The following is a 55792-nucleotide window of genomic DNA, read 5'->3' on the forward strand; positions in this document are numbered from 1 at the left end:
TACCAACTGACTCAGGACGACATAAAGCAAGTGGACGGGATCACCGTCATCGACATCAACAAGGACGAGAAGGGAAAGACCCTGAAAAATGACTTCTCCATCCGGCAAGTGCCTCTGGTCGATGGGGCCTATGGGTTCTCCCTCAAGACCTTCCTTGAGTGGGTCGCATCGGAACCCGGCAAGCTGTTCAAGGCGAAGGCTCACTATTTCAACAAGCCGCTCAATGAGGCCCTACGTGAGCCGCTGGGGCTGAAGGCAGGCAGTGACCAGTCGTTCCACTCACTGAGGCATTCCCTGTCAGGTCTGCTGAAGGCCGCAGCGACCCCTGAGGTCATCGCTCAGAGCATCACCGGGCACAGCTCAGGGAACATCACTTACGACCTCTACGCGGGGTCTCAGAGGGTTCCTGTAGGGACACTCCACGAGGCTCTGGTGAAGGCGTTCTCATTGATGAAGTGTTGAACGAAGCTCCGTGATACGATGACAAAATGACATCAATAATGGTGCTGGCTCCCTAAGGGGCTGGCCTTAATTTAGGAAGGATTCAATATGGCAATTGTGATTATTGGTTTTCTCCTTGCGGTGCTGTTTGCCATTCCGACCTTTGGCATGTCGCTGGTAGCTTTTTTTATAATAAAATACCTCATTGACTTGAACGGCATCTCAAAACTGACTGCTGCCTCCATGAATTCTTATAGTTCTGGAAACCCTGTTGTGCTCCCTCATATAAACAATGCAGCTATAAGAAGTTTCTTCCAAAAATATGGAACTACTGAGAAAAAATTCGAGCGCTTTGAAAAACCTTTCGGCTTTTATATCGGATATGTCAAGACGATGACACAGGTAGAGCACGTTGCCCTTATTGGCAGGCAAGGTGGTAATATAGTGATTAACTCTATAGAGCCGCCAATGCAGTTCGGCAACGATCTTCTGTCACTAATTGGCAAGAAGCAATTTATTGATGATATCGTCAACGGACTCCAAAGCAATCAGTAACATCGGCCCGATTGCTGTGGGCATCATGGATACTGGTGACGCAAAACCCCTCACTATGGCTGCACGTTCGCAGCGGCCATATGAGGACCACTTCCATGACCCTGCTCACCCAACCCGAACCATTACACCGCCACGTCGATCACGAAACAGGCACCATCCTTCATATTGACCCGATCACAGGCGAGGTCATCAGCCGCAAGGATATGGTCCGACCTGCCAACCTTGAGGCCCAGTATCAGGCATGGGCTGCTGAGCGTCGTGCCGATGAGTTGCTCTCTGAGGACCACCAGAAAGCCGCCAAGGGCCTTGCCGACGAAGCCCAAGGGGTTGCCCCAAAGACCCCAAGCGATGAACCCAAGCGAGGCCGTGGACGCCCAAAGGCCACCTTCGCTAACCCTGTCGCAGCCTACATGCACCTCCTTGCGATTCCCGATCCGCTGCCATGGGTAGACGACATCATTACCGGGTCAATCATCACCAGTGCCGGAGTCACCAACGGGAAGATCAACGTCAAGGCCCGAGCGGTCATCGGTGCGTTGTTCCTTTCGGAGATCACAGCGGACGCCTGTAAGACCAATGAGTATTCCTTGAGAACCGCCCAGCGAATCGCCAAGGCTGCCCGACACGCTGCCCATGGGATCGCTTCGTATGTGGAGAGGCACCCGGACATCAAGGCTGAGATTGTGGCTGAGGTAGGCGCAGAGGCCCTATTCCGGGGTTTAGCGACTTAACGCCGGATAATATAAAGAAAATCTCAACGACCATCTTCAGGTCAAAGCATCGACCAGCTCATCGACCAGACCCAGAGGGAGAGGGGTTGTTAATTACAACTCCCCTCATCTCAAAGGGCATCTATAAGAACACCTCAAAGGAGACCTCACACCATGACCATCATTGTCTGCCCAGCTAACTCACGCCTCACCGATCAGGACGTGTCTATCTTGTCCACTGTATTCCCTCGACCTGCTCGAACCCAGCTCATTGAGCTACGCCGAACTCTCAGTGACCACCGTTTCAACTTCAGGACCTACAAGGATGGACAGGTCACCTTCGATATGGATGGTCTGGCCCAACGGGTCCTCGCTAAGTGTCCCCAAAAGACCCTCGACCGTTTGAACCAGCTACTTGAACAAGGGTTGTGTCTGCAAGCCATCGCCACGACTCACTTGAGGATTCCATTGAGTGGCTCTGAGGGAATCTCACTCACAACTTAAAGGCGTCCGTCAAGACTGTCGTTAAAAACCCTCACTATGGCCAAGACAGGAAGACCAACAACAAAATAATTTCCTCGACCCTGCACAACAGCCGTCGCCACGGTTGATCCCTTCGCAATACCGATGCCCTTCAGGCTTGCCATGTCCTGAATCAGCGTCATCAAAACCATTTGAAACCCAGAACCTTTTGATCGTCCTTGAAGATGCCCGCGAAGGCTTTCTCCTTGGCCGTCTGGTCGTGCGCGTCTATGGCGCAAGGACGAATCAAAGGGTCCCCAATAGGAGAACCCAAACCATGAAAATCACTATCACGAAAGTCCTGAAGAACGAAGTCACCGTGTCGGGCCAGACCCTGAGCCGTGAGTACGTCGAGAACATCATGCTGCCCATGTTGGTCGCCCAATGCGGGACCGTTAAGGGCCAGCAATTCGAGATCGTTAAGGCGTTCGATGAGGCCGGTCTGTCGCTCCAAGCGATTCCCGTAGTTGCCCGAGAGTACCGCCAAGACCAATACCAGAAGGCCCAAGAGAAGGCTCAGAGAGAGGCTGAGGCCCGTTGGCATCAAGAGCGCTGCCGTGAGTACACACCTCGTGAGATCGCCCAAGCGAAGGCCGATAAGGAAGCCCGAGCCGCTGCCATTCGTGAGCATGGTGCCCGTATCCGTGCTGCCTCCCGTGCCAATAGCGCTGGCTGGTAACAGCACCTCGACACACAACCACTTCATTCATCTATTCAGGAGAAACAACCATGACTAAGCCCTTCCAGTACACCAAACCTTCGACCTACACCACCGCCATCACCGATGAGCACACTGGGTCGATTCGATTCAACACTGCTGATGTCCGCTCAGAGACCCAAGCGGCCACCGATGTGTCCGTCTATGTGGAGGCCCTTGTCGAGGCCGCTGAGGACTACTTGAACGGCGATGAGTGGCGAGAGGCTGCCATGGAGGCAACCCCTTGTGAGTTCCGTCTGGCTGGCACTGAGGCCACTGGGCAACAAATCATCACCATGGCTGACCGGTCCGTCACCTTCGACCCTCGCAAGAACTGGGATAACCAAACTGTCGAGAATGGTGAAGTCTTGGCCGGGTCGATCATCTTCACTGAGGCCACCGACACGGCATTGGTCATCAGTCACCGTGCCACCATCCTCGACCACAATCTGATGGCAGGCTTCACCGTCCAATCTATGGAGCAGACCGCTGACAAGATGCTCCGTGACATCGAGCACAGCGCAGCCGGTAAGGTCGCTGCCATCTTGGCAACCGCCCCAAGCACCGAGAGTGTCTCTGAGGTCAAGCCAACGGGCAAACCTGCCGAGATCGCTGAGGAACTCATTGACCTCATGACGACCCACGTTAACCAGACTGTAGGGACCTCGCTGAGCGACTTCGTGATCCTGCTGCCCGTGTCTCTGGTGGCTGTCCTTGAGCGTGCTGCTCAACGTGCTGGTCAGGACTCTATTGAGGACCTCATTGGAGCAGGCATCCAGCCGTACACCGGGACCGACCATGGCATCTTCATGTTGCCCAAGCTGTTCACCTCGCTGAGCTACCGTGAGCGCCGAGACGGCAACATCTGGCGCATTGAAGCGACCCGCAATCCGAACGCCCAAGGCTGGGACCTTGAGATCATGGCTGAGGTGGACATCATCGCCAATGGCATGGTCAAGGTAGCTCTGACCGAGGATCGTCTCCAGACTGTCCAAGTGCCGTTCCCGCTGGTCACTCGCATTGCCCTGAGCTGATCTAAAAGCGCCCCGTAAGGCCGGACCTAAAGAGGGACCGGCAGGGGCACAGCTTCACCTATCCGCATTATCGCCCGTCGCTGGGCACCCATCTAATCGAAAGTCTTCCTGTTTGTTCCTTCATGCCACCGGCAGAACCCTTGGTCGGGTCTTTCGGCTGCCCGTGGGAGCGAACTTGAGGGAGCAAACAAGAGGAAAAGACCAATGAACATGAACAACAATGTAACCACTCTCCTGTCCCTGAAGGCCGCTAAGGCGCTCGTTAAGCCAGTCCGACCTAAGTCCTTGAGGGCGACCCTGATGGCCCCTGAGATGCTCGCTGAGGTCCGCAAGGGCAACGTCTGGATCACTCCTGAAGGTGAGGTAAAGGCTGTCCGCAAGGGCGCTGTGGCCCTCATTGAAGCAATGGGCTATGAGGTGGAGGCATGAACATGACCACCAACACAGCAACCATCTTCGAGAACATCTCCAAGGCCGGGGCGGTATCCCCAACGACCCTTAACGGCCTGCCCGGTATGTCGTCCTTGGAGATCGCTGAGATCACCGGGAAGAACCACGGCCACGTCCTCCGCGACATCACCAAGATGCTCAATGAGCTGGAGCTTACCGGCCAATCCAAATCTGGATCGGCTACGTTTGCTGAGGCCCAGTATCGAGATGCCCAAGGCAAGCCACGTCCACTGACCATCCTCGACAAAGAGCTGACCTTTACGCTGCTCTCCCGGTATTCCTTCAAGCTGTCCAACATGATCGTCAAACGCTGGCTTGAACTGGAAGGGTCTGGCTTTGAGCGTGTCTCAGTACAGGCCGCTGTGATTCACCTGCTCGAACGTGAGCGCTGCCCTTATGGGGACATCAAGAAGATGGCCAGAAGGCACCAGCGTTTAGCTGCTCTCAAGGCCCGCTGAGGCCATCTAACCATCAACCTATAGGAGAAACCCCATGGACCACCTACAGGCCCTCTACTGGGTCTGTCTGGCCGTTCAACTGGGGTTCTGGTTGTGGTCTCACAGGCCCCCTTGAGAATCTGACAGAAAAATCTGAAAGGTCACCATTACAAGACTTCCCGCGCAGGCTCCCCCGTAGGCCCTCGCATGGGTGCCCGTGGGCGCGTTAAGGACCCCGGTTAATTCACCCTTGCGGTCTTGCTGTCTGTCACCAACACTGTCACCAGCTTTGTCACCAAACTCCTTGAGGTCCTCTATGAAGCCCGCTACGCTTGGCCTGCCGCCATACGCCACTCAGTTCTGGGCCAACCCGGAAAACTTTGGCAAGTACTGGTGGTGATGATGAGTGTCTCGGTCTGCCCTTGTGGCAGTGGCAACCTGCTTGATGCCTGCTGTGGGCATTACCATGCCGGTACCCCCGCACCCGATGCCCAGACGCTGATGCGCTCACGCTACAGTGCCTACGTGCTGGGCCTGGTCGACTACCTGGTCGCCACCACCCTGCCCGCCCAACAGGCCCAGCTGGACCGCGCCGGCATGGCCGCCTGGAGCGCCCAGAGCACCTGGCTGGGGCTGGAAGTGGAAAGCGCGCAGGTGCTGGGCGGCCAGCCCGAGCATGCCTTTGTCACGTTCACCGCACGCTGGCACGACCCGGACGGCGACCACCAGCACCGCGAGTGCTCGGCATTCGTCCAGCACGCCGGGCGCTGGTACTTCATAGACCCCACGGTCGCGTTGAAGGCCGGGCGCAATGACCCCTGCCCATGCGCCAGCGGGCAGAAGTTCAAGAAATGCTGCGCCAGTTACATGGGGAACCGAGCATGATCGAACGCGCCCGTCTGCTGCTGCTCGGTTCGCTGCTGGCATTGCTGACGGGCTGCGCCAGTTGGAGCGCAGACGACTGGCGCCCGCCTGAAGTGCACCTGGTCGAGGTCGAAACGGTCAAGGCCAGGTTGCTGCAGCAGGAATTCGTACTGCACCTGGAGGTCATCAACCCCAACGACAGCCGTCTGTTCATTCGCAGCCTGGCCTATGCCGTGCGGCTCAATGACCTGCTGCTGGTGCAGGATGAAACCAGCCTGTGGCGAAGCGTAGGCGGCCACGACCGGCGGACCTTCAAGATCACCGCACGCACCAACCTCTGGCGGCAACTCAAGCCACTGGCCAAGCTGCTGAAAAGTGGGCAGCCGCTGCATTACACCCTGCAGGGCGACCTGGCCACTGGCCTGCTGATTCACCGGGACCTGCACTTATCGCGCAGTGGTGAGATAATCCCCGGCGATCACATCCCGGAGTAACCCTGCAATGTCCCAGCAACCCCACGTTCATGGCCCTGACTGCAACCACGACCATGACCATCACCACGACCACGGCCATGTCCACGGCCCACACTGCAACCACGGCCATCAGGAGCCGGTACGCAACGCCCTGAAGGACGTTGGCCGTAACGACCCGTGCCCGTGCGGCAGCGAGAAAAAATTCAAGAAGTGCCACGGCGCCTGATCTAGCGCGTCTGTGGGGGTATGGCCCGCCGCGCCTGCTTCGCGCACCATGCCCCCGGTCCAGCACTGCCCGCCGTGCCTGGCGCTACGCGGCCTTGCGCCGGTTCGCCCCCAGCAAGTCCTGGTACCACAGGCCGGCGTCATAGGCGATGGTCACCAAGGTGGTCCCCGCATAGCGCGGCTGCTGGGCCATGCGCTGGACAACCGCCAGGCAGGCGGCGGCCGTGTTACCGACGAAGACCCCGCTTTGCATGTAGAACCAACGTTGCGCTGCCAACATTTCGGCATGCTGCACCTGGGCCCGTTCGTCCACCAGCGACCAGTCCAGGAATGGCGGGCTGACGCCTACCGCCATGCCTTCGAAGCGGTGATCGGTGAATACGCCAGCCTTGGAGTCACAGCCGTTGGGGTCGACCAGCACTGTCGACACCTCGAAACCGTGATCCTTCAGCCCCAGGGTAATGCCCGTGAAACTGGCGCCCGTGCCCGCGCAGCCAACGAACAGGATGTCCTTGCCGGCGCCCGCGTTGGTCAGTTGCAGCGCCAGTTCACTGGCTGTCTGGTAGCGGTGCGCTTCGATACCCACCGGGTTGTTGAACTGGTCGGTATAGAAGTATGACTTGCCCAGCGCGGCCTGGTTTTCCAGGTGGTGCATCACCACGTCCTTGGGCGTGGCACCGGCCATCAGCATTTCCTTGCCAATCAGCCGGGCGCCGAAGCATTCCAGCAAGTCCCGCTTGGTCTGGCTGAAACTCAGCCCAACCGCCAGCTCGACGGCCACCTGATACGCGTGGCATGCCGCCAGCAAGCCGAAGCCAAAACTGCCGCCGGTTTTTTCGATGACCGTGGTCACCCCAGGGATGATGTCGCCATTGCGCACGGCGTGCTCAACGATGCGCCGGGCGGCGCGGTACTTGTGGCTGCCACCGGGGTTGTTCATTTCCAGCTTGGTGTAGATGCGCTCGCTGACGTTGATGAGTTCGCTCATTTTCGGCTCCCTTCCATGGAAGTCTGCAGGCAGGCCTTGCTCTGCAACAGGCCAACGGTGGCGATCAGCAGGCCGATGCACAGGGCCATGCAGATGGCGTTGGTGCCGTCCCAGCCCACTGTGCTCAACAGCAGCGCGGGGCTGAACGCACCGATGGTGGCGCAGATGGCAATGCCCAGATCGTTCTTGCCCTGCATCTGCATCGCTGCCGGGCTGTTTTGCAGCGACTGCGCCAACAAGGCTCCGCCGCCGACGTAAGTCAGGTTCCAGCCCAGCCCCAGGGCGATCAGCGCCGCGGTCATCATGCTGTAGCTGTGCGACCAGATATTCAGCGCCGAGCAGCCGATCAACAGCGCCAGGCCCGCGCAGATGGTAGTCCGGATGCCCAGGCGCTGGATGATCGCCCCGGTGAAGAATGACGGGGCGAACATGGCGATCACGTGCCACTGGATGGCCAGGCGCACGTCGGTAAAGTCTTCGTGCATATGCTTCATGTGCATCGAGGCCTGGATCATCAGCAGGTTCATGATGCCGTAGCCCAGCGCCGCGACCGCCATTGCCACCAACACGCTGGGGCTCAAAGGCTCGCTGCGGCTGCTGGCCGACGTGGCAGCGCTGCCGGTTGCAGCGGCCAGGCCGGTGTCGTTGGGCAGGCACACTGCAATCAGCAACGACAATAGCGCCAGCCCGATGAACGCGGCATAACACAGCGAGAACAGTGGGTAGCCACCCACGTCACGCAGCCACTCGGTGAGCGTCGGGCCCACCACGGCGGCAATCACGCCCCCGGCCACGACCAGCGACAGGGCTTTTGGCTTGAGGGCCTGGGAAAGGTTGTCGGTGGCGGCAAAACGGTTGAAGTTGGCGAAGGCGATGTAAACACCCAGCGCCGAGTGGCTGAGTACCAGCGTGGCAAAATGCTGGTGCTCCACCGCCAGAAAGCCGCTGACACCAGACACCGCCAGCGGAATGGCCCCCAGCATGAAGGCCTTCTTGCGGCCGATACGGCTCATCAACCTGGAAACCGGGTAGGTTGCCAGCATCAGGCACAGGAACTGGAACCCATACGGTACCGTCGACCATGCGGCGTCGGGGGCCAGTGCGGCGCCAACGATGGCCGCCATGGTCACCGACATCACGGCGGTGGTCAGGTTGATCGACTGGGCGGTGAAGTACAGGTAGGTGCGCCGCGGCAGGGTAGTGTTCATAAGGCATGCTCGTGGTAGGCGCCAAGGTCGATTTCGGCATCCGGGAACACGCAGATCAGGCGTTCCTTGCCTCTGCCCAGCCGTTTGCGCTTCACGCTCAGGCGCCCTATGCGCCTTGGCGAATCGAGGTGGGTGCCACCACACGGAATCTCGATGCCGTTGTAGGTCCACAAGCGTGCGTCTTCCAGCCCCTCGACGGCGTAATGCTCGATGGGCGCGTCGCCACCGATCAGTTCGTTGGCGCGCCGTTCTATCTCGATCACCTCCTCAGCGGTGAAGGCGTCCTCGACCAGAAAGTCGAACCGAGCCGTGTCCTCTTTGATGTGGCAGCCGATGGTCCACTGCTTCAGTTCCTCACGCACGCCGATGGCAGCGGCATACAGGAAGTGGCTGGCACTGTGAGAGAGTGTTAGCCGCTCGCGCCGTTGAATATCGATGCTCACACGGGCGGGCATATCGACAGTCACTTCATCGAGTAAGTGCAAGTCGTCCGGGTGCACGGTGTGAATGATGATGCCGCCCAGTTTCCCGCCTTTGAAACCTTCCAGGCGAATAGGGCTGCCATAGAGTTTCTTGACCCAGACAAAACGCACCTTGCCGATCGGAAGTTCAATGATTCCATAATCAGCTTCCTGGCCACCGCCTTCCGGATAAGCCACGGTACTTTGCAACTCGATACCGTCGCTGTGCACGCGCGTTACTTGCGTATTGGCAGCGGCCAGGTATTGATCCTTGTAATACAGTTTTTCGGTATTGCGCAGAACTTCGTAATTCAGAGCATTCATGACTCGAGTACCACCTGCAATGATGTTTTAACCTGCACCCGGGCGGCGGCAGGGATGTCTTTGGTAACGATGCAGCCCGGCCCGATGAAGGCGCCGTCACCAATGTGGATAGCCCCTAGCACGCTGGCGAACGCGCCGACCTGAACCCGGTCGCCCAGTGTCGGGTGGCGGGGGCTGGAAGGGTTGCCGCTGATGCCGCGGGCCCCCAGGGTGACGCCGCCGAGCACGTAGCAGTCGTCACCGATGGTCGCGGTTTCACCAATGACGGTGCCCATGCCGTGGTCGATGATGAAGCGCGCGCCAATACGGCTGCGGAAGTGGATCTCTGCGCCCGACAGCATCTTGCCGCGGCGCGAGATCATGGCGGCCAGGCACTGCCCACCGGCGCCATATACCGAAGCGCCATGGCGGTACACCCAGTGTGCAAGCCGATAATGCAAAACCGCCGCATAGGACGTATAAGTTCTGGCAATGAATACCAGGTCGCGGCCGGCGGCAGGGTCTTTGCTGGCGAATGCCAACAAGTCGTCATGGGCCTGTTCCGCCACCCGTTCAATAACATCGGTTTGTTTCAGCGCTTCGAATTCTTCAATTGAACAGCACTCCAGTAACGCCGAGGTCACAAGGTTTTTTACAACGTTGAATGACTCCAGTTCTTCAGGCACAGGAAGCCTGGCAATGACGGCTGATTGCATGTCCATAGGGTGCACGGCTCGATATCCAGTTGTCTGGTGTTTACAGACGTTAAACGGGCTGCCAGGGCTGGCAGCCGAAAGTTCCGACGAGGGAATAGTGGCAGGTAATGGCCATGTGCAAACGAACAGTCGACAAGCATTTCCGTTAACTGTTAGGCTTTTTTTTCTAACGGTTGGGAACCTGCCATGAGCACCTGCAGCCTTCATCAATTGCTCAAGCAACGCCTGGATGCAGGGGAATGGTTGCCTGGGCAGCGCATGCCCTCCATTCGCAAGCTCACGGCGGCGGTCGATTTCAGTTACCACGATGTGGTCTCGACCTATGCCCAGCTGGTCAGCGAAGGGGTACTGACCGCCTCGCCAGGGCGCGGCTACTTCGTCGCCAACCGCAGCCGGCAGGCGAACGTGATCCACGAACCCGAGTGCATGGCCGGCGACCCGCTGTTCCGGCTGCTGCAGGGCGGCCAGCACTACACCAAACTTGGCAGCGGCTGGCTGCCCCCGGCGTGGCGCGACACCGAGCTGCTGGCCAAGGCGATTCGGCGCACGGCGCGGCTGGAGCAAAGCTCCCTGGCCGAGTACGGCGATATCCAGGGCTACCTGCCCATGCGCAAACAGCTGTGCGTGCACATGAAACGCCTGACCCGGGTTGAGGTTCGCCCCAACCAGTTGCTGACCACGCTTGGCGCCACCCAGGGCCTGGACCTGGTCGCCCGGTTGCTGATCAAGCCGGGTGACCATGTGTTCGTCGACGAGCCGGGCAACGGCAACCTGATCAAGCTGATACAACTGGCCGGCGGCCAGGTGGTCGGCATCCGCCGAACCCAGGACGGGCCAGACGTAGAAGAAATGCGCAGCTACCTGGCCAGGCACAAGGTCAAGGCGTTTTTCTGCAACAGCACTTTCCACAACCCCACTGGCAGCAACATCAGCCCGCACAATGCCTTCAGCGTGCTGCGCCTGGCCGTGGAACACGAGTTCTACGTGGTGGAGGATGACGTGTATGGCGACTTCAGCCCGGCCGTGCGCCAGACGTTTGCCGAACTGGACAACCTGGACCGGGTCATCTACATCGGCAGCTTTTCCAAATGCCTGTCGGCGTCGTTACGGGTAGGTTTTATCGCCTGCTCGCAAGACCTGATCGAGCCGCTGACCCGCCTCAAGCTGCTGACCTGCGTGGCGGTGCCGGCGTTTTGCGAGCGTTTCGTCAACACCATCCTGTCGGACGGCACCTACGCCCGGCACATGAAAGATGTGCAGCAGCGGCTGATCCGCCAGCAAGTGCAGACACAGCGTTTGCTGCTCGAGCGCGGCTGGCAGTTCGAGATCGCGCCGCAGGGTGGCATGTTCCTCTGGGTCTACCACCCGCAACTGCCTGACCTGCAGCCGTTGATGCGCAAGCTGGAGCAGCACAAGATCCTGCTGATGCCCGGCTCGGCGTTCGCTGTCAGCCGTGATTACCGGCGTTACGCCCGCATCAATTGCACGCATTTTTCCGACGCCTTGGCAGGGCACTTCGAGGTTTGACCCGCCACCGGCAAATAAACCGACCTGGGACCTTGCATGGCGCCTGCGCGCTCACTACCTTAGCGCCTTTGCAAACTCGCCTCGCCCTGCAGGAGCCCTTGCCATGGCCGCCGCCGCCTTTCCTCACTTCCGCCCGCGGTTCACCACCGCTGCCACGCTGCTCGGCCTGCTTGGGCTGGCCGGCTGCCAGACCGGCGGCTACCAGGGCAGCGTGCCACCCGCCAGCGGCGTGCAGCCGCTCAAGGGCCTGGCACAGAACGTCTCGGTGCGGCGCAATGCCATGGGCGCACCGCTGATCGAAAGCAGCAGTTTCCATGACGCCCTTTTCAGCCTGGGCTATGTGCATGCCGGCGACCGCATCGAGCAGATGGTCGCCATGCGCCTGCTGGCCCAAGGCCGCCTGGCGGAACTGGCCGGCAGCGACGCGCTCGACATCGACCGCCTGATGCGCGCCGCCAACCTCAAGCAAAGCGCCGCCCAGCAATACGCCGACGCATCGCCACGGCTCAAGCGCTTTTTCGAGGTGTACGCACGCGGGGTCAATGCCTACCTGTTCCGCTACCGCGACAAGCTGCCAGCGGATTTGGCCAACAGTGGCTATCGCCCCGAATACTGGAAGCCTGAAGATTCGGCGCTGCTTTTCTGCCTGTATGCGTTCAGCCAGTCGGTGAACCTGCAGGAAGAACTCAGCGCCCTGACCCTGGCGCAGAAAGTCGGCAGCGACAAACTGGCCTGGCTGCTGCCCGGTGCACCGGACGAGCCCTTGGCCACAAGCGAAGTCGACAAGCTCAAGGGCCTCAACCTGGCCAGCCAGTTGCCAGGGCTGCCGGCGCTGGCGGCCGCCAGCCAGAAGCTGGCCGACCTCGACCTGCTCGGTAGCCCAGGCTCGGCCAACCTGGCCCTGGGCCCGCAACGCAGCCGCAGCGGCAAAAGCCTGCTGGCCAGTGACAGCCGCGCCGCCTGGGCCCTCAGCCCGGTGCAGATCCACACCAGCAAGTACCAGGTTGCCGGCCTGTCGCTGCCGGGCCTGCCGATCGTGTTGGCCGGCTACAACGGCAAACTGGCCTGGAGCAGCAGCGCAGTCATGGCCGACAACCAGGACCTGTTCCTCGAACGACTGCGCCGCCAGGGCAGCCAGCTGAGCTACCTGGCAGATGGCAAGTGGGTGCCGGCCCGCGCGCGCAGCGAAACCTTCTTCGTGCGCGGCCAGCGGCCACAGCGCGAAGTGATGTATGACACCCGCCACGGCACCCTGCTGGCCCAGCCCGACAACGCCAGCCTGGGCCTGGCCCTGAACTTGCCGCAGTTCAAGGGCGACCGGAGCCTGGATGCGCTCTTCGACCTGACCCGCGCCGGCAACCTCGAGCGCGCCTTCGACAGCACCCGCGAGGTCACTGCGGCCGCCCTCAACTTCGTGTTCGCCGAGCCCGAGCACATCGGTTGGCAGGTCAGCGGGCGCTACCCCAACCGCCGCGAAGGCCAGGGCCTGCTGCCCTCCCCTGGTTGGGACGGGCGCTATGACTGGGACGGCTACGCCGACCCGATGCTGCACCCGTACGACCAGGACCCCACTGCTGGCTGGATCGGCCATGCCAACCAGCGCAGCCAGCCACGCGGCTATGGCATGCAGCTGTCCAGCACCTGGTACTACCCTGAGCGTGCCGAGCGTCTGGCCCAGCTGGCTGGCAATGGCCGCCATGACAGCCGCAGCCTGATGGCCCTGCAGAACGACCAGGTCACGCTAATGGCCAATCAGCTCAAGCAGATGTTCGACGCCCCCGGCATGGCCCAGCCGCTGAAGCAGGCAATCGACGCCCTGCCAGGCGCACAACGCGACAAGGCCCGCGAGGCAATGGCGCGGCTCAAGGCATTCGACGGTCGCCTGAGCCCGGTATCGGCAGACGCCGCGCTCTATGAACTGTTCCTGCAGGAAGTCGCCAGGCAGACTTTCCTCGATGACCTCGGCCCTGCGTCCAGCCCTGCCTGGCAGGCCTTCGTAAGCAACGCGCGGTTGTCGTTCTCGGCACAGGCCGATCACCTGCTGGGGCGCGACGACAGCCCGTTCTGGGACGACCGCAACACCCCGCAGAAAGAAGACAAGCCAGCCATTCTGGCCCGCAGCCTGGCGGCAGCCGTGGATGCCGGCACTGCGCAGCTGGGCGCCGACCGCCGCGCCTGGCAATGGGGCAAGCTGCACCAGTACCACTGGCCGGCGCCGGCCTACCATGGCTTGGGCGATGCCCTCAGCCGTGCGCCGCAAGCCGCAGGTGGCGACTTCACTACCCTCGCGCTCACCCCTTACGCCTGGGGCAGTGACTTCACCACGCGCCTGCCCGCCTCCGCGCGCATGATCGTCGACTTCGGCCAGGCCGAACCGCTGCAGGTGCTGACCAGCAGTGGCCAGTCCGGCAACCCGGCCAGCGCCCATTACAGCGATGGGCTGGATGCCTGGTTCACCGGGCGCTTCATGAGCTTGCCGCTGCAACAGCAGAACTTCGCGCGAGCGTATGGCAACCAGCGCTTGACGCTGGTGCCGGGCAAGTAGCGTACCCGGGCATGGAAGCCTGTGACCCTTTCCCTTGAAGAAATGGTTCGAACTCCCAAGCTGGTTCCGAGCTCCTAACAAGTACTCTCGGTAACCAGCGCCTACGCCATGGACCTCGTCATCGCCCGCCCCGAAGGCCTGTACTGCCCACCCGGTGATTTCTACATCGACCCGTGGCGGCCCGTGGACCGCGCCGTGATCACCCATGGCCACGGCGACCACGCCCGCACCGGTAACGGCCACTACCTGACCGCCAGCCCGGGCGCCGGCATCCTGCGCAGCCGCCTGGGCCAGCACATCGATTTGCAGACCCTGCCCTACGGTGAGCGCCTGCAGCACCACGGCGTGACCCTGAGCCTGCACCCGGCCGGGCATGTGCTGGGCTCGGCGCAGGTGCGCCTGGAGTACCAGGGCGAAGTCTGGGTGGCCTCCGGCGACTACAAGGTCGAGCCTGATGGCACCTGTACGCCCTTCGAGCCGGTGCCCTGCCACACCTTCATCACCGAGTCGACCTTCGGCTTGCCGATCTATCGCTGGCCAAGCCAAAGCGAGATCTTCGCCGGCATCAATGCCTGGTGGCGGGCCAATTGCGAGCTGGGCAAGGCCAGCGTGCTGTTCTGCTACGCCTTCGGCAAGGCCCAGCGCATTCTGCACGGCCTGGACGCGAGCATCGGCCCGATCCTGGTGCATGGCGCCGTCGAACCGCTCAACCGGGTGTACCGTGAAGCCGGTGTGCATCTGCCCGATACCCGCTATGCCGGCGATATCGCGCGCAACGACCCCATGCTGCGCCGGGCGTTGGTCCTGGCGCCTCCGTCAGCCGGCGGCAGCAGCTGGATGCGCCGCTTCGGTGACTACAGCGACGCGTTCGCCAGCGGCTGGATGCTGCTGCGCGGCACGCGCAGGCGCCGCGGTGTGGATCGGGGCTTTGTGCTTTCCGACCATGCCGACTGGCCAGGCCTGCTCTGGGCCATCAGCCAGACCGGCGCCGAACGGGTGATGGTGACCCACGGTTCGGTCAATGTGTTGGTGCGTTACCTCAACGAACAAGGCCTGGATGCCCGTGCCTTCGTGACCGAGTACGGCGACGAAGACGATGCAGCCACACCCGAGCCTGCGCCATGAAAGCGTTCGCTGCGTTGTACCTGCGCCTGGACGCGACCACTTCCAGCAATGCCAAGCTCGAAGCGCTGCGTGACTACTTCGCCACCGCGCCCGCCGAAGACGCTGCCTGGGCGGTGTATTTCCTGGCCGGTGGGCGCCCTCGGCAGTTGGTGCCGACGCGCCTGCTGCGCGAACTGGCAACGGCCATGGCCGGCCTGCCGGACTGGCTGTTCGAGGAAAGCTACCAGGCAGTCGGTGACCTGGCCGAAACCATTTCATTGCTGCTGCCGCAGCATGCAGAAGGCAACGACGAAGGCTTGGCAGCCTGGGTTGAAAACCATCTGCTGCCTTTGCGAGGCCTGCCGCCCGAGCAGGTCCGCGAACGCTTGCCAGCGCTGTGGGCGCAACTGGAACGCCCCAGCCTCATGCTGTGCCTGAAGCTGATCACCGGCAGCTTCCGCGTGGGCGTGTCCAAGCTGCTGGTCACCCGTGCGCTGGCGCAACTGGCCGGGCTGGACGCCAAACGCGTGGCCCAGCGGCTGGTTGGGTATACCGACATCAGTCACCGCCCCAACGCCGCCAGCTACCACAAGCTGGTCGCCGAGGAGTCCGCCGATGAACACAGTCAGCGCGGCGGCCAGCCCTACCCCTTCTTCCTGGCCCACCCACTGCAGGTGCCCAGCGAGCAGTTCGACGCCTTGCTCGGCCCGCCGAGTGACTGGCAGATCGAATGGAAGTGGGACGGCATCCGTGCCCAGGTGGTCAAGCGCGAGGGCCAGCTTTGGGTGTGGTCGCGGGGCGAAGAGCTGGTCACCGAGCGCTTCCCCGAACTGCATGGCCTGGCGCAGACACTGCCTGATGGGGTGGTGCTGGATGGCGAGATCCTGGTGTGGAAGCCGGGCGAGTCATCGACGGAACTGGCCGTGCAGCCATTCGCGCTGCTGCAGCAGCGCCTTGGCCGCAAAACCTTGGGCAAGAAGCTGCTGGCCGACGCGCCTGTCGTGCTGCAAGCCTACGACCTGCTGGAGTGGCAAGGCGAAGACTGGCGTAGCCGACCGCAGCACGAACGCCGCACCCAGCTGCAACGCCTGGTGGAAGAACACCCGCTTGCCCCGGTCCTGCTGTCGCCACTGCTCGAAGGCCCGGACTGGGCCGACCTTGCCCGCCAGCGTGAGCAATCCCGCAGCCTTGGCGTCGAGGGCCTGATGCTCAAGCAGCGTGAGGCCTTGTACGGCGTGGGCCGTACCAAGGACATGGGCACCTGGTGGAAGTGGAAGATCGACCCCTTCAGCGTCGATGCCGTGCTCATTTATGCCCAACGTGGCCATGGCCGCCGGGCCAGCCTGTACAGCGACTACACCTTCGCCGTGTGGGACGCCCCGGCCGGCACGCCTGGGCGGGCACTGGTGCCGTTTGCCAAGGCGTACTCAGGGCTCAGCGACGCGGAGATGCGCAAGGTCGACAGCATCATCCGCAAAACCACCGTGGAAACCTTCGGCCCGGTGCGCAGCGTGACCCCCACCCTGGTGTTCGAACTAGGCTTCGAGGGCATCGCCCTGTCCCGCCGGCACAAAAGCGGTATCGCCGTGCGCTTCCCGCGCATGCTGCGCTGGCGCCTGGACAAACCGGTGGAAGAGGCCGACGACCTGGCGACGCTGCAGGCCTTGCTGGCGTAGGTTGCTGGCTGGGTGGCCGCGGTGTGGGCGGGCTCGCTCGCGCAGCCCACCCTCACCGAGTTTCGGCAAACCCTGTGCAGGCGCAACGCCGAAAACTGTGCTTCTATCTGTGTGCCGACCCGTGTCGCAGACCGTTTTCGCCACGCAGCCAGGACCACCATGCACCATTCAACACACGACCTGCTTTCACCCGTTCCGGGCATCACCCGCCAACTGCACAGCTTCCACTTCGGCCCCCGCGGTGGTGGCAAAGTCTATATCCAGGCATCGCTGCACGCCGACGAGCTACCCGGCATGCTGGTCGCCTGGCACCTCAAGCGCCGCCTGGCAGAACTGGAACAACAGGGCCGTCTGCAGCGCGAGATCATCCTGGTGCCGGTGGCCAACCCGGTTGGCCTGGAGCAGGTGCTGCTGGACGCGCCACTGGGGCGCTTCGAGCTACAGAGTGGCGAGAATTTCAACCGTAATTTCGTCGATCTGTCGGACACCATCGGCGACCAGATCGAAGAGCACCTCAGCCAGGACCCTGCCCACAACGTTGCGCTGATCCGCGAGTACCTGCGCCGCGGGCTGGACGCGCACCCGGCGCGCACGCCGCTGCAGGCCCAGCGCCTGATCCTGCAACGGCTGGCCTGCGATGCCGACCTGATACTGGACCTGCACTGCGACTTCGAAGCGGTGGAGCACCTGTACACCACACCCGACGCCTGGCCTCAGATCGAACCGCTGGCCCGCTACCTGGGTGCACAGGCCAGCCTGCTGGCCACCGATTCGGGCGGGCAGTCGTTCGACGAGTGCTTCAGCCTGGTCTGGTGGCAGTTGCAGCAGCGCTTCGGCAAACGCTTCCCTATCCCGTTGGGCTGTTGCTCGGTCACGGTCGAGTTGCGCGGGCAGGCCGACGTCAGCCACGCACTGGCCAGCAAGGATTGCGGGGCGATTCTCGACTTCCTCACCCATGCCGGCATTATCGAGGGTGCCAAGCCGGCACTCCCCGCCCTGCTGCGCCCGGCTACACCGCTGGCCGCCGTAGAACCGGTGGCGACACCCCTGGGTGGGTTGCTGGTGTACCACGCCAAACCAGGCCAGCAACTGGCGGCAGGCCAACTGATCGCCGAAGTCATCGACCCCCTCAGCGACCGGGTCACTGCCGTGCGCAATAGCCAGGCCGGTCTGTTGTACGCCCGCAGCGTACGGCGCATGGCTACCGCGGGCATGGTCATCGCCCATGTGGCCGGCGAGCAGGTGTGCCGGAGCGGTTACCTGTTGGGCAATTGATCCGGTAAAACCATTGCCGCCGGCGGGTGGTCTGTAGAAGCACAACCTTCGAAGGACCCTGCGCCCCATGCCCACCACCGACCTCGCCAACGCCTGGTTCAGCAAACGTGGCTGGAAACCGTTCGCGTTCCAGCGCCGGGTCTGGGCGGCGGTAGAGCGCGGCGAGTCTGGCCTGCTGCACGCCAGCACCGGTGCCGGCAAAACCTACGCGGTGTGGCTGGCGGCACTGCGCGCATTCAAGGCCCAGGCACAGGGGCGCCAGGCAGCCCCCATGCAGGTGATATGGATCACGCCCATGCGTGCCCTGGCCGCCGACACTGCGCGCGCCCTGCAAGCGCCCCTCGATGAGCTGGGTTTGCCGTGGAATGTCGGCGTACGCAGCGGCGACACCAGCAGTGCCGAGCGGGCCCGGCAAGCGCGGCGCCTGCCCAGCGTGCTGGTCACCACCCCGGAAAGCCTGACCCTGCTACTGACGCGTGCCCAGGCCGAAGCCGATTTCGCCACGCTGCGCTTGATCGTGGTCGACGAATGGCACGAGTTACTGGGTAACAAACGCGGCGTACAACTGCAGTTGGCCTTGGCCCGCCTGCGCCGCTGGCACCCTGGCCTGCCGACCTGGGGTTTGTCTGCCACCTTGGGCAACCTGCAGCATGCACGGGACGTGCTGCTGCCCGAGGGCGGCCTGTTAGTGCAAGGCCGGCAAGACAAAGCACTGCAGGTCGATACCCTGCTGCCCGGGGCCATAGAACGGTTTCCCTGGGCCGGGCACATGGGCCTGAAAATGCTCGACCAGGTCAGCCGCGAGGTCGACGCCAGCGCCAGTTGCCTGGTGTTCACCAATACCCGGGCCCAAGCCGAGCTCTGGTACCAGGCCCTGCTGGAAAGCCGCCCCGACTGGGCCGGCCTGATCGCCTTGCACCATGCCTCACTGGCCCGGGAAACCCGCGACTGGGTCGAACGCAGCCTCAAGCAGGGCAGCCTGAAGGCGGTGATCTGCACCTCCAGCCTGGACCTGGGGGTAGACTTTCTGCCCGTGGAGCGGGTGCTGCAAATCGGCTCGGCCAAGGGCATCGCACGCCTGATGCAACGGGCCGGCCGCTCGGGCCATGCCCCCGGGCGGCGCTCCCGGATAACCCTCGTACCTACCCACAGCCTGGAGCTGGTCGAGGCAGCAGCCGCTCGCCAGGCACTGGAAGCTGGGCACATCGAGGCGCGTTTCTCCCCCCGGCTGTGCATGGACGTACTGGTGCAGCACCTGGTCAGCATGGCCTTGGGCAGTGGCTTTCGCGCCGACCAGTTGCTGGCCGAAGTGCGCAGCACCTGGGCGTTCGCCGGCTTGCGCGACAGCCAGTGGCAGTGGGCCCTGGACTTTGTCTGCCACGGCGGCAGTTCACTGACGGCCTACCCCGACTACCAGCGCGTCGAGCGCCATGCCGACGGCGTTTATCGAGTGGCCAGCGAGCGCCTGGCGCGGCGCCATCGCATGGGCATCGGCACCATCGTCAGCGATGCCAGCCTGCAGCTCAAGTACTGGAGCAAGGGCGGCGGCGGCAAGACGCTGGGCAGTGTCGAGGAGGCCTTCATCGCCCGCCTGCGGCCCGGCGATACGCTGGTGTTCGCCGGGCGGGTGCTGGAACTGGTGCGGGTGGAAAACATGACCGCCTACGTACGCCGCAGCACCGCACGCAAGGCTGCCATAGCACGCTGGAACGGCGGGCGCATGCCCTTGTCGAGCGAGCTGGCCGATGCGCTGGTCGAACAGCTCGACGCTGCCGCCCACGAACGTTTTACCGGCCCGGAAATGCGCGCCGTGCGCCCGCTGCTGGCACTGCAAGCCCAATGGTCGGCTCTACCCACCACGGCTACGCTGCTGGCGGAGACCTTCAAGTCGCGCCAGGGCTGGCATCTGTTCCTGTACCCCTTCGCCGGGCGCATGGCCAACCTGGGCCTGGCCAACCTGATTGCCTGGCGGGTGAGCCGCCAGCAACCCCTGTCGGTATCGATTGCCGTAAATGACTATGGCTTCGAGCTGCTCAGCCCTGGCCATGTGGACTGGGCGACGCACTTACCGCAGGCGCTGGGCACCGAGCAGCTGCTGGAGGATGTGCTGGCCAGCCTCAACGCGGGTGAAATGGCGCTACGCCGTTTCAGGGAAATTGCCCAGATTGCCGGGCTGGTGTTTGGCGGCTATCCGGCGGCGCAGAAAAGCATGCGGCAGATTCAAGCTTCCAGTGGCCTGTTCTACGAGGTGTTTCGCAAACATGATGCAGGCAACCTGCTGCTCGGCCAGGCCCGTGACGAGGTGCTGAGCGAGGAACTGGAAATTGACCGCCTGCATCGCCAACTGTTGAAAATGGCCGGCCTGCAACTGGACCTGCGGGCATTGAAGCGGCCGGGGCCGCTGGCGTTCGCCTTGCTGGTGGAGGGCATGCGCGAGACGTTGAGCACCGAGAAGCTGGCGGACCGTATTGCGCGAATGGTGGCAGAACTGGAACAGGCGGCGAACAAGGAATGACTCAACAGCATCAGGCCATCGAACATTGCGGCCAGGAGTTATGGCTGCTCCCGGACAAGGCCATCTACTGGCCGGCGCAGCGTGCATTGCTGGTTGCCGACGTGCATATCGGCAAAGCCGCCAGTTATCGCGCATTGCACCAACCGGTGCCGCGCGGCACCACCGAGGCGACCCTGGCGCGGCTGGATGACCTGCTGGCCCACTACGCTTGCGAACAGCTGATCGTACTCGGCGACTTCCTGCACGCGCGCAGCGCACGGGCACCTGCCACGCTGGCTCGTCTGCAGGCATGGCGCGACCGCCATCCTGGCCTGCACATCGTGCTGATACGCGGCAACCACGATCACAACGCCGGCGATCCCCCCGAAACGCTGGGCATCACAGTGCTGGATGAACCCTGGCTGCTGGGTCCCTTCGCCCTGCAGCACGAACCGCATGCTCACCCGGAACGGCCAGTGCTGGCCGGCCACGTGCACCCGGTCTTCATCCTGCGTGGCAGGGCCAGGCAACGCCTGCGCCTGCCGTGCTTTCTGATCGACGAACAAGTGAGCCTGCTGCCCGCATTCGGTGAGTTCACCGGCGGCTGGGAAATAGCGCCGCTGCCCACCAGCCAGGTCTACCTGGCTGGCGCCGGCCGAGTCTGGCCGCTTTAGCAGCGCATCACGCTACAGGCGCTGGGGGAGGCTCGTCAGGCAAGGTCGGCTCGCCCGGTTCCATGGGTGGGGATTCACCTGGCTGCGCAGGCTGCGGCGTATCGGGGTCAGGCTGATGGGGCACGCCCCCGGCCTGCATGGGCAACGGATGCGCCAGCAAAGCCCAGGGCAACAACCCGATGTGGTTGGGCTGCAGACCTGCCAGCTTGGCACTGATTGCGGGATGGAGTTTCATTGGCTGCTCCTGACGAAACCGATGCACATCATGAGCACCGGCGTACTTCGTTGGAGTGGCAAAAGCGCAGGTAATTCCCCGCGCTCGTCGGCTCAGGTCCGCGGCAGGGTCACACCGCGCTGGCCCTGGTACTTGCCGCCGCGGTCCTTGTACGACACATCGCACGCTTCGTCAGACTGCAGGAACAGCATCTGCGCCACGCCTTCGTTGGCATAGATCTTTGCCGGCAGCGTGGTGGTGTTGGAGAATTCCAGGGTCACGTGGCCTTCCCACTCAGGTTCCAGCGGGGTGACATTGACGATGATGCCGCAACGGGCGTAGGTGCTCTTGCCCAGGCAGATGGTCAGCACGTCGCGCGGAATGCGGAAGTACTCGACCGTGCGCGCCAGGGCGAACGAGTTCGGCGGAATGATGCACACGTCGCTCTTGATGTCGACGAAGCTGCCAGCGTCGAAGTTTTTCGGATCGACGGTCGCCGAGTTGATGTTGGTGAACACCTTGAATTCGTCGGCGCAGCGCACGTCGTAGCCGTAGCTGGAAACACCGAAAGAGATGACCCGGCTGTCCTGCTCGCCGCGCACCTGGCGCTCGACGAACGGCTCGATCATGCCGTGTTCCTGCGCCATGCGGCGAATCCACTTGTCCGATTTGATGCTCATGGCGGGGTGTCCTGAAGAGTTGCGTGGTGGAAAACGTGGTGCGCATCTTACCGGTCCCGGCGCCCAGGTTAAAGTTCCATCCCTCACCCCGCGTCGGGCGCGGCTTGCAGCCGCCGTCGATCCGAATTTGCCTAAACCGCATTCAGACCATTGGCAGGTTGCGGAAAGTGGGGTAAGGTGGCGCCACTGTGCTGCACGTGACACCGAGAATCTCTAGTTTGATGCACGATCCTGATCGGCCCATCGCTGAATTTTCTGCTCTCTTTGCGCTCAGTCCCGGTCAGGGTGTTTCCTGACCGTTATCAAATTGTCCAAGGAGACAGAAAAATGTCCAACCGTCAATCCGGTGTTGTTAAGTGGTTCAACGATGAGAAAGGCTACGGCTTCATCACCCCTCAGTCGGGCGACGACCTGTTCGTGCACTTCAAAGCCATCCAAGCTGACGGCTTCAAAACCCTGAAAGAAGGCCAGGCTGTTACTTTCGTCGCTACCCGCGGCCAGAAAGGCATGCAGGCTGAAGAAGTTCAGATCGCCTAAGCCGATCTAGCTTCCTAGCTTTCAAAAAACCCGCCTTCTGGCGGGTTTTTTTATGCTTGGTCGAAATTCGCCGCTGGCTTCTTCGCGGGCACGCCCGCTCCCATAGGGATCGCGCAGGCTTCAAGTGCTGTGCAGTGCTTGTAGGGGCAACTGTCTTTCCAAAATTTGAAAAGCCTGCGCGATTCATTGTGGGAGCGGGCTTGCCCGCAAAGCAGGCGACGCGGTGTCTGGCACCAGCTGCGCCGGTGTTCGCGGGCACGCCCGCTCCCACAGGAATCGCGCAGGCTTCAAGTGCTGTGCAGTGCTTGTAGGGGCAACTGTCTTTCCAAAATTTGAAAAGCCTGCGCGATTCATTGTGGGAGCGGGCTTGCCCGCGAAGCAGGCGACGCGGTGTCTGGCACCGGCTGCGCCGGTGTTCGCGGGCACGCCCGCTCCCACAGGAACCGTGTGATCTTCGAGTCCAACGGTGGACTGCACCTAGCTCAAGCGCCTCAGGTCATCATCGCGCTGTTGAACCAGTCGATCACGTTGCTGCAGCAACTCCCTAAGAAGCGCACGCTCCGGACTGATCCGCAGGGTGGGCTGATCTGGACTGACTTCAGCGTAATGGGCCAACGCTTGGGCATCGATAGCATCGGTTTTGGCTTTGATGCCGATGGCCCCTGCGAACGCTCGGGCTCGCTCTCAGGTCAATCTTCGCTGATGGTGATGCTCGGCATCGCCGGCGCCGCAGCTTCCTGCAGCACGATCCGCGCCCCTACCTGGCGCGCCAGCTCCTGATAGACCATGGCAATCTGGCTTTCCGGCTCGGCAATGGCGGTCGGCTTGCCGTTGTCGGCCTGCTCGCGGATGACCATCGACAGTGGCAGCGAGGCCAGCAGATCGACGCCATACTGGCTGGCCAGTTTCTCGCCACCGCCTTCGCCGAACAGGTGCTCGGCATGGCCGCAGTTGGAACAGATGTGCACGGCCATGTTCTCGACCACGCCCAGTACCGGGATGTTGACCTTACGGAACATTTCCACACCCTTGCGGGCATCGAGCAAGGCCAGGTCCTGTGGTGTGGTAACGATCACCGACCCGGCCACCGGCACCTTCTGGGCCAGGGTCAGCTGGATGTCACCGGTGCCCGGGGGCATGTCGATCACCAGGTAGTCCAGGTCGTCCCACGCGGTCTGGGTCACCAACTGCAGCAGCGCACCCGAGACCATCGGGCCACGCCAGACCATCGGCGTGTTGTCGTCGGTCAGGAACGCCATGGACATCACTTCCACGCCATGCGCCTTGATCGGCACAAACCACTTCTGTTCGCGAATCTGCGGGCGGGTGCCTTCGGCGATACCGAACATAACGCCCTGGCTGGGGCCATAGATGTCGGCATCCAGAATACCCACCCGGGCACCCTCGCGGGCCAGCGCCAGGGCCAGGTTGGCGGCGGTGGTCGACTTGCCCACGCCGCCCTTGCCCGAGGCCACGGCGATGATGTTCTTGACGTTGGCCATGGCCGGCACCTGGGCCTGGGCCTTGTGCGCGGCAACCACGCAGTCGATCGACACCTGGGCGCCGCTGACGCCCTCGAGGTTGCCGATGGCGGTCTGCAGCACCTGGGCCCAGCCGTTCTTGAACAGCCCGGCGGCATAGCCCAACTGCAACTGCACGCTGACCTGCCCGCCCTGGATATCGATGGCGCGCACGCAGCCGGCGCTGACCGGGTCCTGGTTCAGGTAGGGGTCGGTGTACTGGCGAAGCACGCCTTCGATGGCGGCACGGGTGACGGCACTCATGGAGACTCCCATTGGCAAACTGAATGTAAAACAGGCGCCTATCCTAACCCGTCAATCATCAGCAGATGCGCTTGCGGGGTGAAATATCTTCGCCAGCCCTTTATAGTGGCCGATCATCCTCATTTTTACCCCGAGCCAGATAAGTAGCCGAGCCACCATGTCCGAGCCACGCCAGATTCTCGTCACCAGCGCCCTGCCCTATGCCAATGGATCGATCCACCTTGGCCATATGCTGGAGTACATCCAGACGGATATGTGGGTACGCTTCCAGAAGCTGCGCGGGAACCAGTGCATTTACGTCTGCGCCGACGACGCTCACGGCTCGGCCATCATGCTGCGCGCGGAAAAGGAAGGCATCACCCCGGAACAACTGATTGCCAACGTCCAGGCCGAACACAGCAGCGACTTCGCCGACTTCCTGGTGGACTTCGACAACTTCCACTCCACCCACAGCGAAGAAAACCGTGAGCTGTCGAGCCTCATCTACACACGCCTGCGTGAGGCCGGGCACATTGCCACCCGTTCGGTGACCCAGTACTTCGACCCGGAAAAGGGCATGTTCCTGGCCGACCGCTTCATCAAGGGCACCTGCCCGAAGTGCGCGGCCGAAGACCAGTACGGCGACAACTGCGAGAAATGCGGCGCCACCTACGCACCGACCGAACTGAAGAACCCCAAGTCGGCCATTTCCGGGGCCACCCCGGTATTGCGCGATTCGCAGCACTTTTTCTTCAAGCTGCCCGACTTCCAGGCCATGCTGCAACAGTGGACCCGCAGCGGCACGCTGCAGGACGCAGTCGCCAACAAGCTGGCCGAATGGCTGGACTCCGGCCTGCAGGAATGGGACATCTCCCGTGACGCGCCGTACTTCGGTTTCGAAATTCCGGGTGAGCCGGGCAAATACTTCTATGTCTGGCTCGATGCGCCTATCGGCTACATGGCCAGCTTCAAGAACCTTTGCGCGCGCCGCCCGGAACTGGACTTCGATGCGTTCTGGCGCGAGGGCTCCAAAGCCGAGCTGTACCATTTCATCGGCAAGGACATCGTCAACTTCCACGCCCTGTTCTGGCCAGCCATGCTCGAAGGCGCGGGCTTCCGCAAGCCGACCGCCGTCAACGTGCACGGTTACCTGACCGTCAACGGCGCCAAGATGTCAAAGTCGCGGGGTACGTTCATCAAGGCCCGTACCTACCTCGACCACCTGCAGCCAGAGTACCTGCGCTATTACTACGCCGCCAAGCTGGGCCGCGGCGTCGACGACCTCGACCTGAACCTGGAAGACTTCGTGCAGAAGGTCAACTCTGACCTGGTTGGCAAGGTGGTCAACATCGCCAGCCGCTGTGCCGGCTTCATCCACAAGGGTAACCAGGGCGTGATGGTTAGCGGTGATGCCGCGCCTGAACTGACCGAAGCCTTCCTGGCTGCCGCCCCGTCCATTGCCGAGGCCTACGAAGGCCGCGATTTCGGCCGCGCCATGCGCGAAATCATGGCGCTGGCCGACCGTGCCAATGCCTGGATTGCCGACAAAGCGCCGTGGTCCCTGGCCAAGCAGGAGGGCAAGCAGGACGAAGTGCAGGCGATCTGCGCCCAGGGCATCAACCTGTTCCGCCAGTTGGTGATTTTCCTCAAGCCGGTACTGCCGCTGCTGGCTGCCGACGCCGAGGCCTTCCTCAACGTGGCCCCGCTGACCTGGAACGACCACCTGTCGCGTCTGGAAAACCACACGCTGAACCCGTTCAAGGCACTGATGAGCCGTATCGAGCTGGCCAAGGTCGAAGCCATGGTCGCCGCCAGCAAGGAAGACCTGCTGGCCGCCGAACCCAAGGCCCCGGCAGGCAACGGCGAGCTGGCCAAGGACCCGCTGTCGGCAGAAATCGAGTTCGACACCTTTGCCGCTGTGGACCTGCGTGTGGCACTGATCGTCAAGGCCGAAGCCGTGGCGGGTGCTGACAAGCTGCTGCAGCTGACCCTGGACATCGGGGACGAACGCCGCAATGTGTTCTCCGGCATCAAGTCGGCGTACCCGGACCCGTCCAAGCTCGAAGGCCGCCTGACCATGATGGTCGCCAACCTGAAACCGCGGAAAATGCGCTTTGGCGTGTCCGAGGGGATGGTCATGGCGGCAGGCCCTGGTGGTGAAGAAATCTACCTGCTGAGCCCGGACAGCGGCGCCAAGCCAGGCCAGCGCATCAAGTAATTGACCGTGGGGGCTGCCTGGCAGCCCCGTTGGCTTCTGCGGCGGGCCAGGGCAATCCCGGCCTGTGCGCGCCATCAAGGAAAGCTCTGTTTCATGAACGCCGCCAAACGCCTGGAGATTTTTCGCAGGCTGCATGAAGACAACCCTGACCCGAAAACCGAACTGGCCTACACCACGCCATTTGAATTGCTGGTGGCAGTGACACTGTCCGCGCAATCGACCGACGTCGGCGTCAACAAGGCTACGGCGCGCCTGTTCCCCGTCGCCAACACCCCCGAGGCCATCTATGCCCTGGGCGTCGAAGGCCTCAGCGAATACATAAAGACCATTGGGCTGTACAACAGCAAGGCCAAGAACGTCATCGAAGCCTGCCGCTTACTGATCGAGCGTCACGGTAGCCAGGTACCCCAAACCCGTGAAGCGCTGGAGGCACTGCCAGGTGTCGGCCGCAAGACGGCGAATGTGGTGCTGAACACGGCGTTCCGCCAGCCGACCATGGCCGTCGATACGCATATTTTCAGGGTCAGCAATCGCACGGGCATAGCGCCGGGCAAGACTGTGCTGGAAGTGGAAAAGAAACTGGTCAAGTTCGTACCCAAGGACTACCTGCTGGACGCCCACCACTGGCTGATTCTCCATGGCCGCTATGTTTGCCAGGCACGCAAGCCAAGGTGCGGCAGCTGCAGGATCGAAGACCTGTGCGAGTACAAGCACAAAACTTCTGACGATTGAGCGGATAGCTGAAAACCACTGCAGGCGATTGAAAAAATCTTTTTTACCAGCGCCTGCTTTCTGGTTATAAGGTCGGCCAACGGCCCCTTGGCTTGGAGCGACTCATGAGTACCGATAAAGACGACCTGTCGATCGAAGATGATTTTGTTGCCGTAGAAGATGACGCGGAGCCCCCGGTGGAATCTGCAAAAACCAACCTCAGCAAACGCCGCACCATCGACAACTTGCTCGAAGAACGGCGCCTGCAGAAACAACTGGCCGATTTCGATTACGACCTGTAGCCCCACCTTGGCAAAGCCTCCTGCCCGGAGGCTTCATGGCCTGTGCTCAGCTCAGGCCTTGCCGTTGCGCCAACTCGATCAGGTCTACCAGCGACCGTGCATTGAGCTTGAGTAGCAGGCGTGACTTGTAGGTACTGACCGTCTTGTTGCTCAGGTACATGCTGTCGGCAATTTCCTTGTTCGAACGGCCGCGCGCCAACTGTTGCAACACGGTCATTTCCCGGGCCGAGAGGCGGTTGACCATGTCCACCTCGCTGCCCGTGCCCCTGCCCCGGGCCGCGTGCAGGGCCTGGTTGGGGAAGTAGCTGTAGCCCGAGAGCACCGCCTTGATTGCGCTCAACAGCTCGGTAAGTTCCTGTTGCTTGCATACATAACCCGCCGCCCCCGCCTGCATACAGCGCATCGAAAAATTGCCGGGTGCCTGCGACGTCAGTACCAGCACCTTGCTGCCTGGGCTGAAGCTGGCCATGCGGGCAATCACCTCCAGGCCATCCAGCTTCGGTATACCGATATCCAGCACCACGATGTCCGGCAGGTGTTGCCGCGTCAGCTGCAATGCAGCCACCCCATTGTCGGTCTCCCCCACGACGTCATACCCATGCCGCTCCATCAGCATGCGCACGGCAAGGCGTATGACCGGATGATCATCAACGATAAGCACTTTATTCATGCGACATCCATTCATTCACTGTTGTGGCTTTGGCACGCCAAGATAACTGACAGAACGACCGATGGCGCGGCGATTTGCCGACGAAACTCATGTGCAGACAAAACCTACAATAGTTGCGGAAACTTCCTACACATCGCGACTATGGTTGTAACAAACAAATTCCTTATTACCGATTACAGGCGTGTACCCGGTGGCCAGTTGCACTTTGAGCACAGACTGTCAGGTGCTGAAACACCCCTGCCCGACTTCGGGGTGAAGCGTGGATCAGGGACTTAGCCCGTTGTCGCGCACCGGGAAGCAGTCCAGTCTTTAGTTGCCCGGCGCAGTAGGGCAAAGATGGGCAAAACCGCTGGAGGCAGCCACCATGAGCCAAGCACAACCTGTCGCCCCGCTGACGATCATTGCCATCTTCGCCGGGATCATCGAAGCCTCCGCCCTGGCCACACTGCCCTTTCTCAGCGAGTCCAGCCAGAAGCTCTATACCTGGTTCCTGGTGGGCTTTCCGTTCTTCCTGACCGCGCTGTTTTTCCTGACACTCAACTTCAACTACAAGTCGTTCTACAGCCCGTTACCCAACAAGGCAGCACCGGACAGCGCGCCCCCACCCAGCAGTGAAGCCCTCGCTGCCATGCCGCAGGAGGGGTTGCCAGGCGAGCCCGTCACCTTCATGTTTTCTGGCCCGGATGCCTGTCGCCTGATGGAACAGCAACTGTTGCAAGCGCTTGCGCAACCACCAACGCCGCCCCGCACCTGGCGCTTTTGCAATGTGGATAAAGGCCAATGCGCACAATTGTCCATCAGCCCACTGGGCAGTGAGGCCGCGAACCCATGCAACTGAAACTCTTCATTTCGAGCAGGCACAAAAAACCCGGCCGCAGCCTAATGCCAGTCAGTTAAGTAATTTGGGGCCGCTTCGCGACCCTTCGCGGGCACGCCCGCTCCTACAGGGGATAGCGCATCTCTTGCGTTCAGCGCCTGTGGGAGCGGGCGTGCCCGCGAAGGGCTGCAAAGCAGCCCCAGTTACCCAACAAAACAGCACCGGACAGCGCGCCCCCACCCGGCAGTGAAGCCCTCGCTGCCATGCCGCAGGAAGGGGTTGCCAGGCGAGCCCGTCACCTTCATGTTTTCTGGCCCGGATGCCTGTCGCCTGATGGAACAGCAGCTGTTGCAAGCGCTTGCGCAACCACCAATGCCGCCCCGCACCTGGCGCTTTTGCAATGTGGATAAAGGCCAATGCGCACAATTGTCCATCAGCCCACTGGGCAGTGAGGCCGCGAACCCATGCAACTGAAACTCTTCATTTCGAGCAGGCACAAAAAACCCGGCCGCAGCCTAATGCCAGTCAGTTAAGTAATTTGGGGCCGCTTTGCGACCCTTCGCGGGCACGCCCGCTCCCAAAGGGGATAGCGCATCTCTTGCGTTCAGCGCTAAACGTGTGGGAGCGGGCGTGCCCGCGAAGGGCTGCAAAGCAGCCCCAGTAACGCTTAACCGACAGGCATTAGGCCGCAGCCGGGTTCTTTCATGGCACAGGCCAGCAATCAGAGCAGCGAACGGCCCTTGTTGGCGGCAATGCGCATACGCAAGGCGTTGAGCTTGATGAAGCCAGCAGCGTCGGCCTGGTTGTAGGCGCCGCCATCTTCTTCGAAGGTGGCGATGTTGGCATCGAACAGCGAATCATCCGATTTACGGCCAACCACGGTGACATTGCCTTTGTACAGCTTCAGCCGCACCACACCGTTCACGTTGACCTGCGAAGCGTCGATCATCTGCTGCAGCATCACGCGCTCCGGGCTCCACCAGTAACCGGTGTAGATCAGGCTGGCGTACTTGGGCATCAACTCGTCTTTGAGGTGAGCAACTTCACGGTCCAGGGTGATCGACTCGATGGCACGGTGGGCCTTGAGCATGATGGTGCCACCAGGCGTCTCGTAGCAGCCACGCGACTTCATACCGACATAACGGTTTTCGACGATGTCGAGGCGGCCGATGCCGTTGGCACCGCCGATGCGGTTCAGGTCGGCCAGAACGGTTGCCGGGGTTTTCTCGACACCGTCAATGGCAACGATGTCGCCGTTGCGGTAGGTGAGTTCGATGTAGGTGGCCTGGTCCGGGGCGTTCTCAGGCGAGACACTCCAGCGCCACATGTCCTCTTCGTGCTCGGTCCAGGTGTCTTCCAGGACACCGCCTTCGTAGGAGATGTGCAGCAGGTTGGCGTCCATCGAGTACGGCGACTTCTTCTTGCCGTGGCGCTCGATCGGGATACCGTGCTTTTCGGCGTAGTCCATCAGCTTTTCGCGGGACAGCAGGTCCCACTCACGCCATGGGGCGATGACCTTGACGCCAGGCTTGAGCGCGTAGGCACCCAGCTCGAAACGCACCTGGTCGTTGCCCTTGCCGGTAGCGCCATGGGAAATGGCGTCTGCGCCGGTTTCGTTGGCGATTTCGATGAGGCGCTTGGCGATCAGCGGGCGGGCGATGGAAGTACCCAGCAGGTACTCACCTTCGTAGACGGTGTTGGCGCGGAACATCGGGAACACGAAATCACGCACGAATTCTTCGCGCAGGTCGTCGATGTAGATCTCTTTAACACCCATTGCCTGAGCCTTGGCGCGGGCCGGTTCGACCTCTTCGCCCTGACCCAGGTCAGCGGTGAAAGTCACCACTTCGCAGTTGTAGGTATCCTGCAGCCACTTGAGAATCACCGAAGTATCAAGGCCGCCGGAATACGCCAGTACGACCTTTTTTACGTCCGCCATGCCATCACTCCACGGGGTTGTACGGAAAAGGACCGATTCTAACGGCGTTAACGATAAATTTACAGTGGCGCGACAGCTTCTGACGACAAAGCGACAAGAACTTTCACAGGGGCGACGGACGGTAGTGAGGCAGGCAAGTCAAGGGCCTGCGGTGCACGCGACTGTCCAACCTCAAGGTTGCCTGGCCGGCGCAGCAGCAGCAGGGGGGGCTTGCTCGGTCGGTTTCTCCACCGGTTTTTCAGGCACCACCACCCGGTCCAGCTCGATGTTCACTCGCCGATTCCGCGCCCGGTTCGCCGCCGTGTTGTTCTTGGCCACCGGGTAGCGCTCGCCGTGGAAGCGTACGGTGATCTGCTCATCCTTGACGCCATGAGCCTTGAAGTAGTCCGCCACCGCCAGCGCTCGGCGGCGTGACAGGTCGCGGTTGGTCAGGCGATTACCGCTGTTGTCGGAGTGACCGTTGAGCTCGACATGGTTCACCGAAGGGTCGGCCTTCATGTATTCGAGAATCACATCCAGCCTGGCCTTGGCCGCGTCATCCAGTTCGATGCCGCCGCCCGGGAAACCGACCTGGGTCTGGCGCACCTGGTCGTAGTTCATGGGCAGCAGCTTGGCGGCACACACCTGGTAATCGCTGTAGGCCTTGGCAAAGCTCACCGGCAGTACCCGCACCTCCACGGGCCGGCCAGCTTCGCCCGCAAAGCTGCGCACCACCGTGCTGCGCCCGTCGAGCAAGCCATTGATCAGGCGGCTGGCCTGGCCTTGCGAAGAACTGAACAACACGCCGGTACGGGCCATGCGCACGCTACCCAGGTTGATATCACCACGACCGGGTTGCCACGGCGCCGCCGCCGCCAGCAGGCTGGCAGTGCCGGCCCCCAGTATGTTGCTGGCCGAGCGCAACTGGAACACTGCCTGCTCGCCCGCCCGGCGTACGAACTCACCACTGCCAAAGCCATCGATCGGCTGGATTAGCCGGCACTCGAACGGGTCACCCTCGACCTTCCAGGCAATGTTCTCCATGCGCGTCTGAAAAGTCAGCGCGGCAGCCGGCAGGCTGGCGAACAGGGTCAACAGGGTCAGGTAACGCTGGCGCACGGGCGGCTCCACAATTTCAACGGCTTACCTGCAGGCTATCGGACGCCAACCGGAAAACTTGATAGCCGTGCTCGGCCCAGGGTTTTCCGGTAGCATTGGGGCTTGAGTTCGACCCGCCTGGAATCCCCAATGTCCGATCGCCTGACCCTCCTGCGCCCCGACGACTGGCACATCCATCTGCGTGATGGTGCCGTCCTGCCCCACACCGTTGGCGATGTGGCGCGTACTTTCGCCCGCGCCATCATCATGCCCAACCTGGTTCCGCCGGTGCGCAACGCCGCCGAGGCCGGTGCCTACCGTGAACGCATCCTCGCTGCCCGCCCGGCAGGCAGCCGCTTCGAGCCGCTGATGGTCCTGTACCTCACCGACCGTACCAGCCCCGAAGATGTGCGTGCCGCCAAGGCCAGCGGTATCGTGTATGCCGCCAAGCTGTACCCGGCGGGCGCCACCACCAATTCCGACTCGGGCGTGACCAGCATCGACAATATCTTCCCGGCCATCGAGGCATTGGCGGAGGTCGGCATGCCGCTGCTGGTGCACGGCGAAGTGACCCGCAGCGAAATCGACGTGTTCGACCGCGAGAAGCGCTTCATCGACGAGCACATGCGCCGCCTGGTCGAGCGCTTCCCGGCCTTGAATGTGGTGTTCGAACACATTACCACCAGCGATGCCGCGCAGTTCGTCACCGAGGCACCGGCCAATGTTGGCGCGACCATCACCTCGCAACACCTGCTGTACAACCGCAACCACATGCTGGTCGGTGGCATTCGCCCGCACTTCTACTGCCTGCCGATCCTCAAGCGCAACACCCACCAGGTGGCCCTGCTGGATGCAGCCACCAGCGGCAACCCGAAGTTCTTCCTCGGTACCGACTCGGCCCCGCACGCCCGTCACGCCAAGGAAGCGGCCTGCGGCTGCGCCGGCTGCTACACCGCCTACGCGGCTATCGAGCTGTACGCCGAAGCGTTCGAGCAACGCAACGCGCTGGACAAGCTGGAAGGTTTCGCCAGCCTGCACGGCCCAGCTTTCTATGGCCTGCCGGCGAATACCGACACCATCACCCTGGTCCGCGAAGAATGGACCGCCCCGCAGAGCCTGCCATTCGGCGAGCAAACCGTGGTGCCGCTGCGCGCTGGCGAGAAATTGCGCTGGCGCCTGCTGGAGGAAAACGCGTGAGCGAAGACCTCTACGAAGACGACCTGGAAAGCCAAGGCAACAGCGGGTCGCGCCATCCAATGGCCGAGCGCTTCCGCGGTTACCTGCCGGTTGTAGTGGACGTGGAAACGGGCGGCTTCAACAGCGCCACCGATGCCTTGCTGGAAATTGCTGCAGTGACCATCGGCATGGACGAGAAAGGCTTCCTGTTCCCCGAGCACACGTACTTCCACCGGGTGGAGCCGTTTGAAGGCGCGAACATCGAGGCGGCCGCGCTGGAGTTCACCGGCATCAAGCTCGACCACCCGCTGCGCATGGCTGTCAGCGAGGAAACCGCGCTGACCGATATTTTCCGCGGTGTGCGCAAGGCCCTGAAGGCCAATGGCTGCAAGCGGGCGATTCTGGTCGGCCATAACAGCAGCTTCGACCTCGGTTTCCTCAATGCGGCCGTGGCGCGCAATGACGTGAAGCGTAACCCGTTCCACCCGTTTTCCAGCTTCGACACGGCCACCCTGGCCGGCCTGGCCTATGGCCAGACCGTACTGGCGCGGGCTTGCCAAAGCGCCGACATCGACTTCGATGGGCGTGAAGCGCACTCGGCGCGGTACGACACCGAGAAAACGGCGGAGCTGTTCTGCGGCATCGTCAACCGCTGGAAGGACCTGGGCGGCTGGCGCGACTTCAACGATTGACCTGTGGGCCGCCTGGCGGCCCTTTCGCAACACAAGCCCGCAGCCACCACCCAGGCACAAAAAAACCGGCCACCAGGGCCGGTTTTTCATGCGCGCCGCAATTACAGCTTGCCGGCGTTCTCGCTCAGGTAGGCGGCTACGCCTTCTGGCGAAGCGTTCATGCCTTTGTCGCCTTTTTTCCAGTTGGCCGGGCAGACTTCGCCGTGCTCTTCGTGGAATTGCAGGGCGTCGACCAGGCGCAGCAGTTCGTCCATGTTACGGCCCAGTGGCAGGTCGTTGACGATCTGCGAACGAACAACACCGTTGGTGTCGATCAGGAAGGCACCACGGAAGGCCACGCCACCTTCGGACTCAACGTCGTAGGCTTTGCAGATTTCGTGGGTCATGTCGGCAGCCAGGGTGTACTTCACCTGGCCGATGCCGCCGTTGTTGACCGGGGTGTTGCGCCAGGCGTTGTGAGTGAAGTGCGAGTCGATGGACACGCCGATCACTTCTACGTTGCGCGCCTGGAAGTCAGGGATGCGGTGGTCCAGGGCGATCAGCTCGGACGGGCAGACGAAGGTGAAGTCCAGCGGGTAGAAGAACACCAGGCCGTACTTGCCCTTGATGGCCGAAGCCAGGTTGAAGCTGTCGACGATCTCGCCGTTGCCCAGCACGGCCGGTACGGTGAAATCGGGGGCTTTCTTACCAACGAGTACGCTCATTGTAATCTCCTGATGAGGATGTAGAACCGTTTGCCGGGCCAGACGGGCCTGCCCGACATCCAACAAAGGGGACCATCATACACGGCTTCTGATGACAGGCCGAATCCAACGAGCAGGCAACCGCCGGTCGCTCAAGCACAGGCCTTGCAGAAAGTGCTTTGACAAGCATTCTCATTAACATTAAGCTCCAACCCATCGACTCAAACAGCGATGGTCAGCCCTTATGTATGTGTGTCTTTGTGTCGGCGTTACTGACGGACAGATCCGCGACGCGATCTATGAAGGATGCTGCAGTTACAAGGATGTGCGAGCCGCGACCAATGTCGCCAGCCAGTGTGGCAAATGTGCCTGCCTGGCCAAGCAAGTAGTCCGCGAGACCCTGACCGAGTTGCAGGTCAGCCAGGCGGCCCTGCCCTACCCGGTAGAATTCACCACCGCCTGAAACCAGAATTTCCAAGAACCGGACCTAGTGTCCGGTTTTTTTATGCCTACATATCAATAAGTTAGGGCAACAACGCGGTTCACAAACATTCTTATTCCTATTAATTTTCATTTATTATTCAATCACTTAGGTTTGACACACTTGCGCATCGGGCTCAAACTTCCTGCTATTGGCACACTTCTACAGGGCAGGAACCCAAATGAAAGGCGACGTAAGCGTCATCCAGCATCTCAACAAGATCCTCGGAAACGAGCTGGTCGCGATCAACCAGTATTTCCTGCACGCACGCATGTACGAAGATTGGGGCCTGAACAAACTCGGCAAGCACGAGTACAAGGAATCGATCGACGAGATGAAGCACGCTGACAAGTTGATCAAGCGTATTCTCTTCCTCGAAGGCATCCCTAACGTTCAGGACCTGGGCAAGCTGTTGATCGGCGAGCACACCAAGGAAATGCTCGAGTGCGACCTGAAGCTCGAACACAAGGGCCTGGCCGATCTCAAGGCCGCCATCGCCCACTGCGAAACCGCCGGTGACTTCGGCTCGCGTGACATGCTGGAAGATATCCTCGAGTCCGAGGAAGAACATATCGACTGGCTGGAAACCCAGCTGGGGCTGATCGACAAGATCGGTATCGAAAACTACCTGCAATCGCAGATGGGCGAAGAGTAACCACCCGCTGCATAAAAAAACCCGCGATCAGCGGGTTTTTTCATGCTTGCCGAAATCAGGCTTCGGCAGCTTTGGCCTTGGCGGCGGCGTCCTTGATCAGGGCCTGCAGCTCACCCTTTTCGAACATTTCCAGCATGATGTCGCTACCGCCGACCAGCTCACCGGCCACCCACAGCTGCGGGAAGGTCGGCCAGTTGGCGTACTTTGGCAGGTTGGCGCGGATTTCCGGGTTCTGCAGGATGTCGACGTAGGCGAACTTCTCGCCACAACCCATCACAGCCTGCGATGCCTTGGCCGAGAACCCGCATTGCGGGGCATTCGGCGAACCTTTCATGTAAAGCAGAATGGTGTTGTTGGCAATCTGCTCTTTGATCGTATCGATGATATCCATCTAGCACCTCAGCTGAACTTTCCGACGCGATCGTCGGCACGGTGAGGCATTGTAACGGAAAGCCGAGCAGCATGCTCGGCCTTACCATCGCTCAAGCGGCCTCGACCTGCACAGGGACGCCATTGAGCGCCGCATTGCCCGACACCTGATCACGCAAGCGCTCGTCGGTCAGGTCATTGGCACTCACGCCAGGCTGCGCCTGGGCGACCTGCAGGTGTACGCCCTGCCGGCCATGCCCGAACCCATGGGGCAAGCTGACCACACCGGGCATCATGTCCTCGCAAGCCAGTACCTCGACTTCCAGGGCACCGGTGCGCGAGCGAATCCGCACCCGCTGGCCATCCTGCAGTTGCCGCTGCTGCAGATCGTGGGGGTGCATCAACAACTGGTGCCGGGGCTTGCCTTTGACCAGTCGATGAAAGTTGTGCATCCATGAGTTGTTGCTGCGCACGTGGCGGCGCCCGATCAACAACAATTCGTTCGGCGCTGGCGGTGCTTGCCGAGCCAGCCGCTGCAAATCGTCCAGCAGCACCTGGGGCGCCGCTTCGATCGCCTTGCTGGCAGTGGCCAGGCGAGCCTCGAGGTTGGCGCGCAACGGGCCAAGGTCGAGGCCATGCGGGTGCTCATCGAGCTTGGCCAGGGATAGCTGCCAGGCGGTTGCCTCGCCGTAGCGGCCTTTGCGCAGGGCCAGGTCGATCATCTGTGCGGGCGCCACGGTCGGCTTGATCTCCAGCCCGGCACGCCTGGCATAGGCCTGCGCCAGCCCGACGAAAATTTCCCAGTCATGCAAGGCGCCCTGCGGCTTGGCCAGGATCGCCCGGTTGAAGCGCGTGATGTTGCGCACGGCCAACAGGTTGAATGTGCTGTCGTAGTGATCATTTTCCAACGCCGAGGTCGAGGGCAGGATCAAGTCGGCATGGCGTGTGGTCTCGTTGATGTAGAGGTCGATGCTGAGCATGAACTGCAACCCCTCCAGCGCAGCGTCCAGCTGGCGACCGTTGGGCGTGGACAGCACAGGGTTGCCGGCCACCGTCACCAGGGCATGCACCTGCCCCTCGCCGGGCGTCAGCATTTCTTCGGCGAGGGCCGCCACCGGCAGCTCACCGCCGTATTCGGGCAACCCCGATACCCGGCTCTGCCAGGCATTGAAATGCCCACCCGAGGTGGTTGCGACCAGGTCGACGGCCGGCTCCGTACACAACGCCCCGCCGGCACGGTCGAGGTTGCCGGTCACCAGGTTGATCAGTTGCACCAGCCAATGGCACAGGGTGCCGAAGGTTTGCGTCGACACGCCCATGCGCCCGTAGCACACCGCCTTGTCGGCGGCGGCGAAATCCCGTGCCAACTGCCGGATCTCGGCCGCCTCGATGCCACACAGCGCGCTCATGGCCTCGGCGCTGAGAGGCGCCAGTGCCGCGCGAACCTGCTGCAGACCATTGACCGGCACGTGCGAGCGCCGCGTCAGGCCCTCGTCGAACAGCGTGCTGAGCAGGCCGCACAACAGCGCCGCATCGCCCCCGGGGCGAACGAACAGATGGCGGTCGGCCATGGCCGCCGTTTCGCTGCGCCGCGGGTCCACCACCACCAGGCGCCCACCGCGCGCGCGCAGGGCCTTGAGCCGCTTCTCCACGTCGGGCACCGTCATGATGCTGCCGTTGGAGGCCAGCGGGTTGCCGCCGAGAATCAACATGAAATCGGTATGGTCGATATCCGGGATCGGCAATAGCAAGCCATGCCCGTACATCAGGTGGCTGACCAGGTGCTGCGGCAATTGGTCCACCGATGTGGCAGAGAAACGGTTGCGGGTTTTCAGCAGGCCGAGGAAATAATTGCTGTGGGTCATCAACCCGTAGTTGTGCACGCTGGGATTGCCCTGGTACACGGCCACGGCATTGCGCCCATGGGCCTGCTGGATCGCCCACAGCCTGTCGGCGGCCAGGGTAAACGCTTCATCCCACTCAATCGCCTGCCAGTGCTCCCCTACCCGTTTATGGGGCTGGCGCAAACGATCCGGGTCATTCTGAATATCCTGCAACGCCACCGCCTTGGGGCAGACATGGCCGCGGCTGAACGGGTCGAGGGGGTCGCCCTTGATCGAGCTGATCTGCGCCCGCCCCGCGTCGTCATGGCTGATTTCGATGTTGAGCCCGCAGATCGCTTCGCACAGGTGACACGCACGGTGATGCAGGGTCTTGGTCATGGCCGCCTCTGCCTTGTTGTTGGGTAGTGAACGAGCTGAAACTATGCGCCCCGCACCCTACCCCGGCCAGCGCGCTTCGCCGCGTGAATCCACCGACATCAGTGGCACGATTTGCGACAGCCATTTGCCAAATTGCCAGCAAGCCGTGTACAACCTGCTGTAGCAAATAAAAAACAGCACAGCCCAATGGGTAGAGACACGCCTTGCAACTTCTTTGCAGGCGGGCTGCTGTTTCCCCTCTTGGCTTTAGGCGACATTTACTTATAGTATTGCGCCTTTCCCTTTTTCGTCCGCCCCCGTGCGGCTTACGCCGCAGGTCACTCCCGTTGTCAAAAAAACCATACGGTCGACCTGCATACTGTTGCAGATAAGGTAGTCAATCATGAGCGCTAGGCACTTTCTCTCCCTGCTGGACTTCACCACCGACGAATTGCTCGGGGTGATCCGCCGCGGCATCGAGCTGAAGGACCTGCGCAAGCGAGGCGTGCTGTTCGAGCCGCTGAAAAACCGCGTGCTGGGCATGATTTTCGAGAAGTCCTCGACCCGTACCCGTGTGTCGTTCGAAGCCGGCATGATCCAACTCGGCGGTCAGGCCATCTTCCTGTCGCCGCGCGATACCCAGCTGGGCCGTGGCGAGCCGATTGGCGACAGCGCCATCGTGTTGTCGAGCATGCTCGACGTGGTCATGATCCGCACCCATGCCCACAGCACCCTCACCGAATTCGCCGCCAACTCGCGCGTGCCGGTGATCAACGCGCTGTCCGACGAGTCGCACCCGTGCCAGTTGCTGGCCGACATGCAAACCTTCCTCGAACACCGCGGCACCATTCAAGGCAAGACCGTGGCCTGGATCGGCGACGGCTTCAACATGTGCAACTCCTACATCGAGGCGGCCAGGCAGTTTGACTTCCAGTTGCGTATCGCTTGCCCGGAAGGTTACGAGCCTGACCCACGCTTCATGGCCATTGGCGGTGACCACGTGCAAATCGTGCGCGACCCCAAGCAAGCCGTAAGCGGTGCCCACCTGGTGACCACGGACGTCTGGACTTCCATGGGCCAGGAGGAGGAAACTGCACGGCGCCTGGCGCACTTTGCGCCTTACCAGGTCACCCGCGAACTGCTCGACCTGGCGGCACCCGACGCCCTGTTCATGCACTGCCTGCCTGCCCACCGTGGCGAGGAAATCAGCCATGACCTGCTCGACGACCCTCGGTCCGTCGCTTGGGACCAGGCTGAAAATCGCCTGCATGCACAGAAGGCCCTCCTCGAATTCCTTGTCGAACCGGCTTACCACCACGCATGAGTCAACCCTTACTGCTCAACCTGCGCAACCTCGCCTGCGGCTACGGCGACCAGCGCATCGTCCAGAACCTCAACCTGCACCTGAACGCAGGCGACATCGGTTGCCTGCTGGGTTCATCGGGTTGCGGCAAAACCACCACCCTGCGCGCCATCGCCGGCTTCGAGCCGGTGCACGATGGCGAGATCCAGCTGGCTGGCGAAGTGATTTCCCGAGCCGGTTTCACCCTGGCCCCGGAAAAGCGCCGCATCGGCATGGTGTTTCAGGACTACGCGCTGTTCCCGCACCTGACCGTGGCGCAGAACATAGCCTTCGGCATTGCCAAGCACCCCCGCCAGGCGGCAGTCATCGAAGAAATGCTCGAACTGGTCAAGCTGGCTGGCCTGGGCGGGCGTTACCCGCACGAGCTGTCTGGCGGCCAGCAACAACGGGTCGCGCTGGCCCGTGCGCTGGCTCCCGAGCCCCAGTTGCTACTGCTCGACGAGCCGTTCTCCAACCTCGACGTGGAACTGCGCCGGCGGCTGAGCCATGAGGTGCGTGACATTCTCAAAAGCCGCGGCACCAGTGCGGTTCTGGTCACCCATGACCAGGAGGAAGCGTTTGCCGTCAGCGACCAGGTCGGGGTGTTCAAGGAGGGCCGCCTGGAACAGTGGGACACACCCTACAATCTGTACCACGAGCCACAGACACCGTTCGTTGCCAGCTTCATCGGCCAGGGCTATTTCATTCGTGGCCAGATGGTCAGCCACGAAGCGGTCAGCACCGAACTGGGCGAGTTGCGGGGTAACCGCGCCTACATCATGGCCCCGGGCAGCTCGGTGGATGTGTTGCTACGCCCGGACGATATCGTGCATGCACCAGGCAGCCCCCTGCAGGCCAAAATAGTCGGCAAGAGCTTCCTCGGCGCCTCGACCTTGTACCGCCTGCAGTTGCCGACTGGCAGCCAGCTGGAAGCGATCTTCCCCAGCCATGACGATCAGCAGGTGGGTGACGATGTCGGCATTGCGGTAAAAGCCGACCACCTGGTGCTGTTCCCGGCACCCGGTAGCGTTGCAGCGCAGTTGCCCCCCCTGGAGAACGGGGTTCGTCGCTACAGCTCGGCGACCTGATACAGCGTATTGGGGCTGCAAGGCCGCCCCAACTTCTCAGCCCCTGCCAATGCCGGCAAATTTACCTTGGGTATGCTCGGCCAGCACGGCGGCCGCCAACTCCACCTCCAGCCCTCGCCGTCCGGCACTGACATGTATGGTGGCAAAGTTCTGCGCCGATTCATCAATGAAGGTGCGCAGGCGTTTCTTTTGCCCCAGGGGGCTGATTCCACCCACCAAGTAGCCCGTAGCGCGCTGCGCCGCCGCCGGGTCGGCCATCTCGCACTTCTTCACCCCGGCAGCATGGGCCAGGGCCTTGAGGTCCAGGGTGCCTCCCACTGGCACCACCGCCACCAGCAACTCGCCTTTCTCGCTGCTCGCCAGCAACGTCTTGAATACCTGCTGCGGGTCCAGCCCAAGCTTCTCTGCCGCCTCCAGCCCATAAGACGCCGACTTGGGGTCGTGTTCGTAACTGTGCACGCGATGCTCGGCACGATGCTTCTTCAACAGGTCTAGGGCGGGGGTCATGCAGGGGCTCCGGTCTGGGACGGCTCGGCGGCTACTTTAGGACAATTCCCACATGGCAGCCAGCGCACCGCAAACGCGCAGCTCTGGCACGGGCATCCGAAACCGATTTTAGCGGCCATTTCGTGACTGGTCGTTCACTTTCGACCTTTGACATCAGCGTTTCTTGTCTATATTTTTTCGTTTCTGAATACGTGGTGCACGTTAAAGGTGCACTTCCCTGCTCGGTATCAATGGGGATGGACGCCGAGCTTTGCTGTCGAGCGCCAAGCGCCTCACAACAAAAACAACGAGGTCATACATGACGACTGCTCTACACCAACCCACGCTGTCCAGCCAATGCCTGGCCGAATTTCTCGGCACGGGCTTGCTGATATTCTTCGGCACCGGCTGCGTCGCCGCGCTCAAGGTCGCCGGCGCCAGCTTCGGCCTGTGGGAAATCAGTATCATCTGGGGTGTCGGGGTAAGCATGGCCATCTACCTCAGCGCCGGCATTTCCGGCGCGCACCTGAACCCGGCCGTGAGCATCGCCCTCACCCTGTTCGCCGGTTTCGACAAGCGCAAGCTGCCTTTCTACATGCTGGCCCAGGTGTGCGGCGCATTCTGTGGTGCAGCACTGGTCTACACCTTGTACAGCAACCTGTTCTTCGATTTCGAACAGGCGCACGCCATGCTACGCGGAAGCGAAGCCAGCCTGGAGCTGGCGTCGGTGTTCTCCACCTACCCGCACCCCTCGCTCTCCACCGGCCAGGCTTTTCTGGTCGAAGTGGTGATCACCGCTATTTTGATGGCGGTGATCATGGCCCTGACCGACGACAACAATGGCCTGCCGCGCGGTGCCGTGGCGCCGCTGCTGATCGGCCTGCTGATCGCCGTGATCGGCAGCGCCATGGGCCCGTTGACCGGGTTCGCGATGAACCCGGCCCGTGATTTCGGTCCAAAGCTCATGACATTCCTGGCGGGCTGGGGCGAAATTGCCTTTACAGGTGGGCGAAGCATTCCTTACTTCCTGGTGCCGATCTTCGCGCCGATCGTTGGCGCCTGCGTGGGCGCCGCGGCCTATCGGGGCCTGATCGCCCGCAACTTGCCTGTTGCAACTGCGGCGCACCCTGAGACAAATGACAACCGCCAGGGCGATACTCAAGCCAGTTGATCGCGGCATCACATACAGCCCTGACCCCCTATTCTTGCAAGGCCTACGACCATGACAGACACCCAGGACAAGAACTACATCATCGCCCTGGACCAGGGCACCACCAGTTCGCGAGCGATCATTTTCGATCGTGACGCCAACGTGGTGGGTACCTCCCAGCGCGAGTTCGCCCAGCACTACCCGCAGGCGGGCTGGGTCGAACACGACCCGATGGAGATCTTCGCCACCCAAAGCGCGACCATGGTCGAAGCCTTGGCCCAGGCGGGCATCAGCCATGCGCAGGTTGCCGCGCTGGGCATCACCAACCAGCGCGAGACCACTGTTGTATGGGACAAGGAAACCGGGCGCCCGGTATACAACGCCATCGTCTGGCAGTGCCGCCGCAGCACCGAGATCTGCGCCCAGCTCAAGCGCGATGGCCATGAAGACTACATTCGCGAAACCACGGGCCTGGTCACCGACCCGTACTTTTCCGGCACCAAGCTGAAATGGATCCTCGACAACGTCGAAGGCGCCCGTGAAAGGGCCGAACGTGGCGAATTGCTGTTCGGCACCATCGATACCTGGCTGATCTGGAAATTTTCCGGTGGCAAGGTCCATGTCACCGACTACACCAATGCCTCGCGCACGCTGATGTTCAACATCCACAGCCTGCAGTGGGACGACAAACTGCTGGAGATCCTGGGCATCCCGCGGCAGATGCTGCCTGAGGTGCGGCCGTCGTCGGAAGTGTACGGCCACACCAAGAGCGGCATCGCCATCGCCGGTATCGCCGGTGACCAGCAGTCGGCCCTGTTCGGCCAGATGTGCGTGGCACCGGGCCAGGCCAAGAACACCTACGGCACCGGCTGCTTCCTGCTGATGAACACCGGCAGCCAGGCCGTGAAGTCTTCCCATGGCCTGCTCACCACCATTGCCTGCGGGCCACGGGGCGAAGTGGCCTATGCATTGGAAGGCGCCGTGTTCAATGGCGGCTCCACCGTGCAGTGGCTGCGTGACGAGCTGAAGATCGTCAACGACGCACTGGATACCGAGTACTTCGCCAGCAAGGTCAAGGACAGCAATGGCGTGTACCTGGTGCCGGCGTTTACCGGACTGGGTGCACCGTACTGGGATCCCTATGCCCGTGGCGCGCTGTTTGGCCTGACCCGCGGCGTGAAGGTGGACCACATCATTCGTGCGGCCCTCGAGTCGATTGCCTACCAGACCCGCGACGTGCTCGACGCCATGCAACAGGACTGCGGCCAGCGCCTGTCCGAACTGCGCGTAGACGGTGGCGCAGTGGCCAACAACTTCCTCATGCAGTTCCAGGCAGACATCCTCGGCACCTGCGTGGAACGCCCGAAGATGCGTGAAACCACAGCCCTCGGCGCAGCATACCTGGCGGGCCTGGCCTGTGGCTTCTGGTGCGGCCTGGACGAGTTGCGCGACAAGGCCATCATCGAACGCGAGTTCAGCCCGCAGTTGGATGAAGCGCAGAAAGAAAAGCTGTATGCCGGCTGGAAGAAGGCCGTCGATCGCACCCGCGATTGGGAAGATCACGACGCCTGAGGCACCCTCAGCGATGCCGCGGTCCCGCCATGGGATCGCGGATCGCGGTTCGCAGCCCGGGCCGATGCGTCATAGCCCACTGGCCGTAGTCTCCGTCCTACGGCATCATTGCAGAATTTGTCCGGCAGCCCCAAAGGACCGCCCATGAATCTGCCCCCACGCCAACAACAAATCCTCGAACTGGTGCGAGAGCGCGGTTATGTCAGTATCGAGGAAATGGCGCAGCTGTTCGTCGTGACGCCACAAACCATCCGCCGTGACATCAACCAGTTAGCCGAACTCAACCTGCTGCGCCGCTACCACGGGGGTGCCGCTTACGATTCGAGCGTCGAAAATACCGCCTACGCCATGCGTGCCGACCAGATGCGCGACGAAAAGCAACGCATCGCCGAGGCCGTGGCCAGGCAAATACCCGACCATGCCTCGGTGTTCATCAACATAGGTACCACCACCGAATCCATCGCCCGGGCCCTGCTCAATCACAACCACCTGAAAGTCATCACCAACAACCTGCATGTGGCCGCCATTCTCGCGGCCAAGGATGATTTCGAGGTGCTGGTGGCAGGCGGCACGGTGCGCCGCGATGGCGGCGTGGTCGGCCAGGCCAGCGTCGATTTCATCAACCAGTTCAAGGTCGATTTCGCCCTGGTAGGGATCAGTGGCATTGACGAGGACGGCAGCCTGCTCGACTTCGACTACCAGGAAGTGCGGGTGTCCCAGGCCATCATCACCAATGCCCGCCAGGTTATCCTCGCCGCCGACTCCAGCAAGTTCGGGCGCAACGCCATGGTGCGCCTGGGTTCGATCAGCCTGGTGGATTGCCTGGTGACCGACCAGGCCCCCGCCCCCGCCCTGACTCAACTGCTCAACCAGTACAAGATCCGCATCGAAGTGGTGTAAACGCCCCACCGGCCGTCGGGCTGTAACGCCCTCAGATCGAGCGCTGCGCGATCTGCGGGCGACTCGGTGCGCGAAGGGTTCAAGCGCATTTTCGTTAATGTTCATTTACTTGCCATGTGATCAGTTTTTTCTATGAAAACTGACTGGCAAGCGCCCTGCTGTTGCGCTAGTATTTTCGAAAACGAACATTAATGTTCATATTCGATATGAACAGTTTCAGGAGGCCTTGCCCGTGTCCCAGTCCGTTTCGTCCCAGCCAGCACTCGCCGACTGCTACGACATTGCCGTAATCGGCGGTGGCATCAATGGTGTCGGCATTGCCGCCGATGCCGCTGGCCGGGGCCTCAAGGTGTTCCTGTGCGAAAGGGACGACCTGGCCCAGCACACCTCATCGGCCAGCAGCAAACTGATCCACGGCGGCCTGCGCTACCTTGAGCACTACGAGTTTCGCCTGGTACGCGAAGCGCTGGCTGAACGTGAAGTGCTGCTGGCCAAGGCGCCACACATCGTCAAGCCCATGCGTTTCGTGCTGCCACACCGCCCGCACCTGCGCCCGGCCTGGATGATTCGCGCTGGCCTGTTCCTGTATGACCACCTGGGCAAGCGCAAGCGCCTGGGCGCCTCGCGCAGCCTGCGCTTTGGCCCGGGCTACCCGCTCAAACCGCAGATCACCCGTGGTTTCGAGTACGCCGACTGTGCAGTCGACGATGCCCGCCTGGTGGTGCTCAATGCCATGGCCGCCCGTGAACACGGTGCTCACATTCTGACCCGCACCCGCTGCCTGCGCGCCGAGCGTGTAGATGGCCTGTGGCAGGTAGACCTGCTGCATGCCGACGGCAAGCAACAGCGCATTCGGGCACGCGCCCTGGTCAATGCTGCCGGCCCTTGGGTGGCCAGTTTCATCAAGGACGACCTCAAGCTCGATGCGCCCTATGGTATTCGCCTGATCCAGGGCAGCCACCTGATCGTGCCGCGCCTGTATGAAGGCGAACACGCCTATATCCTGCAGAACGAAGACCAGCGCATTGTCTTCTGCATACCTTACCTGGAGCGCTTTACCCTGATCGGCACCACCGACCGGGAGTACAGCGGCGACCCGGCGAAAGTCGCCATTACCGACCAGGAAACCCAGTACCTGCTCAACGTGGTCAACGCCCATTTCAACCATCAGCTGAGCCAGGCCGACATCCTGAATACCTATTCCGGGGTACGTCCGCTGTGCAACGACGAGTCGGACAACCCGTCGGCCGTCACCCGCGACTACACGCTGGCGCTGTCGGCAGAGGTCGGTCAGGCCCCGCTGCTGTCAGTATTCGGCGGTAAACTGACCACCTACCGCAAGCTGGCGGAATCGGCGATGGCCGAGCTGAAGCCCTTCTTCAGCCAGATGCGAGGCAGCTGGACGGCCACCGCCCCCCTGCCGGGTGGCGAACACATGACCACCGCACAAGCGCTGCTGGAGCAACTGTTGGCCCGCCATGGCTGGCTGCCGATGGATATCGCCAAACGCTGGGCGAATACCTATGGCAACCGTGTCTGGCAACTGCTCGACGGCGTGAATGGCCCGGATGACCTCGGCCAGGCCATTGGCGGTGGGCTATTCGCTCGCGAAGTCGACTACCTTTGCGAGGCTGAGTGGGCGACGACCGCCGACGACATCCTGTGGCGCCGCACCAAATTGGGCCTGTTCACCCATGCAGCAGAACGCCTGGCCCTGGAAAACTACCTGCAACAAACCCGAGTCGGGCTTGCCCAGGGCAACGCCGCGTGATGCGGCGCTGCTGCGCAGGCTCAAAGCCTGCTGTGCAGCTCCTGCGCCAGGGTTAGCAGCAAGCGTCGCTCGGCCTGCTCGTATTCGTACTTGAGGGCCTTGCAACGCAGGGCGAAGGTCCAGTCGTCGATCTGCCCCTGGCTTACCTGCTCTTCGAGGCTTTCCATCCGCTCATTGAGCGGTTGCAGTGCGTGCTCGAAGCGCGCCGGGTGGCGCTCGCGGGCATGGACCTCCCAGAACGGCCGCTGCGCCAGGGAGCCAATCACTTGCTCAGGTGTCTCGTTTGCCAGAATCTGGTCGCGAGCACGCAGCAGGTCGCTGCTGGTGACATGGGCAAACCCTGGGTAGTGCATCTCATCGTGCTCGATGGGCAGGTCAAGGGTGGCGCTCAACTTGAGCCGGTAGTACAGCCGGGTCTCGACCTCATCCACGCCAACCGTACGCTGCGCACGCAGGCGCTCGATGTGGCGCGCGGCAAGCCGGTCGACTTCGTCCAGGCGCCAAAGCGAACGCCCCAGACGCCATAAACGCCCCTCCAGCCCCGCCGGCTCACCGCCTACCGCGCGCTCCACCATTACACCCAGCTCAAGCTGCTCCAACGTCAACAGCAGCCGGTCTTCACACGTCCTTGGGCCACCGGCTTCAGCGAACAGGCGCACACGCACAGCCTCATGTCGCTCGCAGAACTCCAGAGTGCCAGTCCTGGTAGCCTTCGTACACTTCCCCGGCCAACTCCACCGCCGTGTAGGCCAACAAGCCCTCGCCCAGCACCGGAACGAACATGCCTGCCAGGTTCAAGAGGTTCAGGCCCAGTTCCCGATAGGCGTGCAGCCGAGCATCGCGCTCATGTTCATCGAGGTCTGCGGTAGGTACGGCCAGCACGTGGGCATCATCGAGCAGTTTGTCTATCTGCAACCCACGCAGATGGCTGAACAGCGATGTGTCGATGGCCAGGTGCCTGCCATCGAGCTCAGGCACCTGGTGCGCCGCACTTGCCTCTATCCGCTCCTCGAGCAGCTGCTGAAAGCAAACCCGGTCGCGCTCGCTGATGAAGCGGCTGAAGAACCGGCGGTAGGGTGCCGTCGTCAGGCGCCGGGCCAACGCCCGGAACACCTCTTCCCAGGACCGATAGACGCGAACCGGCGACTGCGGGTCATTCGGTACCCAGACGCATACACCCTGCAAGTCCGCACCCACCGCCGGCCGCAGCTCCAGTGTCACCACGCCGCGCACACATTTGCCCAGCAGGTACAACTGGCGTGGTGCGACCTCACCCGGCACCGCCGGCACCATGGGTAACGCGGTAAAACAGGGCGATAGCAAACGGTAGCTGTTCTCGTCCAAGTCACCTTTGAGCAATGCGCAGCGCACTGCCACTTCCAGGTCGGCGCGGGCGTTTTCCTCGAAACACCGGTGTACAGCGGCCTTGGCCGAGCCAGGTGCAGCACCTGGGGCATCGTCCGGCGCCAGGCACTGCCGCAGGATAGCCTGGTAGTGCCCGCCCACATCGGCCTCGCGGCAGCGCCCGGCGAATACCTCGTAACCCACCGGCACGTGCTCGCCCTTTGCGTCCAGTAGCCAGCCCCGGCGGCTGGGCGAAGGGCGCGTGTCGACGATATGGAAATTGTGCAGTACCGCCGCCAGCAACGGCGTGGAAGATCGTTGCATGTGCCGGCGAATGGGCCACCCCGGCGCCATCGGCGGCAATATAACGGTGCGCTCGATACCCACATGGCTGCGGCGCAAGTCCGCGATCGTCAGGTCGGCACGGTTCAATACCTGGTTCAAACGGGTAGCTGCGAACTCATCCAGTGCCGGAATGGCTTGCAGGATTCGGTGCAATGAATGGGTCGCTTCTTCCTGGGCGTGCAGCGCGCGGCGCAAGGCAAGCAGCCAGTCGACATTGCCATGGGCCACCAGCCATGCAGGCAGGCGCCGGGCAATCAGGGTATTGATCGATTCAGCGGGAAACAATGGCTCGGTCATCGGTTCAGCTCCAGCGACAAGGGCGCCGAGTCAACCAGCCCTCCAGCCAGAGGCTGAGGTACACCCATAGCCCCAACCTGGGTTCCTGCAGCGAGCCCGCCCGGGCAAACAATCGGTTTTCCGACCGTGGCAACCAGGATAGTTCGGAAAACCGAACGAAAGCCCGAGATAGACGCACTCCGCCAGGGCCCCGAGCGCCCGGACGATCAGGTTTTTTGCTCGTCAAACCCGTTTGGCACGACTCATGCTCTACACTCTTCAATCGAATGCACAGCGCTTCGCTGTATTCGTTGAACGAAAGAGTCCGCCAACGGCTCCATAAAAAAAACAAACACGTCGAGGAAAATTTGATGCGTATCGTTCGTCATCTGTTGGGCGCCACCATTGCCGCTGCGATCATTGCTTCGCCAGCCATGGCCGAAGAACTGACCGGCACCCTCAAGAAGATCAAGGACTCGGGCACCATCACCCTGGGCCACCGCGACTCTTCCATTCCATTTTCCTACCTGGCCGGCAAACCCGAGCCCGTGGGCTACTCGCATGACATTCAGCTGGCTGTCGTCGATGCCCTGAAAAAACAACTGGGTACGGACATCAAGGTCCGCTACAACCTGGTCACCTCGCAGACCCGTATCCCGCTGGTGCAAAACGGCACCGTCGACCTGGAATGCGGCTCCACCACCAACAACGTCGAGCGCCAGCAGCAAGTCGGCTTCTCGGTCGGCATCTTCGAAGTCGGTACCCGCCTGCTGACCAAGGTCAAGGACGGTCAACCTGCATACAAGGACTTCCCGGACCTGGCTGGCAAGAACGTGGTGACCACCGCCGGCACCACCTCCGAGCGCATTCTCAAGGCGATGAACGCCGACAAGCAGATGAAGATGAACGTGATTTCCGCCAAGGACCACGGTGAAGCCTTCAACATGCTAGAAAGCGGCCGCGCCGTAGCCTTCATGATGGACGACGCCTTGCTCGCCGGTGAAATGGCCAAGGCGCGCAAGCCGGCAGACTGGGTCATCACCGGTACCCCGCAGTCGTATGAAATCTACGGCTGCATGGTGCGCAAGGGTGACGAGGCGTTCAAGAAAGCGGTCGACGATGCCATCGTTGCCTATTTCAAGTCGGGCGAAGTCAACAAGAGCTACGACAAGTGGTTCCAGCAACCGATCCCGCCAAAAGGCCTGAACCTGCAGTTCCCGATGAGCGATGAGCTGAAAAAACTGATCGCCGAGCCTACCGACAAGGCCGCGGACGAGAAGAAGTCCTGATCCTCAGATAACGGCCTGGTGCTCGACAGCACGAATCAAACCCTGCAGGCCACTCATTAGTGTCTAACCTTTCATCCGAGGGCGCCCAGCGCCCCCGGATGTACCAAGGTGCCCGTGAAACAACCGTCTGAGGGGAAATCCCGATGAATTACAACTGGGACTGGAGCGTGTTCTTCAAGTCCACCGGCGTGGGCAGCGAGACTTATCTCGACTGGTACATCACCGGCCTGGGCTGGACCATCGCCATCGCCATCTCCGCCTGGATCATCGCCTTGCTGCTGGGCTCGGTGCTCGGCGTCATGCGCACCGTGCCGAACCGCCTGGTATCGGGCATCGCCACCATCTACGTGGAGCTGTTCCGCAATGTGCCGCTGCTGGTGCAGCTGTTCATCTGGTACTTCCTGGTGCCAGACCTGCTGCCCGAAGGCCTGCAGGAATGGTTCAAGCAAGACCTCAACCCGACCACCTCGGCGCTGATCAGTGTGGTCATCTGCCTGGGCCTGTTCACTGCCGCCCGTGTCTGCGAGCAAGTGCGCACCGGCATCCAGGCGCTGCCGCGCGGCCAGGAATCCGCGGCCCGCGCCATGGGTTTCAGCCTGCCGCAGATCTACACCAACGTGCTGCTGCCCCAGGCCTACCGGATCATCATTCCGCCGCTCACCTCCGAATTTCTCAACGTGTTCAAGAACTCCTCGGTGGCATCGCTGATCGGCCTGATGGAGCTGCTGGCGCAAACCAAACAGACCGCCGAATTTTCCGCCAACCTGTTCGAGGCGTTCACCCTGGCCACGCTGATCTACTTCACCCTGAACATGGGGCTGATGCTGCTGATGCGCATGGTCGAGAAGAAAGTCGCCGTGCCTGGCCTGATTTCCGTGGGGGGCAAGTAAATGGACATGGATTTCAGCGAAATCATCCCGGCCCTGCCCGCCCTGTGGGAAGGCATGCTCATGACCTTGCAACTGATGGTCATGGGGGTGGTGGGCGGTATCGTGCTGGGCACCATCCTGGCGCTCATGCGGCTGTCATCGAGCAAGCTGCTGTCGCGGCTGGCCGGGGCCTACGTCAACTATTTCCGCTCGATCCCGCTGCTGCTGGTGATCACCTGGTTCTACCTGGCGGTACCGTTCGTTCTGCGCTGGATCACCGGCGAGGACACCCCGGTGGGTGCCTTCACCTCGTGCGTGGTGGCGTTCATGATGTTCGAAGCCGCCTACTTCTGTGAAATCGTCCGCGCCGGCGTGCAGTCGATCTCCAAGGGCCAGATGGGCGCCGCCCAGGCCCTGGGCATGACCTACAGCCAGACCATGCGCCTGATCATCCTGCCGCAGGCGTTTCGCAAGATGACCCCGCTGTTGCTGCAGCAGAGCATCATCCTGTTCCAGGATACCTCGCTGGTCTACACCGTGGGCCTGGTGGACTTCCTCAACTCGGCACGCTCCAACGGCGACATCATCGGGCGCTCCCATGAGTTCCTGATCTTCGCCGGGGTCGTGTACTTCCTCATCAGCTTCTCCGCTTCGTGGCTGGTCAAGCGCCTGCAAAAAAGGATCACCGTATGATTTCCATCAAGAACGTCAACAAGTGGTACGGGGACTTCCAGGTACTGACCGACTGCAGCACCGAGGTCAAGAAAGGTGAAGTGGTGGTGGTGTGCGGCCCTTCGGGTTCGGGCAAGTCCACCCTGATCAAGTGCGTCAATGCCCTGGAGCCGTTCCAGAAGGGCGATATCGTGGTCGATGGCACCTCGATCGCCGACCCCAAGACCAACCTGCCGAAGCTGCGTTCGCGGGTGGGCATGGTGTTCCAGCACTTCGAACTGTTCCCCCACCTGAGCATCACCGAAAACCTGACCATCGCCCAGCGCAAGGTACTGGGCCGCAGTGAGGCGGAGGCCACCAAGAAAGGCCTGGCCCTGCTCGACCGCGTCGGCCTTGGCGCCCATGCCAAGAAGCACCCGGGCCAGCTGTCGGGTGGCCAGCAACAGCGCGTGGCCATTGCCCGTGCACTGTCGATGGACCCGATCGTCATGCTGTTCGACGAGCCGACCTCGGCGCTGGACCCGGAGATGGTCAACGAAGTACTGGACGTGATGGTGGAGCTTGCCCACGAGGGCATGACCATGATGTGCGTGACCCACGAAATGGGCTTCGCCCGCAAAGTGGCCAACCGCGTGATCTTCATGGACAAGGGCCACATCATCGAAGACTGCCAGAAGGAGGCGTTCTTCGGCGACCAGACTGCCCGCCACGAACGCACCCAGCACTTCCTCAGCAAGATCCTGCAACACTGATTTTGCTTCATTGAACCGGTCGGCGCCGCTGCCCAATCGGGCAGCAGGCGCTGGTCGTGACAAGGCCACTGTGATGAAATGCGATCCTTCGCTTCTTCTCCCTGCCAAGCCTGCCGTGAAATCCCGCCTGCTCCGCCAATTGCTGTTGCCACCACTGATCATTTTGCTGATGGTCGGCCTGGGTATGGCTGGCTACCTGATCAGCGAGAGCAACGGTATCCGCACCCTCAGCGAAAACGGTGAACGCCAGCTGGAGCTGCACGCGCGCACGGTCGAAAGCGAGATCAGCAAATACACCTACCTGCCGAGCCTGCTGGAGCTGGAAGACAGCGTCTCGCACCTGCTCACCGACCCGGATGGCGGTTCGCGCCAGGCGGTCAACGAATACCTCGAAGGCCTGAACCGGCGCAGCCGCAGCCGGGCAATTTTCGTGCTCGATACCAATGGCCGGGTCCAGGCCACCAGCAACTGGCGCGATGCCGATTCGTTCCTGGGCGAAGACCTGTCGTTCCGCGCTTATTTCCAGACTGCCGTACGCGGCGAACCTGGGCGCTTCTACGGCATCGGCAGCACCACGGGCGAGGCTGGCTACTACCTTGCCCACGGGCTCGAGGAACACGGCAAGATCATTGGCGTGGCAGTGATCAAGGTACGCCTGGATACCCTGGAAGAACGTTGGCAGCGGGCGCGCCTGGAGGCATTCGTCAGCGACGAAAACGGCATCATCATCCTTTCCAGCGACCCTGCCAGGCGCCTGAAGTCGGTACGCCCGCTGACCGCGCAAACCAAGGAACGGCTGGCGCGCAGCCTGCAGTATTACTGGTGGCCGTTGAACGAGTTGCAGCCCCTGGCCCGCGAGACCCTGGCCGATGGCGTGGAAAAACTGACCTTCCCCGCCAACAGCGAGACTGCCCACGGCGAGCCCCACGAAGTGGCCTACCTGGCCCAGACCCGCCGGCTGGTCGACACGCCCTGGCATTTCACCCTGCTCACCCCGCTGCAGGACCTGCGCCGCGAATCCATGGTCCAGGGCATTCTGGTGGGGGTCGCCTTCGCCCTGCTGGCCATCCTCGGCATCGCCTGGAACGAGCGGCGCAAAGTCATCGCTACCCGCCTGGCCGCACGCGAGGCGCTGGAGGAAGCCAACAGCCAGCTGGAGCGACGGATTACCGAACGCACCGCCGACCTGCGTGCCAGCAACGAACGCCTGAAAGGCCAGATTCGCGAGCGCCGACACGCCGAACAAACGCTGCGCCACGCCCAGGACGAGCTGGTGCAGGCCGGCAAGCTGGCAGCCATCGGGCAGATGTCCACCAGCATCGCCCACGAGCTGAACCAGCCGCTGGCTGCCTTGCGTACGCTCTCTGGCAACACGGTGCGCTTCCTCGAACGCGGGGCGCTGGAAACCGCCAGTACCAACCTGCGCACCATGAACGACCTGATTGACCGCATGGGCCGCATCACTGCCAGCCTGCGCTCGTTCGCCCGGCGCAGCGACGACAGTGGCCAGGCTTCCCTGGCCAAGGCGATAGAAGCCACCTTGCAAGTACTGGGCAACCGCATCAGCGCCTGCCACTTGCAGCTCCACAACCACTACGAGGACCAGCAACTGGCCATCGACCAGACCCGCCTGGAGCAAATCCTGGTCAACCTGATCGGCAATGCCCTCGATGCCATGGCTGCGCAGCCACAGCCCGAACTGTGGCTGGAGGGCGAAGTGCAGGGCGACAAATACCGTTTGCAGGTGCGTGACAATGGCCACGGCATCGACGCCGAGGCGCGCAAGCACCTGTTTGAACCGTTCTTCACCACCAAACCGGGCGAACACGGCCTGGGCCTGGGCCTGACCCTGTCGGCGAGCCTTGCGGCTGCGGCCAAGGGCAGCCTCAACGTCGAGCACCCCGTCACCGGCGGGAGCGCCTTCGTCCTGGCCCTGCCCCTGGTTTCGCCCCCTAACGAATCGGCAGAGCACTCATGAACCAAGCGCCTCTTACCGTCCTGATCGTCGAAGACGACCCGCATGTGCTGCTCGGCTGCCAGCAGGCACTGGCCCTGGAGGACATCGCCTGCGAAGGTGTGGGCAGTGCCGAGCAGGCACTGGAGCGCATCGGCGACGATTTCGCTGGTATCGTCGTCAGCGATATCCGCCTGCCCGGCATCGACGGCCTGGAGCTGCTCAACCGCCTCAAGGCCCGCGACCGCAGCCTGCCGGTGGTACTGATCACCGGCCACGGCGACATCGACATGGCCGTTGGCGCGATGCGCAATGGTGCCTACGACTTCATGGAAAAGCCGTTCTCCCCGGAACGCCTGGTCGACGTGGTGCGCCGCGCCCTGGAGCAACGGGGGCTGTCGCGCGAAGTGGTTGCCTTGCGCCGCCAGCTGGCCGAACAGAGCAGCCTGGAAGGCCGTATCATCGGCCGCTCGCCGGCCATGGAGCACCTGCGCGAGCTGATTGCCAATGTGGCCGACACCTCGGCCAACGTGCTCATCGAGGGCGAGACCGGCACCGGCAAGGAACTGGTCGCGCGCTGCCTGCATGACTTCAGCCGTCGCCAGGGCCAGCCCTTCGTGGCGCTGAACTGTGGGGGCCTGCCGGAAAACCTGTTCGAGACCGAGATTTTTGGCCACGAGGCCAACGCCTTCACCGGTGCCGGCAAGCGCCGTATCGGCAAGATCGAACACGCCAATGGCGGCACGCTGTTCCTCGACGAGGTGGAGAGCATGCCGATCAACCTGCAGATCAAGCTGCTGCGCGTCTTGCAGGAGCGCACCCTGGAACGGTTGGGGTCGAACCAGAGCATTGCCGTGGATTGCCGGGTGATTGCGGCAACCAAGGCCGACCTCGATAGCCTGGGCCAGAGCGGTCAGTTCCGCAGCGACCTGTACTACCGGTTGAACGTGGTGACCCTGGAGCTGCCACCGCTGCGCGAGCGCCGCGAAGACATCCTGCAATTGTTCGAGCACTTCCTGCAGCAATCGGCCCTGCGCTTCGATCGGGAAACACCGACCCTGGACAGCCAGACCCTGTCGCGCCTCCTCGCCCACGACTGGCCAGGCAATGTGCGGGAACTGCGCAACGTGGCCGAACGCTACGCCCTGGGCCTGCCGGCGTTCAAGAAAGGGCCCAGCGGTGGGGCCAGCCAAGGCCTGGGCTTTGCCGAGGCAGTGGAGGCGTTCGAACGCAACCTGCTCAGCGATGCACTGCAACGCACCGGCGGCAACCTCAGCCAGGCCAGCCAGGAGCTGGGCATGGCCAAGACCACGCTGTTCGACAAGGTCAAAAAATATGGCCTCGGTTGACCTCAACAACGGTGTGAAGCGCCTGCGGCGCGGGTATTCGGGCCCCAGTGGGTGTGGAGCCCGCCGCAA

Annotated in this window: 54 protein-coding genes and 1 pseudogene (1 of these 55 cut by a window edge); 38 read left to right on the plus strand and 17 right to left on the minus strand. The window is 62.1% G+C overall.

Going from position 1 to position 55792, the window contains the following annotated elements; genetic code table 11:
• The 10 genes from L1P09_RS19535 to L1P09_RS19580 all read left to right on the plus strand — a co-directional run.
• Positions 1–462 carry the 3' portion of a site-specific integrase gene (locus L1P09_RS19535; protein WP_235768016.1) on the plus strand. It extends 813 nt beyond the left edge of the window, so 462 of the gene's 1275 nt are visible here — the last part of the coding sequence; the start codon falls outside the window, past its left edge; it ends in the stop codon at positions 460–462.
• Between the two features lie 87 nt (positions 463–549).
• Positions 550–996, plus strand: a complete 447-nt coding sequence (locus L1P09_RS19540) for a hypothetical protein (RefSeq protein ID WP_235768017.1) — start codon at positions 550–552, stop codon at positions 994–996.
• 95 nt (positions 997–1091) lie between these two features.
• The gene (locus L1P09_RS19545; protein ID WP_235768018.1) at positions 1092–1727 is read left to right on the plus strand and encodes a hypothetical protein; all 636 of its coding nucleotides are present in this window, start codon (positions 1092–1094) and stop codon (positions 1725–1727) included.
• Positions 1728–2505: 778 nt separating this feature from the next.
• A complete protein-coding gene (locus tag L1P09_RS19550; protein WP_235768019.1) occupies positions 2506–2907 on the plus strand; it encodes a DUF6971 family protein in 402 nt (133 codons plus the stop codon).
• A 50-nt stretch (positions 2908–2957) separates the two neighbouring features.
• Positions 2958–3959 (plus strand): hypothetical protein, encoded by a 1002-nt coding sequence (locus L1P09_RS19555; protein ID WP_235768020.1) that lies wholly within the window; start codon positions 2958–2960, stop codon positions 3957–3959.
• Between the two features lie 204 nt (positions 3960–4163).
• Entirely contained in the window at positions 4164–4388 is a 225-nt protein-coding gene (locus tag L1P09_RS19560) for a hypothetical protein (protein ID WP_054904071.1), read from the plus strand.
• Positions 4385–4867, plus strand: a complete 483-nt coding sequence (locus L1P09_RS19565) for a Rha family transcriptional regulator (protein WP_221608290.1) — start codon at positions 4385–4387, stop codon at positions 4865–4867. Before L1P09_RS19560 ends, L1P09_RS19565 begins: the two co-directional genes overlap by 4 nt.
• Before the next feature lie 381 nt (positions 4868–5248).
• On the plus strand, positions 5249–5731 hold the full coding sequence (locus tag L1P09_RS19570; protein WP_009684592.1) for a YchJ family protein: 483 nt from the start codon (positions 5249–5251) through the stop codon (positions 5729–5731).
• Complete coding sequence (locus tag L1P09_RS19575) at positions 5728–6204, plus strand: LEA type 2 family protein (protein WP_009684591.1); 477 nt, start codon at positions 5728–5730, stop codon at positions 6202–6204. Before L1P09_RS19570 ends, L1P09_RS19575 begins: the two co-directional genes overlap by 4 nt.
• A 7-nt stretch (positions 6205–6211) precedes the next feature.
• Positions 6212–6409: an SEC-C metal-binding domain-containing protein gene (locus tag L1P09_RS19580; RefSeq protein WP_009684590.1), complete on the plus strand. Its 198-nt coding sequence runs from the start codon at positions 6212–6214 to the stop codon at positions 6407–6409.
• An 84-nt stretch (positions 6410–6493) separates the two neighbouring features.
• Here L1P09_RS19580 and L1P09_RS19585 read toward each other — a convergent pair whose 3' ends face one another.
• Genes L1P09_RS19585 through L1P09_RS19600 form a run of 4 tightly spaced genes read right to left on the minus strand, consistent with a single transcriptional unit; the run spans position 6494 to position 10090 of the window.
• Positions 6494–7396: a pyridoxal-phosphate dependent enzyme gene (locus L1P09_RS19585; protein ID WP_235768021.1), complete on the minus strand. Its 903-nt coding sequence runs from the start codon at positions 7394–7396 to the stop codon at positions 6494–6496.
• Complete coding sequence (locus L1P09_RS19590; protein ID WP_054904067.1) at positions 7393–8604, minus strand: MFS transporter; 1212 nt, start codon at positions 8602–8604, stop codon at positions 7393–7395. Before L1P09_RS19590 ends, L1P09_RS19585 begins: the two co-directional genes overlap by 4 nt.
• Positions 8601–9389 (minus strand): alanyl-tRNA editing protein, encoded by a 789-nt coding sequence (locus tag L1P09_RS19595; RefSeq protein ID WP_192440818.1) that lies wholly within the window; start codon positions 9387–9389, stop codon positions 8601–8603. Before L1P09_RS19595 ends, L1P09_RS19590 begins: the two co-directional genes overlap by 4 nt.
• On the minus strand, positions 9386–10090 hold the full coding sequence (locus tag L1P09_RS19600) for a serine O-acetyltransferase (RefSeq protein ID WP_054904065.1): 705 nt from the start codon (positions 10088–10090) through the stop codon (positions 9386–9388). The genes L1P09_RS19595 and L1P09_RS19600 overlap by 4 nt, the downstream gene beginning before the upstream one ends.
• Positions 10091–10270: 180 nt before the next feature.
• Here L1P09_RS19600 and L1P09_RS19605 point away from each other — a divergent pair, with 180 nt between their 5' ends.
• From L1P09_RS19605 to pdeM, 7 genes are all read left to right on the plus strand, one after another.
• Entirely contained in the window at positions 10271–11611 is a 1341-nt protein-coding gene (locus L1P09_RS19605; protein WP_054912580.1) for an aminotransferase-like domain-containing protein, read from the plus strand.
• A gap of 103 nt (positions 11612–11714) precedes the next feature.
• Positions 11715–14156, plus strand: coding sequence for a penicillin acylase family protein (locus L1P09_RS19610; RefSeq protein ID WP_235768022.1), 2442 nt, complete (start codon positions 11715–11717; stop codon positions 14154–14156).
• A gap of 108 nt (positions 14157–14264) precedes the next feature.
• Positions 14265–15281: a ligase-associated DNA damage response exonuclease gene (locus L1P09_RS19615; RefSeq protein WP_009684579.1), complete on the plus strand. Its 1017-nt coding sequence runs from the start codon at positions 14265–14267 to the stop codon at positions 15279–15281.
• Complete coding sequence (locus L1P09_RS19620; RefSeq protein ID WP_235768023.1) at positions 15278–16936, plus strand: ATP-dependent DNA ligase; 1659 nt, start codon at positions 15278–15280, stop codon at positions 16934–16936. Before L1P09_RS19615 ends, L1P09_RS19620 begins: the two co-directional genes overlap by 4 nt.
• A 159-nt stretch (positions 16937–17095) precedes the next feature.
• A complete protein-coding gene (locus L1P09_RS19625; protein ID WP_029886597.1) occupies positions 17096–18211 on the plus strand; it encodes a succinylglutamate desuccinylase/aspartoacylase family protein in 1116 nt (371 codons plus the stop codon).
• Between the two features lie 67 nt (positions 18212–18278).
• Positions 18279–20726, plus strand: coding sequence for a ligase-associated DNA damage response DEXH box helicase (locus tag L1P09_RS19630; protein WP_235768024.1), 2448 nt, complete (start codon positions 18279–18281; stop codon positions 20724–20726).
• A complete protein-coding gene (gene pdeM, locus L1P09_RS19635; RefSeq protein WP_047149549.1) occupies positions 20723–21379 on the plus strand; it encodes a ligase-associated DNA damage response endonuclease PdeM in 657 nt (218 codons plus the stop codon). The genes L1P09_RS19630 and pdeM overlap by 4 nt, the downstream gene beginning before the upstream one ends.
• Positions 21380–21386: 7 nt before the next feature.
• On the opposite strand, the gene L1P09_RS19640 is transcribed toward pdeM, so the two are convergent.
• Together L1P09_RS19640 and dcd are read right to left on the minus strand one after the other, a co-directional pair.
• Positions 21387–21614 carry a hypothetical protein gene (locus L1P09_RS19640; RefSeq protein WP_009684572.1) on the minus strand — a complete coding sequence of 76 codons (228 nt, stop codon included), beginning with the start codon at positions 21612–21614 and terminating at the stop codon, positions 21387–21389.
• 92 nt (positions 21615–21706) lie between these two features.
• Positions 21707–22273, minus strand: a complete 567-nt coding sequence (dcd, locus tag L1P09_RS19645; protein ID WP_009684571.1) for a dCTP deaminase — start codon at positions 22271–22273, stop codon at positions 21707–21709.
• Between the two features lie 327 nt (positions 22274–22600).
• Here dcd and L1P09_RS19650 point away from each other — a divergent pair, with 327 nt between their 5' ends.
• Positions 22601–22810: a cold-shock protein gene (locus L1P09_RS19650; protein WP_003254922.1), complete on the plus strand. Its 210-nt coding sequence runs from the start codon at positions 22601–22603 to the stop codon at positions 22808–22810.
• A 483-nt stretch (positions 22811–23293) separates the two neighbouring features.
• On the opposite strand, the pseudogene L1P09_RS26505 reads toward L1P09_RS19650, so the two are convergent.
• Both L1P09_RS26505 and apbC read right to left on the minus strand, forming a co-directional pair.
• A pseudogene (locus L1P09_RS26505) lies at positions 23294–23491 on the minus strand (IS110 family transposase); the annotation flags it as partial.
• Between the two features lie 8 nt (positions 23492–23499).
• A complete protein-coding gene (gene apbC / locus L1P09_RS19655) occupies positions 23500–24594 on the minus strand; it encodes an iron-sulfur cluster carrier protein ApbC (RefSeq protein ID WP_054904059.1) in 1095 nt (364 codons plus the stop codon).
• Positions 24595–24751: 157 nt separating this feature from the next.
• On the opposite strand from apbC, the gene metG reads away from it, so the two are divergent.
• The 3 genes from metG (at position 24752) to L1P09_RS19670 (ending at position 27804) form a co-directional block, all read left to right on the plus strand.
• Positions 24752–26791, plus strand: a complete 2040-nt coding sequence (gene metG, locus L1P09_RS19660; protein ID WP_054904058.1) for a methionine--tRNA ligase — start codon at positions 24752–24754, stop codon at positions 26789–26791.
• A 93-nt stretch (positions 26792–26884) separates the two neighbouring features.
• On the plus strand, positions 26885–27523 hold the full coding sequence (gene nth / locus L1P09_RS19665) for an endonuclease III (protein ID WP_009684568.1): 639 nt from the start codon (positions 26885–26887) through the stop codon (positions 27521–27523).
• Positions 27524–27627: 104 nt separating this feature from the next.
• A complete protein-coding gene (locus tag L1P09_RS19670) occupies positions 27628–27804 on the plus strand; it encodes a PA3496 family putative envelope integrity protein (protein WP_009684567.1) in 177 nt (58 codons plus the stop codon).
• A 46-nt stretch (positions 27805–27850) separates the two neighbouring features.
• Here the strand turns inward: L1P09_RS19670 and L1P09_RS19675 are convergent, their stop codons facing one another.
• The gene (locus tag L1P09_RS19675; RefSeq protein ID WP_009684566.1) at positions 27851–28474 is read right to left on the minus strand and encodes a response regulator transcription factor; all 624 of its coding nucleotides are present in this window, start codon (positions 28472–28474) and stop codon (positions 27851–27853) included.
• 364 nt (positions 28475–28838) lie between these two features.
• Between L1P09_RS19675 and L1P09_RS19680 the strand changes: the two genes are divergently transcribed.
• Positions 28839–29312, plus strand: a complete 474-nt coding sequence (locus L1P09_RS19680) for a hypothetical protein (protein WP_054904057.1) — start codon at positions 28839–28841, stop codon at positions 29310–29312.
• Between the two features lie 700 nt (positions 29313–30012).
• Here L1P09_RS19680 and L1P09_RS19685 read toward each other — a convergent pair.
• Together L1P09_RS19685 and L1P09_RS19690 are read right to left on the minus strand one after the other, a co-directional pair.
• Positions 30013–31230: an argininosuccinate synthase gene (locus tag L1P09_RS19685; protein ID WP_029886602.1), complete on the minus strand. Its 1218-nt coding sequence runs from the start codon at positions 31228–31230 to the stop codon at positions 30013–30015.
• A 171-nt stretch (positions 31231–31401) separates the two neighbouring features.
• Positions 31402–32328, minus strand: a complete 927-nt coding sequence (locus L1P09_RS19690) for a flagellar protein MotY (protein ID WP_235768025.1) — start codon at positions 32326–32328, stop codon at positions 31402–31404.
• Between the two features lie 129 nt (positions 32329–32457).
• Between L1P09_RS19690 and pyrC the strand changes: the two genes are divergently transcribed.
• Together pyrC and rnt are read left to right on the plus strand one after the other, a co-directional pair.
• Positions 32458–33504: a dihydroorotase gene (gene pyrC / locus L1P09_RS19695; RefSeq protein ID WP_235768026.1), complete on the plus strand. Its 1047-nt coding sequence runs from the start codon at positions 32458–32460 to the stop codon at positions 33502–33504.
• Between the two features lie 59 nt (positions 33505–33563).
• Complete coding sequence (gene rnt, locus L1P09_RS19700; RefSeq protein WP_232108621.1) at positions 33564–34175, plus strand: ribonuclease T; 612 nt, start codon at positions 33564–33566, stop codon at positions 34173–34175.
• Between the two features lie 101 nt (positions 34176–34276).
• Here rnt and L1P09_RS19705 read toward each other — a convergent pair whose 3' ends face one another.
• Entirely contained in the window at positions 34277–34879 is a 603-nt protein-coding gene (locus L1P09_RS19705) for a peroxiredoxin (RefSeq protein WP_009684560.1), read from the minus strand.
• Between the two features lie 223 nt (positions 34880–35102).
• Here L1P09_RS19705 and L1P09_RS19710 point away from each other — a divergent pair, with 223 nt between their 5' ends.
• Both L1P09_RS19710 and bfr read left to right on the plus strand, forming a co-directional pair.
• On the plus strand, positions 35103–35321 hold the full coding sequence (locus tag L1P09_RS19710; protein WP_009684559.1) for a bacterioferritin-associated ferredoxin: 219 nt from the start codon (positions 35103–35105) through the stop codon (positions 35319–35321).
• A gap of 199 nt (positions 35322–35520) precedes the next feature.
• Positions 35521–35994 (plus strand): bacterioferritin, encoded by a 474-nt coding sequence (gene bfr, locus L1P09_RS19715; protein WP_009684558.1) that lies wholly within the window; start codon positions 35521–35523, stop codon positions 35992–35994.
• Between the two features lie 55 nt (positions 35995–36049).
• On the opposite strand, the gene grxD is transcribed toward bfr, so the two are convergent.
• Both grxD and L1P09_RS19725 read right to left on the minus strand, forming a co-directional pair.
• A complete protein-coding gene (grxD, locus tag L1P09_RS19720; protein ID WP_009684557.1) occupies positions 36050–36385 on the minus strand; it encodes a Grx4 family monothiol glutaredoxin in 336 nt (111 codons plus the stop codon).
• Between the two features lie 91 nt (positions 36386–36476).
• A complete protein-coding gene (locus L1P09_RS19725) occupies positions 36477–38585 on the minus strand; it encodes a molybdopterin oxidoreductase family protein (protein WP_054904055.1) in 2109 nt (702 codons plus the stop codon).
• A gap of 382 nt (positions 38586–38967) precedes the next feature.
• Between L1P09_RS19725 and argF the strand changes: the two genes are divergently transcribed.
• Positions 38968–39888: an ornithine carbamoyltransferase gene (gene argF, locus L1P09_RS19730; protein WP_009684553.1), complete on the plus strand. Its 921-nt coding sequence runs from the start codon at positions 38968–38970 to the stop codon at positions 39886–39888.
• On the plus strand, positions 39885–40994 hold the full coding sequence (locus L1P09_RS19735; RefSeq protein WP_054904053.1) for an ABC transporter ATP-binding protein: 1110 nt from the start codon (positions 39885–39887) through the stop codon (positions 40992–40994). The genes argF and L1P09_RS19735 overlap by 4 nt, the downstream gene beginning before the upstream one ends.
• A gap of 36 nt (positions 40995–41030) precedes the next feature.
• On the opposite strand, the gene ybaK is transcribed toward L1P09_RS19735, so the two are convergent.
• Entirely contained in the window at positions 41031–41501 is a 471-nt protein-coding gene (gene ybaK, locus L1P09_RS19740; RefSeq protein ID WP_054904052.1) for a Cys-tRNA(Pro) deacylase, read from the minus strand.
• A 298-nt stretch (positions 41502–41799) separates the two neighbouring features.
• On the opposite strand from ybaK, the gene L1P09_RS19745 reads away from it, so the two are divergent.
• From L1P09_RS19745 to glpD, 4 genes are all read left to right on the plus strand, one after another.
• The gene (locus L1P09_RS19745) at positions 41800–42651 is read left to right on the plus strand and encodes an MIP/aquaporin family protein (RefSeq protein ID WP_054904051.1); all 852 of its coding nucleotides are present in this window, start codon (positions 41800–41802) and stop codon (positions 42649–42651) included.
• A gap of 51 nt (positions 42652–42702) precedes the next feature.
• Positions 42703–44202, plus strand: coding sequence for a glycerol kinase GlpK (glpK, locus tag L1P09_RS19750; protein WP_054904050.1), 1500 nt, complete (start codon positions 42703–42705; stop codon positions 44200–44202).
• Positions 44203–44346: 144 nt separating this feature from the next.
• Positions 44347–45102: a DNA-binding transcriptional repressor GlpR gene (gene glpR / locus L1P09_RS19755; protein ID WP_009684548.1), complete on the plus strand. Its 756-nt coding sequence runs from the start codon at positions 44347–44349 to the stop codon at positions 45100–45102.
• A 232-nt stretch (positions 45103–45334) separates the two neighbouring features.
• Complete coding sequence (glpD, locus tag L1P09_RS19760) at positions 45335–46873, plus strand: glycerol-3-phosphate dehydrogenase (RefSeq protein WP_054904049.1); 1539 nt, start codon at positions 45335–45337, stop codon at positions 46871–46873.
• A 20-nt stretch (positions 46874–46893) separates the two neighbouring features.
• On the opposite strand, the gene L1P09_RS19765 is transcribed toward glpD, so the two are convergent.
• Both L1P09_RS19765 and L1P09_RS19770 read right to left on the minus strand, forming a co-directional pair.
• Positions 46894–47532: an NEL-type E3 ubiquitin ligase domain-containing protein gene (locus L1P09_RS19765; RefSeq protein ID WP_054904048.1), complete on the minus strand. Its 639-nt coding sequence runs from the start codon at positions 47530–47532 to the stop codon at positions 46894–46896.
• A gap of 10 nt (positions 47533–47542) precedes the next feature.
• On the minus strand, positions 47543–48859 hold the full coding sequence (locus L1P09_RS19770; protein ID WP_054904047.1) for a dermonecrotic toxin domain-containing protein: 1317 nt from the start codon (positions 48857–48859) through the stop codon (positions 47543–47545).
• A 350-nt stretch (positions 48860–49209) separates the two neighbouring features.
• Between L1P09_RS19770 and L1P09_RS19775 the strand changes: the two genes are divergently transcribed.
• From L1P09_RS19775 to aauR, 6 genes are all read left to right on the plus strand, one after another.
• Positions 49210–50127, plus strand: a complete 918-nt coding sequence (locus L1P09_RS19775; RefSeq protein WP_009684545.1) for a glutamate/aspartate ABC transporter substrate-binding protein — start codon at positions 49210–49212, stop codon at positions 50125–50127.
• A gap of 143 nt (positions 50128–50270) precedes the next feature.
• The gene (locus L1P09_RS19780) at positions 50271–51017 is read left to right on the plus strand and encodes an amino acid ABC transporter permease (protein ID WP_054904046.1); all 747 of its coding nucleotides are present in this window, start codon (positions 50271–50273) and stop codon (positions 51015–51017) included.
• The gene (locus L1P09_RS19785; RefSeq protein ID WP_009684543.1) at positions 51018–51689 is read left to right on the plus strand and encodes an amino acid ABC transporter permease; all 672 of its coding nucleotides are present in this window, start codon (positions 51018–51020) and stop codon (positions 51687–51689) included. It begins immediately after the preceding gene.
• Positions 51686–52420 (plus strand): amino acid ABC transporter ATP-binding protein, encoded by a 735-nt coding sequence (locus L1P09_RS19790; RefSeq protein WP_235768027.1) that lies wholly within the window; start codon positions 51686–51688, stop codon positions 52418–52420. Before L1P09_RS19785 ends, L1P09_RS19790 begins: the two co-directional genes overlap by 4 nt.
• Before the next feature lie 73 nt (positions 52421–52493).
• A complete protein-coding gene (aauS, locus tag L1P09_RS19795; protein ID WP_054904045.1) occupies positions 52494–54398 on the plus strand; it encodes a two-component sensor histidine kinase AauS in 1905 nt (634 codons plus the stop codon).
• Positions 54395–55723, plus strand: coding sequence for a two-component response regulator AauR (gene aauR, locus L1P09_RS19800; protein WP_009684540.1), 1329 nt, complete (start codon positions 54395–54397; stop codon positions 55721–55723). The genes aauS and aauR overlap by 4 nt, the downstream gene beginning before the upstream one ends.
• The last annotated feature ends 69 nt before the right edge of the window (positions 55724–55792 follow it).

Origin of the sequence: Pseudomonas juntendi, assembly GCF_021560075.1 — a bacterium.
GTDB classification, from domain to species: domain Bacteria; phylum Pseudomonadota; class Gammaproteobacteria; order Pseudomonadales; family Pseudomonadaceae; genus Aquipseudomonas; species Aquipseudomonas juntendi.

Excerpts from the sequence above, each read along its gene's own strand:
- L1P09_RS19540 (WP_235768017.1), top strand. The coding sequence starts at position 550 with ATGGCAATTGTGATTATTGGTTTTCTCCTTGCGGTGCTGTTTGCCATT.
- L1P09_RS19545 (WP_235768018.1), top strand. The coding sequence starts at position 1,092 with ATGACCCTGCTCACCCAACCCGAACCATTACACCGCCACGTCGATCAC.
- L1P09_RS19550 (WP_235768019.1), top strand. The coding sequence starts at position 2,506 with ATGAAAATCACTATCACGAAAGTCCTGAAGAACGAAGTCACCGTGTCG.
- L1P09_RS19555 (WP_235768020.1), top strand. The coding sequence starts at position 2,958 with ATGACTAAGCCCTTCCAGTACACCAAACCTTCGACCTACACCACCGCC.
- L1P09_RS19560 (WP_054904071.1), top strand. The coding sequence starts at position 4,164 with ATGAACATGAACAACAATGTAACCACTCTCCTGTCCCTGAAGGCCGCT.
- L1P09_RS19565 (WP_221608290.1), top strand. The coding sequence starts at position 4,385 with ATGAACATGACCACCAACACAGCAACCATCTTCGAGAACATCTCCAAG.
- L1P09_RS19570 (WP_009684592.1), top strand. The coding sequence starts at position 5,249 with ATGAGTGTCTCGGTCTGCCCTTGTGGCAGTGGCAACCTGCTTGATGCC.
- L1P09_RS19575 (WP_009684591.1), top strand. The coding sequence starts at position 5,728 with ATGATCGAACGCGCCCGTCTGCTGCTGCTCGGTTCGCTGCTGGCATTG.
- L1P09_RS19580 (WP_009684590.1), top strand. The coding sequence starts at position 6,212 with ATGTCCCAGCAACCCCACGTTCATGGCCCTGACTGCAACCACGACCAT.
- L1P09_RS19585 (WP_235768021.1), bottom strand. The coding sequence starts at position 7,396 with ATGAGCGAACTCATCAACGTCAGCGAGCGCATCTACACCAAGCTGGAA.
- L1P09_RS19590 (WP_054904067.1), bottom strand. The coding sequence starts at position 8,604 with ATGAACACTACCCTGCCGCGGCGCACCTACCTGTACTTCACCGCCCAG.
- L1P09_RS19595 (WP_192440818.1), bottom strand. The coding sequence starts at position 9,389 with ATGAATGCTCTGAATTACGAAGTTCTGCGCAATACCGAAAAACTGTAT.
- L1P09_RS19600 (WP_054904065.1), bottom strand. The coding sequence starts at position 10,090 with ATGGACATGCAATCAGCCGTCATTGCCAGGCTTCCTGTGCCTGAAGAA.
- L1P09_RS19605 (WP_054912580.1), top strand. The coding sequence starts at position 10,271 with ATGAGCACCTGCAGCCTTCATCAATTGCTCAAGCAACGCCTGGATGCA.
- L1P09_RS19610 (WP_235768022.1), top strand. The coding sequence starts at position 11,715 with ATGGCCGCCGCCGCCTTTCCTCACTTCCGCCCGCGGTTCACCACCGCT.
- L1P09_RS19615 (WP_009684579.1), top strand. The coding sequence starts at position 14,265 with ATGGACCTCGTCATCGCCCGCCCCGAAGGCCTGTACTGCCCACCCGGT.
- L1P09_RS19620 (WP_235768023.1), top strand. The coding sequence starts at position 15,278 with ATGAAAGCGTTCGCTGCGTTGTACCTGCGCCTGGACGCGACCACTTCC.
- L1P09_RS19625 (WP_029886597.1), top strand. The coding sequence starts at position 17,096 with ATGCACCATTCAACACACGACCTGCTTTCACCCGTTCCGGGCATCACC.
- L1P09_RS19630 (WP_235768024.1), top strand. The coding sequence starts at position 18,279 with ATGCCCACCACCGACCTCGCCAACGCCTGGTTCAGCAAACGTGGCTGG.
- pdeM (WP_047149549.1), top strand. The coding sequence starts at position 20,723 with ATGACTCAACAGCATCAGGCCATCGAACATTGCGGCCAGGAGTTATGG.
- L1P09_RS19640 (WP_009684572.1), bottom strand. The coding sequence starts at position 21,614 with ATGAAACTCCATCCCGCAATCAGTGCCAAGCTGGCAGGTCTGCAGCCC.
- dcd (WP_009684571.1), bottom strand. The coding sequence starts at position 22,273 with ATGAGCATCAAATCGGACAAGTGGATTCGCCGCATGGCGCAGGAACAC.
- L1P09_RS19650 (WP_003254922.1), top strand. The coding sequence starts at position 22,601 with ATGTCCAACCGTCAATCCGGTGTTGTTAAGTGGTTCAACGATGAGAAA.
- apbC (WP_054904059.1), bottom strand. The coding sequence starts at position 24,594 with ATGAGTGCCGTCACCCGTGCCGCCATCGAAGGCGTGCTTCGCCAGTAC.
- metG (WP_054904058.1), top strand. The coding sequence starts at position 24,752 with ATGTCCGAGCCACGCCAGATTCTCGTCACCAGCGCCCTGCCCTATGCC.
- nth (WP_009684568.1), top strand. The coding sequence starts at position 26,885 with ATGAACGCCGCCAAACGCCTGGAGATTTTTCGCAGGCTGCATGAAGAC.
- L1P09_RS19670 (WP_009684567.1), top strand. The coding sequence starts at position 27,628 with ATGAGTACCGATAAAGACGACCTGTCGATCGAAGATGATTTTGTTGCC.
- L1P09_RS19675 (WP_009684566.1), bottom strand. The coding sequence starts at position 28,474 with ATGAATAAAGTGCTTATCGTTGATGATCATCCGGTCATACGCCTTGCC.
- L1P09_RS19680 (WP_054904057.1), top strand. The coding sequence starts at position 28,839 with ATGAGCCAAGCACAACCTGTCGCCCCGCTGACGATCATTGCCATCTTC.
- L1P09_RS19685 (WP_029886602.1), bottom strand. The coding sequence starts at position 31,230 with ATGGCGGACGTAAAAAAGGTCGTACTGGCGTATTCCGGCGGCCTTGAT.
- pyrC (WP_235768026.1), top strand. The coding sequence starts at position 32,458 with ATGTCCGATCGCCTGACCCTCCTGCGCCCCGACGACTGGCACATCCAT.
- rnt (WP_232108621.1), top strand. The coding sequence starts at position 33,564 with ATGGCCGAGCGCTTCCGCGGTTACCTGCCGGTTGTAGTGGACGTGGAA.
- L1P09_RS19705 (WP_009684560.1), bottom strand. The coding sequence starts at position 34,879 with ATGAGCGTACTCGTTGGTAAGAAAGCCCCCGATTTCACCGTACCGGCC.
- L1P09_RS19710 (WP_009684559.1), top strand. The coding sequence starts at position 35,103 with ATGTATGTGTGTCTTTGTGTCGGCGTTACTGACGGACAGATCCGCGAC.
- bfr (WP_009684558.1), top strand. The coding sequence starts at position 35,521 with ATGAAAGGCGACGTAAGCGTCATCCAGCATCTCAACAAGATCCTCGGA.
- grxD (WP_009684557.1), bottom strand. The coding sequence starts at position 36,385 with ATGGATATCATCGATACGATCAAAGAGCAGATTGCCAACAACACCATT.
- L1P09_RS19725 (WP_054904055.1), bottom strand. The coding sequence starts at position 38,585 with ATGACCAAGACCCTGCATCACCGTGCGTGTCACCTGTGCGAAGCGATC.
- argF (WP_009684553.1), top strand. The coding sequence starts at position 38,968 with ATGAGCGCTAGGCACTTTCTCTCCCTGCTGGACTTCACCACCGACGAA.
- L1P09_RS19735 (WP_054904053.1), top strand. The coding sequence starts at position 39,885 with ATGAGTCAACCCTTACTGCTCAACCTGCGCAACCTCGCCTGCGGCTAC.
- ybaK (WP_054904052.1), bottom strand. The coding sequence starts at position 41,501 with ATGACCCCCGCCCTAGACCTGTTGAAGAAGCATCGTGCCGAGCATCGC.
- L1P09_RS19745 (WP_054904051.1), top strand. The coding sequence starts at position 41,800 with ATGACGACTGCTCTACACCAACCCACGCTGTCCAGCCAATGCCTGGCC.
- glpK (WP_054904050.1), top strand. The coding sequence starts at position 42,703 with ATGACAGACACCCAGGACAAGAACTACATCATCGCCCTGGACCAGGGC.
- glpR (WP_009684548.1), top strand. The coding sequence starts at position 44,347 with ATGAATCTGCCCCCACGCCAACAACAAATCCTCGAACTGGTGCGAGAG.
- L1P09_RS19770 (WP_054904047.1), bottom strand. The coding sequence starts at position 48,859 with ATGACCGAGCCATTGTTTCCCGCTGAATCGATCAATACCCTGATTGCC.
- L1P09_RS19775 (WP_009684545.1), top strand. The coding sequence starts at position 49,210 with ATGCGTATCGTTCGTCATCTGTTGGGCGCCACCATTGCCGCTGCGATC.
- L1P09_RS19780 (WP_054904046.1), top strand. The coding sequence starts at position 50,271 with ATGAATTACAACTGGGACTGGAGCGTGTTCTTCAAGTCCACCGGCGTG.
- L1P09_RS19785 (WP_009684543.1), top strand. The coding sequence starts at position 51,018 with ATGGACATGGATTTCAGCGAAATCATCCCGGCCCTGCCCGCCCTGTGG.
- L1P09_RS19790 (WP_235768027.1), top strand. The coding sequence starts at position 51,686 with ATGATTTCCATCAAGAACGTCAACAAGTGGTACGGGGACTTCCAGGTA.
- aauS (WP_054904045.1), top strand. The coding sequence starts at position 52,494 with ATGAAATGCGATCCTTCGCTTCTTCTCCCTGCCAAGCCTGCCGTGAAA.
- aauR (WP_009684540.1), top strand. The coding sequence starts at position 54,395 with ATGAACCAAGCGCCTCTTACCGTCCTGATCGTCGAAGACGACCCGCAT.